Origin of the sequence: Vibrio sp. RE86 (assembly GCF_013114545.1) — a bacterium.
Lineage (GTDB): Bacteria > Pseudomonadota > Gammaproteobacteria > Enterobacterales > Vibrionaceae > Vibrio.
In genome coordinates this window covers 173,015-230,685 of record NZ_VTXI01000006.1, presented here as the reverse complement: position 1 = coordinate 230,685, position 57,671 = coordinate 173,015, and the positions used below count along the sequence as shown (strand labels likewise).

Below are 57,671 nucleotides of genomic sequence, written 5' to 3'. Positions count from 1 at the left end.
CATTCTATCTCTCCACCAATGCTACTTTACGGTTGTAGATGTTCATCAATGCTGACGTCAACAAGCTTAGTGTTAGGTACACGCCCATTGTCATCGCAATAATTTCAATCGCCTGGCCAGTTTGGTTGAGTGTGGTACCAGCAAACACAGAAACCAAATCAGGATAACCAATCGCCATTGCAAGCGATGAGTTCTTGGTCAAGTTTAAGTATTGGCTAGTCAGTGGAGGGATAATGATTCTCAATGCTTGAGGAATTACGACCAGCTTTAGCGTACGCGAACGTGGCAGGCCTAAAGACATAGCTGCTTCAGTCTGACCATGGTTCACTGCGTTGATACCTGATCGAACGATCTCAGCGATAAACGAAGCGGTATAGATACTTAATGCGAGTAATAAAGCGGCCAACTCAGGGATGATGCTAATACCCCCGCGGAAGTTAAAACCTTTTAACTCAGGAAGTTCAGCTGAAATAGGTGAACCCATCAAAAAGTAAACAATAACAGGTAAAACAACGCATAGTCCGAGAGTAATGCGGCCCATCGGGGTTTGCTGACCTGTTAGCTTCTGCTTGTTCTTTGACCAAATGCCGATAACGATAGTCGCAATAACACCAGCAATGAACGAAGCTACGACTATAGATGAGCCTTCTTCAAACACAGGAGCCGGGAAGTACAAGCCTCTGACATTCAAGAATATGGCTTCACCTAAGCTCAAACTTTCTCTTGCAGATGGTAGAGCTTGCAGAACGGCGAAATACCAGAAAAAGATCTGTAAAAGCAAAGGTACATTACGGAAAATCTCGATGTAAATCGCCGCAAATCGACTGACTAACCAGTTAGAAGATAAACGTGCGATGCCCATGACAAAACCAATCACGGTTGCGAGAATAATACCGAAGAATGATACAAGTGCTGTATTTAGCAGGCCGATGATAAATGTGCGGCCATAAGAGTGTGTTTCATCGTATTCAATTAGCGTTAGGCCAATCCCAAAGCCTGCTTCTTGATCGAGAAATTCAAAACCCGTGGCTATACCACGTGCTTCTAAGTTGGTAAGTGCGTTGTTGACAATGGTGTAAAAGAAGAAAACAAGTGCTGCAATCGCAACGATTTGGAATACAACAGCTCGAAAGGTGGGATTGTAAATAAGGTTAGCGTTTGAGCTCGGTCCGCTATCCGAGTTTGTCGCCGTATTGGTAGGTTTCATACAACTATAACCTCAAAATCCATTTTATATAAAAAAGGGCGGCCAAAACCGCCCATTTTGAATAGTTATTTATAATATTAACGGATTGGTGGCGCGTACATAAAGCCGCCTGCGTTCCACAGTGCGTTTACGCCACGAGAGATCTGTAGAGGAGAGCCTTCACCTACAGTACGCTCAAAACTTTCGCCGTAGTTACCAACTTGTTTGATAACTTGGTAGCCCCAATCGTCACGAATACCTAAGCCTTTACCTCTAGGTCCATCAACACCAAGGATACGTTTGATATTTGGATCTTTAGACTTAAGCATTTCATCAGCATTCTTAGATGAGATGCCGTATTCTTCTGCGTTCACCATTGCTGAAAGTGCCCACTTAGCGATGTTGAACCATTGGTCGTCACCTTGGCGAACAACAGGGCCTAGAGGCTCTTTAGAAATGATTTCAGGCAGTACTTGCGCTGAAGAAGGGTCCTGAAGATTCAAACGAAGCGCATAGAGACCCGATTGGTCAGTAGTAAGCACGTCACAACGACCTGCATCGAAACCTTTGGATGTTTGAGCCGCTGTATCGAATACTACTGGCTTGTACGACATACCATTGTTACGGAAGTAATCTGCTAGGTTTAGCTCTGTTGTAGTACCAGACTGAACACATACAGATGCACCATCAAGCTCTTTAGCACTAGTTAAACCAAGGTCTTTCTTAACCATGAAACCCTGACCATCATAGTAGTTAACACCAACGAAGTTCAGACCAAGAGCTGAATCACGGTGAAGTGTCCATGTCGTATTACGTGAAAGAATGTCGATTTCGCCTGATTGTAGTGCAGTGAAACGCTCTTTAGCTGTTAGGGGAACATATTTTACTTTCGTTTTATCACCTAGAACTGCGGCAGCGACAGCTTGACAGTATTCTACGTCGATACCTTCCCATTCGCCTTTAGAGTTTGGGTTAGAGAAACCTGGCAAGCCAGTACTTACACCACAAGTTAAAAAACCTTGTTTAGTTACTTTATCAAGCGTGCTGTCTGCTGCTGCAGCGCTTGTCGACATCAGTGCAGTAGATGCAGCTACAACTGAAGCAAGAAGTGTTAGTTTATGTGCCATTTGTATCCTTCCTGTATGATCCATGTTAGTTCAGGTACATCCTGATATAACGATTAAAATGTTGTGTTTCATTAATTATTAGGTTGCTGTCGCTCGTCTTCGAGTCTTGCTAAATCAACCAGTTATAAGCGTAGGAAAGGATTGATGAATTCTCAAATGTATAATTTAAAAAGATTTTTGATTGAACTCACAAACCCTGACAGACATTAGAATGGCGAAATGTTATGGGAATGTAAATAGTGCAAGACTTCACAAAACTGGTGCAACGGGATGGTGTAATTAATTTGCTTACAATGATAGATTTGAAATTTATATGATTCACTTCGCATGGTATATAACTCTAAAGATAGTTGTAAATTTGGTTGTTAATCATGCATGGGATCAAAATCACATGATTCTTTTGCCCTATTTTTGGTAGTATCGAGTGCAAAGACGTTTTTAATTACTCAGGGAATGAAATGCAGTATTTTCCTCTATTCATGGATCTCAACCATAAGGCCGTACTTGTTGTTGGTGGGGGAGAAGTGGCAAGCCGCAAGGTGGATAGCCTTATCAGAGCGGGGGCGAATGTAACAATTGTCTCTCCTCACGTAGAAGATTACCTTGCGAATTTGATTGAAGCGCAAGAATGCCATTGGGTGCAAGGCTTCTACTCTGAAACTTTACTAGAGAATCATTACGTTCAAGTTTGGGCGACAACGGACAACCCGGATCTTAACCATCAAGTTCACCATGATGCCAAGAAAAAAGGGATATTGGTTAATGTGGTTGACGACCTGCCTTATTGTGACTTTATTACACCATCGATGATTAATCGTGGTCGAATCCAGATCGCGTTGTCGAGTGGAGGCGGATCACCTGTTTTGATTCGTAATATGCGAGAAAAACTAGAATCCGTATTACCTCAGAACTTGTCATTGCAAGCCGATTTTGCGACATCCAAGCGCAAAGATATTAAACAGAAGCTAGCGACAGTAGATGAACGTCGTAAGTTTTGGGAAGCGTTTTTTGCACGCTCCGACGTAGAGAAAGCGCAATCTAACGTTCAGCTTGAACAAGCTTATCAAGATGCTTTTGAAACAGGTTTTGATCAAAAGGGATCGGTGACTTGGATAGAGTACGGCAGTGATGTTGAACTGCTAACACTCAAAGCGTTAAGGTTGATGCAACAATCTGAACTGGTGCTTTATGATGCTGATTGCCCATTCGCGTTTGTCGATTTAATTCGCCGAGACGCGGAAAGAGTAAAATTTGACAACGATGCTGAATTGTCGAGTCATTTAGAGTCGGCCAAATCTAACGATTTTAGAGTTGTGGTCTTGCTTGCGCCTAAGTCCAATAGCGTCACCTTCTTACAAGGCGAGGATGCGATTATCTCGCTGGGTACGGCTAAGTAGCCAATGAGGTTATCTTGAGGTATTAAAAAGGCCGATTACTTATGAAAGCAATCGGCCTTTTAGATCAAATTAACAATGGTTAATCGCGGAAGTTTTCATACTGGAATGGTTGGCCAAGTTCAGCTTCACGGATGACAGCGATAACCGCTTGTAGGTCATCACGCTTTTTACCTGTTACACGTACTTTCTCACCTTGAATAGAAGCTTGGACTTTCATCTTCTTATCTTTAATAAGTTTGACGATTTTTTTCGCCATAGGCGTTTCGATACCTTGCTTAAAGATAACGATTTGGTGCCAGTTTTTACCAGTCGCCTCTTCGCCTTTCGCTTCCATTGAACCCGCATCAACGCCGCGCTTCGCAAGGTTTCCACGCAGAATGTCACGCATCTGCTTTAGTTGGAAGTCCCCTTCAGCATTTAAACGTACAGATTCATCTTTTTGCATTTCGAATGATGCTTCTACACCACGGAAGTCAAAGCGAGTCGATAGTTCACGAGAAGCGTTATCAACCGCATTTCTTAGTTCAACTGAATCGACTTCAGAAACAATATCAAATGATGGCATGATCAGAATCCTTATAGTTATGGACGAGCTTTGACTGCGTCAGCAAGTAGTTTCAACATGGTTTGGGTATCATCCCAGCCTAAACATGGGTCAGTGATAGATTGGCCATATGTTAGGTTATCTAGATCGTCCATCGGCTGGTTACCTTCAAGAATAAAGCTTTCCGCCATGATGCCAGCAACTTGGTTCTTGCCAGATTTAATTTGCTCACAGATATCTTTAGCAACGTCGAGTTGCTTTCTGTGCTGCTTTTGGCAGTTTGCGTGGCTAAAATCGACAACTAGACGTTCTGGTAATCCAAACTCCGCAAGCTGTTTACATGCAGCTTCGACTGAAGCGGCATCAAAGTTTGGACCTTTTTCTCCACCACGCAAGATAACGTGGCCATATGGGTTACCACTTGTGCGATAAACTGTCATACGCCCATTTTTATCTGGTGAGTAGAAGTAATGAGAGGCTTGCGAAGCTCGAATAGCGTCAATAGCAATCTTGATGTTGCCGTTTGTACCATTCTTGAAACCAACAGGGCAAGACAGGGCTGATGCCATCTCACGGTGAATTTGTGATTCAGTCGTACGAGCACCAATTGCACCCCAAGTGATGAGGTCAGCAATATATTGCCCCGTGATCATATCTAGGAACTCTGTTGCCGTCGCAAGGCCTAGTTTATTGATATCAAGTAACAATTTACGTGCTTTGTTTAAGCCCGTTTCGAGTGCGTATGAACCATCAAGGTTCGGGTCGGTAATTAGACCTTTCCAACCAACGACTGTACGTGGCTTCTCAAAGTAGGTACGCATGACGATGAACAGTTCATCTTTGTACTGTTCTTGAATAGCGGCTAAACGCTCTGCGTAATCAATAGCGGCTTCAGTATCATGGACTGAACAAGGGCCGACGATCACCAATAGGCGTTGGTCTTCCCCTGAAAGAATATTTTCAATTTGACGACGTGACTGTGCAATGCGTTTTGCGACTTCGTCCGTGATTGGGTGGGCGCTTCCTAGTTCTGCCGGAGTTGGCATTGGACCCAGTGGTTGGGTTCTTAATTCATCGGTTTTGAGTGGCATACCACAGCCTGTATTTTTATTTCGAAGCGGTAAAGATAACGGAAACTTAGCGAGGAATAAACCACTTAACGAGAATCTTGCATTAATCCTAGTGTAAAGGTAATGAATTCCCTGTTATAGGTTCTTTATTCGTTCATTCTATGTAAGCGGATATTACATTTGTCGCAACATTTAAGGCGCAATCGATAAACCAAGTTAGCGGAATTAGCGTTTGCTCAACTATTTAGAATACAATTGTTAATAAAATGTTGACATGAAAGGTGTTAAGGGATGAACTGTAAATAATTAAAACTGGTCGGACTAGTATAGTGCTCACTTCAACTTCCAAGGCAAACTTATACCTCAACTTATTCGGTTTTTTTAAAGTACCGTTCATATGGTTGGCTCGCCCAAAAATTCTTCAGTTAGATGCTGAAAAAGTAATCGTAAAGATCCCTCTAAAGCGAAGAACCAAGAATCATCTAAATAGCATGTATTTTGGCGTGTTAGCGGTTGGTGCTGACGTAGCCGGTGGTTTTATGGCGATGAGTAAAGCACAAGAGAGCGGTAAGGAAGTTTCTTTAGCATTTAAAGGTGTGGAAGGACAATTTCTAAAAAGGCCAGAAGCGGATGTTCATTTCATCTGTGAAGATGGCAAGTTGATCGATGATATGTTGGAAAAGACGTTTGCGACTGGGGAGAGAGTCAATCAAGCCGTTAAAATTACCGCCATTTGCCCATCCTTGCATGGCGATGAACCAATGGCGGAATTTAAACTTACTCTTTCACTGAAGCGAAAGGGTGACTGACGTGCTCGACTTCCATTTGCTCTACGGCCACAATCTTGCTTCGGTTTAATACAATCTTCCAACGGTAGTAGATCGGCTCTCCGTTGTGATTGTTTTCACGAGCGATGAGGTTAATAAGATGTCGCTTCTCGACTGACTCACGACTCACTTGGCCGTTATTATGGGTATAGACCTTGTTAGAACCTTTATCCATAAGGCGTGTTAATGCTCTCATGCTGACCATGATTGACTCTTTGGTCTCTTCGTAACCACTCATGAATTTTGATGTCGACATCTCAGTTTTTGAGCAGTAGTGGAGAATCTGTTCCTCGCGTTGTACGACACGTTTTTTTCGTATTGATTGGATCCTATCTGGTAGCTTATCCAAGACTTTGTAGTCGAGCCATTCAAGCTTTTGTCCTACAGCTTTCTTGGTAGTAGGATCGAGATATAGCTTACGCCATTTAGGGCGACCCTTACGAATCCAGCGCCACATGACATCACGCAAGTCATCTTTAAAAATCTCACGTAGTGCGTATACAAAAGACATCAAGACTATGAAAGAAGCGGTAATCTCTCCCCAGTAGTCACGGGCTAGAATAGCGGTAATCGTTACAAACACCATCACAAAGCCAGTGGCGCTGCCTTTAACCACGCGTTTCATGTTCTTGCCCAACGACTGAGTTTTCTCTTGCAAGACGACAGGGTGTTCAATCAATCGACGTAGTAAGCGCATCTTATTGCTGAGGCGCGTTACGTCGTCACGTACGCTTTTGGAGTTGTAGTTATTGAGTTTTCTGTGTGCAGCTTCTTTTTCAACAATCGCTAGCAAACTCTCTTTTAAGCTTTTGTATTCGCTGTCACGAGGCATGTGCGCGACCAAAGACATTAGGCGCTGACCTGTATACCAAGAGAGATAATTGTCGATGTTGGCGTAGTAGCGCTTTAAGCTCTCTTCATAAGGAATACTTCTGCGCAGTTTTTTCAGAATATCGAGGGAGAGCTTGATAACTTCATCAACTTCGTCCGTTGTGACGATTTCTTTGTTGTGTTTGTTTAGCTCATTGACCGCTTTATCTAAGGCGATGACATATTGATAAGCGAATAAACTCAAACTGACACGGTACTGTGTTGAAGAGAGTCGGCCACGTTTTGCTAGTCGACTGTGTACCAGAGGTAGGAGCGTTTTGTCACTGTAGTAAGCGCGTTTTTGAGTAATAGACTCGTAGTAGAACTCACTCTCTTTAAGGATATCTGGGGATAAGCCGAGTTCTCCGGGGATGAAGAAATAGAGGTCAACGTCTGACTTCTTGGTCGCTGCCATGGCATGCGATATCTTGAGAGTTATGCCGTCCTGCTTATCAACGGTTAACAAATAATGCTCCTGAAAAAACTGCGAAATATCTGGCGCAAGCATAACAGAGATTCGCTATAATCACCGCAAATTTAACAAGAGACAGTTGAAATGATTAAAGTTGGTCAGATTAACCACTTAGAAGTTGTAAAAAAAGCAGATTTTGGCCTATTTCTGGATGCTGGAGACTACGGCACGACATTATTACCGAATCGATTTGTACCAGAGGGTGCAGAAGTTGGTAGCTTTATTGATGCGTTTTTATACTTCGATTCTGACAGTCAGTTAGTCGCAACAACTGAAACTCCAGTGGCTCAAGTTGGCGAGTGGGGTTTGATGACGATTGAAGGTGTGAATGCGACTGGCGCATTTGCGGATTGGGGTATTAAAGGTAAAGATCTTCTGATCCCTTTTAGCGAGCAGCGTACACGCTTTTCTGAAGGTCAAAATGTTCTTGTTTATGTGTATACAGACAAGGCGTCAGGCCGTATCGTTGGCACAACAAAGTTCAATAAGCTTCTTGATAAAACCCCAGCTAACTATACACGCAATCAGCAAGTCGACTTGATAATTGCAGAGCGTAGTGATCTGGGCTTCAAAGCGATTGTTGAAGGTGAGCACTGGGGCATGATCTTTAAATCTGACGTGTTCGGTAAGCTCTTTATCGGCAAAAAGCTGAAAGGTTACATCAAGAATATTCGTGAAGATGGCAAGATTGACCTCTCTCTACAAAAAGTAGGTGTTGGCAAGATGGACGATCTGAGCCAAAAGGTGATCGATTTGCTTGAGAAGAAAGGTGGTTTTCTGCCACTGAATGACAAGTCTTCACCTGAAGCGATTTTTGCTGCGTTTAGAACAAGTAAAGGTACGTTTAAGAAGACGATCGGTGGCCTATACAAGCAAGGAAAGATTGTTATCGATAAAGAAGGTATCCGTCTAGCATAATTGCGACACTGAAACGAGAGCCTAAAAAAGGGCCCACAGCTGATCCTGCTATGGGCCTAGGGGAAGGGCTCTTCAAGAGCCTGCGCTAACTGTTTGATAATCCGAACTTATCAATACTTTAAAGTGTAGTGCATAATTTGGATTTTGCGCAGGTTCGTTAGTATTTCATACTATTGTTTTACCGCTTAAAACAAGTTTTTGTCTCGGACTAGTTCGCGTGGCAAGCCATTCTTAATGCGGTTCCCAACCCATTTTCCTAGCCCAATCACATCGTTACCTAGTTTAACGATAATTTCGCCTTTTCCAGTTAATCCTTCTGGGCGAACGTCTCTACCCATGAACCATTCACGAGCATCATCAACACAAAGTGCTACAGTGTTGCACTCGTTGCCTGTCGCTAAGGCAGTCGCTACTTGGTGTTGCCAACGATAACCTTTTTTATGAGCTTCTGCGATCTTGATGCCCATTCGGGAAAAACGCAGCTCTCCAATCATAGGCTCTAGTGCATTGGGGAAAAGCCACACGTCATTGTCACGTAGCCAGATGGAAGTTTCGTCAGGAAGTGCAATGTCGAGAGTTTGTTTGAGCTGCTGAGTGATCTCGGCTTGCACTTTAGAGCTAGCTTTCTCAAATGGGAATTTTCCAAGACGCTTTTTCACCTTAGGTGCTTCAACCGAGCCCAATTTACGAAGACGGGCAACGAAGAAACCTTCACAGTCATAGACTTGCGGGAAAATATGGAGAAAACCTTCTTCGGTAATCGCTTTATCAGCACCTTCAAATAGGTGGGAAAGATTCTCGAACTCAACGTCGTCACCAAAGGTCTTTTTAAGGTGATGACAAACCTGTTGATTCTCTTCAATACTCAATGTACAGGTCGAATACACCATTACGCCGCCTGGCTTTAGGGCGTGGAAGGCACTTTCAATGAGATCTTTTTGCGTATCAGAAATTTCGATGACAGAGGCTTTGGTCCAGTTTTTCATCGCGTCGGCATCTTTTCGCACTGTCCCTTCACCTGAACAAGGGGCATCAATCAGCACTGCGTCGAACTGCTCTGGCAACCAACCGCCAAACACACGCCCGTCAAAGTTGCTCATCGCGGTATTGCGTACACCACAGCGCTCTATATTTGCATGCAGAACCTTAACACGGCTAGCAGCAAACTCATTAGCGATGAGTACGCCATCATTACCCATTTTCGCTGCTATCTGTGTGGTTTTAGAACCCGGAGCTGCAGCCATATCTAATACGCTATTGAAGGACTCTTGTTGATCAATGAATAGGGCTGATACCGGCATCATTGAACTTGCTTCTTGAATATAGAAAAGGCCAGACATGTGTTCTGCTGTATTGCCTAACGGAACAATAGTCTCGTCAGCTTCAATCCAGAAACCTTCTTCACACCAAGGAACCGCTTCAAGTTCCCAACCTTTTTGCTTAGCACGTTCGATAAATTCGTCGACAGAAATCTTTAACGTGTTTACTCGAATACTTTTACGTAACGGGCGTTGACAGGCTGAGATAAAATCTTCCATGTTCAATTCATCAGGAAGGATAGCTTCGATCTCTTTGAGAAACTCTTCAGGTAGGTATACGTTTTGGTGCAAGGTTCTGTCTCGACTGTGTGAAAGGCCGCTGATTATAGCCAATTGATACAAAAAACGCAGCGTGGAAGCTGCGTTTTTATTGGTTTACTTACGTTATGGCTTTGGAATCGCGGTACGCCAAGCTTTCCAGTTTTCTTCCGCTTGTGCATAAAGGAAGAAGGTTTGGCCATTTTGCGCGATGGGCTCTAATTGCTTTTGTTCCGGTGTTGAGAAGGTTATTCCACCACGAACTAAACTATCAAATGTGCCCGCTTTGATGTTTGCCCCTGACAAACCAATGGATACGTCGACACCAGAGGTATTCCAGAACACGCTATTTTGACGTACTAGGTAAGCGTATTCAGGTTGAATGACAATGGTAGAGACAACTCGATCGGCAAACTCACCAAGTCTTACATCAGTCACTTCTCCCACTTCAATTTCACGGTAAAGAATAGGGGTACCAATGGCCACCGAACCTCGAGATTCACTCTGAAGTGTAAATTCTATACCTTTAGCGGCTTGCTTGTTGGCGTAGAGGGTAAATTGGTTCTTAGTGCTACCTTGGCCAGGTGAAACGCTAATCGATTGAGAGAGTAGGTTCTGGATATTCTTAACGCCACGCAGACCCACTTCTGCTTTTGGTAGCCAGAAGTATGAGCCTTCAACCGCAATGGTATCGGTGTATTCTGGCAAGATACGCGCTTTAATCTCGACACCTTTACGTTTGAAGTTTGGTACCACCAGAGTGACTTCACCTACCTTGACGCCGTTGTAGTTAATCGCGGTCCCCTTCGCTAAGGTGTTCTCGCCATCGAGTTTCAATGTGATGACTTGGCCAAATTTGCGCGCTGTCTTGAAATCTTCGTAAAGCAGCCATTTGTCATTTTGCTTGTTATCTACTCCCGGTAAGGAATCAAACGCTATGCCACCTTGAATCAGTGACTTCAGTGGTGCTGCCTTAACACTCAGACCTGCTAAACTGGCATCGATTTCGACACCTGAACGGTTCCAAAATACGGTTTGGTCAGTTACTAAATGTTTGTATTGGTTCTCTATGCTGGCAGTGATAATCACGCCGCCATCGACAAGGTAAAAGTCAGAGACATTACCCACCTGAAGATTACGATAGAGTAGAGGGCTGCCTTTACTAATAGGAGGTAGCTCATTGGCAAATAGAGTCATACGAGTAGAGCCGGACATATTGTACTTTGCCAGTTCAGCAAGAGACTTACTTTGGTACAACTGATATTGCTCAAGTGCATTATCTGAACCTTCACTAACAAAGCTAATCGAGCCAGTTAACAACTGTTTCGCCGGTGGCACCGTAATATTAAGGCCAGATTCTGTCAGCTCTGCACTTGCGCTACCCGTGACGAAGAATCGGTTTTGCGACTTGATTAAATCTGCGTATTCACTTTCTACTAGGGCGTCGAAGTGAACTTTGTCTTCTACTAGGCTAACTTTTGTTACCGAGCCAATGCTAATTCCTCGGTAAAGAATATTAGCGCCTTGGTCAAGGCCAAAAGAGTTATCAGCGACGAGTTGAAGAGAGACTGAACGCGCGTTTTGACGGTTGAATTCGTGTTTTCGAATCGCACTAAAGTTGCGTGAACGTTCACCGTTACCTGGAACAATAGTTAAAAAATTACCTTTAACGATATTCGCTAGGTTTTCTACACCAGAAAGCGATACTTTGGCTTCTTCAAGAATGAATCGGCTGCCGCTGGTGAGCATGTCACTGAACGCTGGCTGAATAGCTGCAGAGGCAATGATCTCTTCTCGCCCTTCACTTAGCTGTAAATCGGTCACTTGTCCGACTTCAATACCTCGGTACATGATGGGCGCACCAGAAGCGCTGATCTGATTATCGTCGGGTAGGGCAATCTTAATCGCGATGCCGCGACCCGCGGTTTTAATATCTTTGTACAGTCTAAACTGGGTGTTATCAGCAACAGGCTCTCCACCATCTGGAGAGTCTACGGCAATAGAACCACCAATAAGAGCACTAAGGCTCTCTAGTCGGACATCGACACCTTCAAATCCAATATTCGCGCCAATACCACTGACGTTCCAGAAGCGGCTGTCATCAGTAATAATGTGACGATATTCATCTTGAATTGAGGCTTGGATAACCACACTCTTGGAGTCTGAATCGAGCTGGTAACTGTACACCTCACCGATAGGGATCTTTCGATAAACGATTTGTGAGCCCACTGAAATGCCACCAAGATCTCTCGATTTAAGAGATATGTTTAATCCTTCTTGAGCAAGCAAGTCTGAAGGCGCACGTTCTAACGCGGTAAATTTGGTTTCCGGCTCTGAAGGGTTGTTGGCGGGTGAGATGGCAATATAATTACCCGAGACTAATGCATCTAACCCGGATACACCTGATAAGCTTGCTGTTGGTTTCACCATCCAGAAGCGAGTCTCTTTGCTCAGTAACTTGGTTGCTTCAGGGTAGATATCGGCATCGACATAAATACTTTGTAAATCGTCAGCAAGGTTAATGTCTTTAACCATGCCCACTTCTAAGCCTTGATAGCGGATCGTCGTGCGTCCTGCAATCAGCCCCTGTGCATCTGAAAAGTAGATTTGCACACGCTGTCCTGCATCTTGAACGGCTTTGAAAACCAGCCAACCTGCAAGCACCATAGTGAGTAAAGGCAGCAACCAAAGAGGCGATATGCCTTTGTTACGCTTTACATTAGGTGAATACGAGTTCTGAGTGGGAGATAAATTACTCATTAATAGACTCTTTCTTTTCAAGTTCGTCAGGGTAGTTATCCCAAATTAATCTAGGATCCATACTCTCTGCTGCCAACATCGTTAGTACCACAACGATACCAAATGCTACCGCGCCATAGCCCGGTGTGAAATCTAGGATCTGGCCTCTGTCGACCAAAGTCATCATTATGGAAATAACAAACAAGTCCATCATTGACCAACGACCAATCCATTTAATTGCGAAATAGATCGTCATTCTTTGTCGATGGAAAATTTTACGTTTAAATTGGATTGCCAGCAGTAAATATGACAAGCCAAGAATTTTAGCAACTGGAACCACGATACTCGCGACAAAAATAATGATGGCGATGCCAATCATGTCACTGTTGACCAATGAAGCAACGCCAGAAAAGATGGTATCTTCTAAGCGTTTACCATTGGTAAGTAAAATGGAGATCGGTATCAGGTTTGCTGGGAATATCGCGATACTAGCGGCGATCAGGTAAGCCCATGTCTTCTGTATAGAGCGAGGTTTACGGTGATGAATAGGGCTATGGCAACGCAGACAGTGTTCACCTTCCGGTTGTGATAAATGGCAGTGGTGACAATGTAACGTTTTCTTTGCCAGCTTAAGGGTGTCTTCCGGCTGGTATGCTTCCCAGTATCGGCGCACACTGAAACGAGTGACGAGTAAAATGGTTGCGACTTGAAGCAAGATAAGCCCGATTAAACCGGGGCCGACAAAAATATCTGAGTAGTCTTGCAGCTTAAAACACGAGATGGCGATACTAACAAGAAAGACATCGATCATAACCCAAGCTTTTAAATGTTGGACAATAGACAATGAAAGTTTGAGTAGTTTGAACCAACGATACTTGAGTGCAACGTGAGTTGTGACAACCGCGCTACAGACGAGGAAAGGAGCAATGGAACTACAAAAGAAGATCAACAGCGCGAGTAAAACAAAGCCTTCTTCAAATAGTGTAAATATCCCCGATGGTAAGGTCGCGGGGATCATCATTCCGAACAGTCTTATGCTTATAAATTCGAAAAAGTGAGATGGAATAAAAAGCAGTAAGCAAGTAAGCGCGATAGCCAAGTTACCTGAAAGCGACGGCTTTCCACCTCTATAAAGCTGGGTGTTACATCTAGGGCAGTGGGCGCTTTTACCTTGTTCAACGTCTATTAGGTCAACAGGAAGTTCGCACCCATGACACAGTCGAATAGCTGTAAGCTCAGAGTCATGGGCATGAAGCGGAGAAGGGGAGCTCATCGCCTCCCTCCTAAATAGAAATGATTGTCATGGTTAAACGTGTGATTGCACGTTTCCATATAAGGTTTGGTATAAGCCTTGTTGTTCAACCAACTCTCCATGCGTACCCGCTTGCGTGACTTGTCCATCTTCGAGAACATAAATCAAATCCGCCTGTTTTACGGCAGATAATCTATGCGCCACGATCAAGGTTGTACGGCCTTTTAAAAACTCTGTAAGTGCTTTGTGTAATGCAGCTTCAGTCGCCGTATCAAGAGCGGAAGTTGCTTCATCCAGTATGACAAATTTAGGGTTGCTTAACACCATTCGCGCAATGGCGAGACGTTGACGCTGTCCCCCTGAAAGCCGAATACCGCTGCGTCCAATTTGGGTATCTAACCCATCACCCAGTTGGTTAATGACATCTTGCATCTGAGCGATCTCTAGCGCTCGCCAAAGCTGTAAATCATCATAATCGGAACCAAGGGTCAGATTATGCCTTAAAGTGTCATTAAAAAGTATAGGCTGTTGTAATACAACGGCAATTTGGTCACGAATTATGTCAAAACTGATGTCATCTGTGGTATGACCATTAAAGCGAATAGAACCCGAGTCTTGTTGATAGACACCAATAAGTAGCTGTATCAATGTTGATTTGCCACCACCGCTAGCCCCAACAAGCGCCACTTTTTTACCTGCAGGGATTGTTAGGTTTAAATTATTGAGTACCGAACTCTCTTCGTTATAAGAGAAGATGATGTCGCTAATCTCAATGTCGACTTCTCTATCCTCGGCAAATGGATTGACCTTACTGACTGGACGATGTTCTTCCTCTAGATCAAGTAGGGCATTGATGCGTTTTAGTGCGGCTTTAGCGCTATACCAAGAGAATTGGATGCTCAGCAGCTCTTGAACTGGTGTCAGCATGAACCATAAATAACCGAACACCGCGAAGATTTGTCCTATGGTTAAGTCGCTAAACAGAACCATTAACATCGCCACAGCACGGAATAACTCGAAGCCTAATAAAAAGAGCAGGAAAGAGACACGACCCGCGGCTTCAGATTGCCAAGCGTATTTGTCCGCATCACGTCTTATCTCGTTTGCTTGGCCTTTTAGCTCGTTAAGAAACTCGCGCTCTCGATTGGCAGCTCGCAACTGATAAATGCCGTCTAATGTCTCAACTAAACGATTTTGGAAGCGTTCGAAAGATTGGTTCTCGCGCTTTTTGAGGTGTTTAACCTTGCTGCCAAGTTTACGAGAGAAGTGAATGACAACTGGGTTCACTAACAGAATAAAAAGCCCCAAGCGCCAGTCTAGCCACAAAAGTACACCAGCCGTGCCGATAACAGTAAGCAGACTGATTAAAAACTTGCTTAACGTGGAGCCAATGAATTGGTCGATGGTCTCTATATCGGTAACCAGATGTGCGTTGATACCACCGCTACCGCGCGTTTCATACTGTCGAATGCTAATGCGCCCAAGTTTGTCGATCATTTTGCTACGCATATGGTAGGTGATTGTTTTCGAAACAAGGGTAAATTGACGACTTTGAACAATGCTAAGCGCTTGGCTTGCGCTGCGCATAATAATGACCAACAGTAACGTTAATGCGATATACCCAGTGGGCGTTTGCCAGGTGTCAGGCAACATGCGGTTCATCAGCTCTAGGCCGGTTCCTGGCTGATTAAGTAAAACTTCGTCAACCATTAATGGCATGAGGAGAGGGATCGGAACACTGATCAAAGTTGCCGCCACCGCGATGATGTTGGCAAAAATCAACTTTGATTTGTGCTTTTTTACTTGTGTTATCAACCAAGAACGGCTAATAGTGTTGGGATTATTAATCATTATAATGAGAATGCTTACTATTTATGGTTTGCGGCGATTGTACGCAGATTCATGTTAGAAGTCTCTAGTTTTCAATATGGCGTATCAGGACGTAGTAACCTTATGAAAATAGAACATTATCACCGCTTAACCAAACAAGCTGCCGCATTAATCGAATCTGAATCAGACTTGATTGCTAACTTATCAAACATCAGTGCACTCCTTAATATGGAGCTTGAAGGCCTTAATTGGGTTGGATTCTACTTGATGAAAGAGAATGAGTTGGTTCTCGGTCCATTCCAAGGAAAGCCAGCTTGTGTTCGTATTCCTGTTGGTCGTGGCGTATGTGGCACTGCTGTCGCGGAGAATCAAGTACAACGTGTATACGATGTCCATGAGTTTGAAGGCCACATTGCATGTGATGCAGAAAGTAATTCTGAGATTGTGATTCCATTTTCAATTAATGGTGAAATAGCAGGGGTCCTCGATATCGATAGCCCAAAAGTAGGTCGATTTAGCGAAACAGACGAGCAAGGACTGACATTTTTGATGGATGAAGTGGAAAAGCTGCTTAATTCACACGCTATCAAGGCATAAATTGATTATTGAGTGTGGTTTTTCGCTTGCAGGTCACTATAATACCTCAAATATTTATTCTTAATGCTCGCGGATAGCCCGCAATAACCAGGAATCCTCATGGAAAACACTGAAAAGTTAAAAAACAGCAAAGAAGTTATCGCATATATTGCTGAATGTTTCCCTAAGTGCTTTACTTTAGAAGGTGAAGCAAAGCCACTTAAAATTGGTATTTTTCAAGATCTTGCGGAGCGTCTAACTGACGATCCAAAAGTAAGCAAAACTCAACTTCGTGCAGCGTTAAGACAATACACTTCATCATGGCGTTACCTTCACGGTGTGAAGCCTGGTGCAGTTCGTGTAGATTTAGATGGTAACCCGGCGGGTGAACTTGACGAAGAGCACGTAGAGCACGCTAAAACTGCACTAGCTGAGAGCAAAGCTAAAGTGCAAGCTCGTCGTAAAGAGCAAGCACAAAAAGCACGTGAAGAAGGTAAAGCGAAAGCTAAGCCTGCGGCGAAGAAGCCACAAGCTCGTCGCCCACAACAGAACAAAGTACAAAAAGCCAGCAAGCCAGTAGAGACGCGCGCTTTGAATGCAGACGAAGTAAAAGTAGGCAATCAAGTAAACGTTAATATGGGCAAAGGAAACATGGCTGCGACTATCGTTGAAATCAATAAGGAAGATGTGCGTGTTCAACTGACTAACGGCCTACAAATGGTTGTGAAAGCGGAGCACCTACGCGCATAAAGGAGATACTCCTACGCATGAAATGCCGTTCAAAATTGTCGCTGATTGCTGCTAGCTTATGGCTAGCAGCTTCTTCAGCTCATGCTCTAGAAGCAAACATCACTCTTGAGGACTTACCCGTCCTTGCTCCTGAAGCTCAGCATGAGACAGCAAGCAAACGTGTCACATCTCGCTTCACTCGTTCTCACTACAAGCACTTCTCTCTAAACGATCAATTCTCACAAGCTATTTTCGACCGATATGTCGAAATGCTCGATTTCAATCGTAATATCTTCACTCAAGCCGATATCGACTCGTTCAATAAATTGGCAAAAGGTGTGGATGATCAGCTTAAATCAGGCGATAACCAGATTGCTTTCGATGTCTACAATCTCTCGATTAAGCGCCGTTTCGAACGTTTTCAATATGCGTTAGAACTTCTTGATAAAGAAATGACCTTCGACAGTGACGAGACAATTGAGCTGGACAGAAGCGAACAAGCTTGGCCGAAAAACAAAGCAGAACTTGATGAGCTTTGGCGTAAAAGAGTCAAGTACGATGCGTTGAATCTCAAACTTACTGGTAAAGATTGGGATGAGATTAAAGAGGTTTTGGGCAAGCGTTACAACAACGCACTAAAACGTCTTAGCCAAACGCACAATGAAGATGCATTCCAGTTGTACATGAATGCCTTCGCTCGTGAAGTCGATCCTCATACAAGCTACCTATCTCCTCGAAGTGCTGACCAATTCCAAACCGAAATGAATCTTTCGTTAGAAGGGATTGGTGCTGTATTGCAGATGACGGATGATTACACAGTTATTCGCTCTCTCGTTGCTGGTGGTCCTGCGTCAAGCAGCAAGCAGTTAGCGGAAGGTGACCGCATTATCGGCGTTGGTCAAGATGGCGAAGATATTGTTGATGTTATCGGTTGGCGTCTTGATGATGTAGTTCAGTTAATTAAAGGGCCAAAAGGCACCAAGGTTAACCTGCAAATTTTACCAGAAGGTAAAGACACTAAAGCCGAAGTGATCACCATTGTCCGTGACAAAATCCGTTTAGAAGATCGCGCAGTTAAATCTGAAATTATTGAAAAAGACGGTAAGAAGATTGGTGTTCTAGAAGTACCAAGTTTTTACGTTGGTCTTGCTCAAGATACGGATAAACTGATTACCGAGCTGAAAGGTAAAGGCGTTGATGGCGTCATCGTCGATTTGCGCAACAACGGCGGCGGTGCACTAACCGAGGCGACAGCATTGTCTGGTTTGTTCATTACTAGCGGTCCTGTTGTTCAGGTTCGTGATAGTTACGGTCGTGTTAATGTGAACTCTGATACAGATGGCAACATTAGCTATGATGGCCCACTAACCGTATTGGTTAACCGCTACAGTGCTTCGGCTTCCGAGATATTCGCAGCTGCAATGCAAGATTACGGTCGAGCAATCGTTCTTGGCGAAAATTCATTTGGTAAGGGCACGGTTCAACAACACCGTTCACTTAATCATATTTATGACTTGTTCGACAAAGAGCTAGGTTATGTGCAATACACGATTCAGAAGTTCTACCGTATTGATGGTGGTAGTACTCAGAACAAAGGCGTAGCACCTGACATTGCGTTCCCAACAGCCATCGACCCTAGCGAAACAGGTGAGAGCGTTGAAGATAACGCACTGCCTTGGGATAGTATCGACAAAGCCAAATATAAAGTGTTACAGCGTAACGATGCTTTGATTGGTAAGCTGACTGCGCAACACCAAGTTCGTATCGCGAAAGATTTAGAATTCCGCTTCATTGCAGAAGATATCGAACGATACAAGGCTGAAAAAGACGACAACACACTCTCTTTGAATGAGAAAACACGCAAAGCCGAAAGTGAAAAAGCTGACGCAGAACGTTTAGCTCGTATCAATGAGCGTCAAAAAGCGGCGGGTGAAGAAGCCTTTAAATCTTTAGATGACATACCTAAAGATTATGAAGCACCTGATGCATATCTTGATGAATCTGTCGCGATTATGGTCGATATGATTAAATCTTGATAAATCAATAAAATAAAGAGCGAGTCCATGTGGCTCGCTTTTTTTGTGCCAATTATTTATGTGATTTGGATCTAAATTTTCGCTAATTCGTATGAGTGTGCCTAAGCTTAAAGAAAAGAGTGAGGAGTGCGCTATGAGATTGATTGGATTGATATCACTGATTTTAAGTTTCTCAGTTTTCGGAAACAGTGCTCGCGATAATAGCGATCTCACACAGTTTGATCAGCCATTCTTACTCGGTGATTGGTATTTGATTAATCAAAACCCAGAAGAATCGAACGAGAACTTCCTTGCCATTAAATTATCACTTGATTCGAATTACAGCTTTAAAATCGATATTCAGAAACGTGATTACTCAGTTGACCACTGGGAAGGTTTTTACACGGCAAACGACGACACTCTAATTCTCGGTTTGAACACTTCTGAACCGCAAATTTATGAGTATTCAGCCAATCACAACATGCTTAACCTCAATGGCGTAATGTTCACGAAAGCGCTTTCTAACTCTCTAGCGGGAATGTGGTCGAGCCAACAACTTAGTGGCGATGATATGTCAGCAAATGACGTCCACCAGCTCGATTTAATATTACAGCCAGACTTTGTGTTCATGTTCCGAGTGAGTAACGACGACGGTGATGAAGCTATTCATAAAGGCGTGTACTACACGGAAGGTGAGCATTTAGTTCTTCTTTATGAAAACGGAGAGCACGAAACTACTTACACATTAAACAGTGACACTCTAACACTTGAAATGGAGCAAGGTGCCATGTATGCCGTTCTCAATCGCATTCGATAATTCATTGGTAGAATAGTGTGATGCTAGATTGTTATCTAGACAAATAGTTTGAATACGACACCAACATCAGACAAAAAACGAGGTATTTCTTAACAGAGCCTCGTTTTTTTTAATGGAGAGTTGTAAGCTATCACGCAACATTGACGGTTGGTGTCATCAGACACTATTCATAAACCGAATCAAAATAGATCAACCTTTTTGTTGGTCATCTCTTCCAATGAATTCAGTCAGAAGGACTTAGACATGGCTCAGACTCCTCAAGCCAAATATCGTAAAGATTATCAATCACCATCACACACAATTACTGATATCGACTTAACGTTTGATCTATTTGATAACGATACGACCGTGACTGCGGTTTCCAACGTAAAACAACTTGCAGATAGCACGACACTTCACTTAGAGGGTGATGATCTTAAACTTCAAAGCATCATGGTGAATGGTGCCGCTTGGACAGCATACGAAGAAGTGGAGGGTGCGCTAGAAATCCACCAGCTACCTGAGCAGTTTGAGCTTACACTTGTGACGCTGATTGATCCTGAAGCAAACACCGCGCTAGAAGGTTTATACAAATCAGGCGGCGCATTCTGTACTCAATGTGAAGCGGAAGGCTTCCGTCGCATCACTTACTATATGGATCGCCCAGATGTACTAGCGAAGTACACCACTAAAGTGATCGCTGACAAAGCTGAGTATCCGTTCCTGCTAAGTAATGGTAACCGTGTTGCAGAAGGTGACCTAGAAGGCGGCCGCCATTGGGTGCAGTGGCAAGACCCACATCCAAAACCAGCTTACTTATTTGCTCTAGTTGCTGGTGACTTTGATGTACTGCGTGACAACTACACGACAAAGTCTGGTCGCAACGTAGAGTTAGAAATTTTTGTAGATAAGGGTAACCTTGACCGAGCGCCACACGCGATGACCTCGTTAATCAACTCAATGAAATGGGATGAAGAGCGTTTTGGTCTTGAGTACGACCTTGATATCTACATGATCGTCGCCGTAGATTTTTTCAATATGGGGGCGATGGAAAACAAAGGCTTGAACATCTTCAATTCTAAGTTCGTTCTGGCAAATGAAAAAACAGCTACCGATACCGACTATCTAGGTATTGAAGCAGTGATTGGTCATGAGTACTTCCATAACTGGACGGGCAACCGCGTGACTTGTCGCGATTGGTTCCAGCTTAGTTTGAAAGAGGGCTTAACAGTTTTCCGTGACCAAGAGTTCTCTTCCGATCTTGGCTCTCGAGCGGTTAACCGTATCAACAATGTTCGTATTATTCGTGGTCCTCAGTTCGCAGAAGATGCAAGTCCAATGTCGCATCCAATTCGACCTGAACAAGTGATTGAAATGAACAACTTCTACACACTGACGGTGTACGAAAAAGGCAGTGAAGTGATCCGTATGATGCACACACTGCTTGGTGAGGAAGGTTTTCAAGCGGGGATGAAACTCTACTTTGAGCGTCATGATGGCACGGCAGCAACGTGTGAAGATTTCGTTGTGGCGATGGAAGATGCAAGTGGCGTTGACCTTAAGCAATTCCGCCTATGGTACAGCCAATCAGGTACACCCACGGTTAAGGTGTCAAGTGAGTTTGATGCGAGTGCGCAAACTTATTCACTTACGGTGGATCAGTCAACGGAACCAACTCAAGACCAAGCTGACAAACAGCCTCTTCATATTCCATTCGATGTCGAGTTATACGCACAAAATGGTGACGTGATTGAGTTACGCTGTGACGGTGAGCGTATCGGTAATGTATTGAATGTTACTCAAGCAAAACAGACATTTGTTTTTGAGGGCGTTACCGAGCAACCAGTACCGTCGCTACTTCGCGAGTTCTCCGCGCCTGTAAAACTCGAATACGAATATAGTGATGAAGAGTTGATGTTCTTAATGGTACACGCACGTAACGAGTTTGCGCGTTGGGATGCCGGCCAGATGCTGCTTGCTAAATACATCCGTACCAATGTCGAGAATGTTCAGGCAGGTAAGAAGGTTGAGTTATCAGATGCAGTGATCGATGCATTCAGAGGCGTGTTGTTATCACAAGATCTTGAGCCAGCATTTATCGCGGAAGTACTGTCTCTACCAAGTTTCAATGAAGTTTCGGGTTGGTACAAACAAGTTGACGTTGATGCTGTCGCGAAAGTACTGAAATCAATCAAAGTCATTTTCGCTACTGAACTGGCCGATGAGCTAAGCGCGATTTACCACAGTTCTAAACAATCAGAGTACACCATTGAACATGCTGCGATTGGCCAACGTTCTCTGCGCAACACGGCATTGAGCTTCCTTGCCTACACAGAGCAGGGTGATGAACTTGTAAAAGCTCAGTACGCTGAAGCAAACAACATGACCGACACGATTGCGGCGATGAGTGCAGCCAATAGTGCTAAGCTGTCATGCCGTGAGTCACTAATGAGTGATTACAGCAACAAGTGGAAGCATGATGGTCTTGTAATGGACAAGTGGTTTGCGCTACAAGGTACGAACCCAGCTGAAAACGTATTGGATGTTATCAAGCAGACGATGAATCATGAAGCGTTCAGCTTGAAGAACCCTAACCGAACTCGCAGCCTGATTGGTTCATTCCTTAACATGAACCCGGTACATTTCCATGCTAAGACAGGCGAGGGCTACAAGTTTGCTGGCGAGATTCTTCGTGAATTGAACAGCAGCAATCCGCAAGTTGCGTCACGTTTGATTGACCCGCTATTGAAGTTCCGCAAATATGATGATGAGCGTCAAGCATTGATCAAAGCAGAACTTGAAACGCTTCAATCAATGGATAACTTAGCAAAAGACCTGTTTGAAAAAGTAACCAAAGCGTTAGAGTCTTAATCAGGTATAAAACAGTAGTGCTATCACGCACTACTGTTTATCTATACAGTATTTTAGTTTGTCCCATAACAACGTTACTTTTTTAGCCAATTATGAATCACTACCACTTTAGCTTAAACATCTCTTACCAACATTTTCTTGCCCATTATAGTGGTGCGGCAAGCAACGTTTTAGTTGTGACAGAAAATGGCTTAAGGCTTCAATTACCCGCCACAAGATTTAGGCCTTTTCTTAGTCAAATCGGGCTAAAAGGGCGCTTTAGACTAACAACTGACCAAAATAATAAGTTTATAAAGTTAGAACTTCTGTGAGCAACTGATTTTATAGAAGTTTAAATAGAACCTTAATCACATTCTCGAACATTTCACCTCGTACCACTCCCAAAACAATTAACTATTTATCAATAAAGCTTTTACAATAAAGCGGCATTACCCGTGTTAAGCACTATGCTTACAACAACCCCCAAAAAACATACAATTCTAATTGTGGAGTGTGATTATGACCGCGCGTGAAACACTGATGCCGGTTCTGCTTGAAAAAGTATATAAGCTTATTCAAGACAAACTCGAGCTTGCTCATCAACCCTTAGTCACCCAACTTGCTCAGCACCTGTTCAGCAATATTTCTCAAGACGATTTAGTCGAACGAAACGAATCCGATCTTTATGGCGCAGTGGTTTCACTTTGGCACCATATTAACGAAAAGAAAGCCGACGAAATCTCAGTTCGAGTATTTAACCCTACCGTAAGCCGCCAAGGTTGGCAGTCTACCCATACGATTGTTGAAATCGTTGTCCCAGATGGCCCATTCCTCGTTGATTCTGTGAAAATGGCGCTTAGCCGATTGGATCTTGCATCGCACTTAATGCTGCATGGCCCAACACAGATTTCGCGTACGGCAAAGGGTGAGATCACTAGCATCAATGAAGGGGACGGTGCGCTTCAATCACTATTCCACATCGAAGTCGATCGCCTAAGTAATAAGGAAGAGATGACTTCACTTAAATCAGAGCTATTGAGCATTCTGACCGATACGGGTCTAGTGGTTCAAGATTGGTTACTGATGGTAGAAAAACTTGAAGAAGTCACTGGCCGAGTTGAAGCTCAGCAAGGAAAAATTGAGATCCAACGTGATCGTTACGATGAGTCGATAGAATTCTTACGTTGGTTGGGCAATCACAACTTCACGTTCATGGGTTACAAAGAATATGACCTTGTTTCTGTTGATGGCGATACTGAACTTCGACCGACAGCTGATAAAGGGCTAGGTCTGTTTGCGAACCGCGATCGAGTTAGAACGGTTAAACTATCTGACTTTCCAGATTCTGCTCGTTTAGAAGCGAAGAAACCTTTCCTTCTTATTGTCACGAAAGGCAACCGTGCATCACGTATCCACAGACCCGCGTATACAGATTACATTGGCATTAAAAAGTTTGATGAGAACGGTAAAGTTATCGGTGAGCACCGTTTTACTGGTCTTTATACCTCTGCGGTTTACAACCAAAGTGTTGAAAGTATCCCACTGATTCGTGAGAAAGTAGAACGTATTCTGGATGCAAGTCGATACCGCGAAGGCTCATACTCTTACAAAGCACTTCACAACATTTTAGAAAACTACCCTCGTGACGAACTACTGCAAGCAAAGGAAGAAGAGTTGCTTGAAGTGGGCATGGGCGTTGTGCAGATGCAAGACCGCGATCTATTACGCCTGTTTGTGCGTAAAGACCCGTTTGGTCGTTTCTTTAGCTGTATGGTTTACGTCACTAAAGATCGTTACAACACAGAGCTGCGTCGCCAGACTCAACGAATCCTTAAGCAGTACTTTGGCTGTGAGCAAGAAGTAGAATTCACGACTTACTTCTCTGAAAGCCCACTAGCTCGTACACATTACATAGTTCGTGTTGATAACAACAATATGGACGTAGACGTTAAAACGATTGAGCAAAACTTAATGGAAGCATCTTCAACTTGGGATGATCGTTTATCAGAAGCGATCGTTGCAAACTTTGGTGAAAGCAAAGGCCTACCTGTCGCAAAAGATTATCTGCGTGCTTTCCCTCGCTCATACAAAGAAGATGTTCTTCCTGGTTCAGCGGTTGCAGATATTGAACGTCTAGAAAAGCTAAGTGATGACAACAAGCTTGGTATGCTTTTCTACCGCCCACAAGAATTAGGGGCAGACTCTAAATCAGTAAGATTGAAGCTTTATCATCGCGACGAGCCAATCCACCTTTCTGATGTGATGCCTATGCTTGAAAACTTGGGCTTGCGTGTTATCGGAGAATCACCTTACGAAGTTCGTAAAGCTAACGGCCAAGTTTATTGGATCTTAGACTTCTCAATGCTTCATAAGAGCGAGACAACTGTTGATCTTCGCGAAGCGCGCGATCGATTCCAACAAGCATTCGCGGCAATTTGGGCTGGTGAATTAGAGAGTGATGGCTTTAACCGCTTGGTGCTAGGAGCATCTCTAACGGGTCGTGAGATTTCAATTCTTCGTGCCTATGCGCGTTACATGCGCCAAGTTGGCTTCCCATTCAGTCAACAGTACATCGAAGATACATTAAGCCATTACCCACATTTAGCAAAAGGGCTGGTGGAGCTATTTACCAAACGTTTCGAACCGAAACATAAAGGCAGCGAAAAAGGTCAGAACGATCTTATCGCTAAACTAACTGAACAATTAGATCATGTAGAAAGCTTGGATGATGATCGTATCATTCGTCGCTATATTGAAATGATCACTGCGACACTTCGTACCAACTACTACCAGGTTGATGCGAACAAGCAACCTAAGCCTTGGTTATCTTTGAAGATGAAACCAAGCGATATCCCAGAGATCCCACAACCTGTACCTGCGTTCGAAATCTTCGTGTATGCACCAGATATCGAGGGTGTACACTTACGTGGTGGTAAAGTTGCTCGTGGCGGCTTACGTTGGTCTGACCGTCAAGAAGATTTCCGTACAGAAATTCTCGGTCTTGTTAAAGCACAGCAAGTTAAGAATACCGTTATCGTACCAGTGGGTGCGAAAGGTGGTTTTGTTTGTAAGAAGCAGCCAACACTCAGCGGACGTGATGAAATCTTTGCGGAAGGTCAACGTTGTTACAAACGCTTTATCCGAGCGCTACTTGACGTTTCAGACAACATTGTTGATGGTGAAGTTGCTCACCCAGTGAATGTGGTTCGTCATGATGAAGACGATCCGTACTTGGTTGTTGCCGCAGACAAAGGGACAGCAACGTTCTCTGACTTAGCGAACTCTGTGTCAGAAGAGTACAACTTCTGGCTAGGTGATGCGTTTGCTTCAGGTGGTTCTAACGGTTACGACCACAAAGCAATGGGTATTACTGCGAAAGGTGGTTGGGAGTCGGTTAAACGTCACTTCCGTGAGATGGGTATCAACTGTCAAACGACGGACTTCACCGCAATTGGTGTTGGCGATATGGCAGGGGATGTATTTGGTAACGGTATGTTGCTATCGAAGCACATTCGCTTACAAGCTGCATTTAACCACATGCACATCTTCATCGACCCGAATCCAGAATCTGCATCGAGCTGGGAAGAACGTAATCGCCTATTTAACCTTCCTCGTTCAAGCTGGGAAGATTACAACGCAGAACTGATTTCTAAAGGCGGCGGTATTTTCTCTCGTCGTGCGAAATCAATCTCGTTGACACCTGAAATTCAAAAGATGCTTGGCACTAAGAAAGCATCAATGGCACCAAATGATCTGATTAAAATGATCCTTTCTATGGAAGTGGATCTGCTTTGGAATGGTGGTATCGGTACTTATGTTAAGGCATCAACGGAAACACACACTGATGTGGGTGACCGCGCAAACGATGTACTTCGTATTGATGGACGTGACCTTAAAGCGAAAGTCGTTGGTGAAGGCGGTAACTTAGGTATGACTCAATTGGGTCGTATTGAGTATGGCCTAACCGGCGGTCGCGTAAATACCGACTTCGTTGATAACGTAGGTGGTGTTGACTGTTCGGATAACGAAGTAAACATTAAGATCTTCCTAAATGGTTTAGTGACCAATGGCGATCTTACTGTTAAGCAACGTAATAAGATCCTCGAGTCAATGGAAGATGAAGTGGGTGAAATCGTACTAGACGATGCTTACTGTCAATCTGAATCTATCTCGGTAACTGAGCGTCAAGGCACATCTCTTGTAAAAGAACAAATTCGTTTCATTCACACTATGGAAAAGGCCGGCCATTTGGATCGTGCACTTGAGTACATTCCTGATGACGAAACGCTTCTTGAACGTGAGAAACAGGGTATGGCGCTGACTCGACCAGAACTTTCTGTTCTTGTTGCTTACGGCAAGATGGTTCTGAAAGAAGAGCTTGTCCACGAAGACATTGCTAAAGATGATTTCCACGCTCAGCTTCTGGTTAATTACTTCCCAACTGAGTTACGCCGTAACTATTCTGAGCAAATGGATAACCATCCACTGCGCGCAGAGATCATCGCGACAGCGCTAGCTAACCAAATGGTTAACGAAATGGGGTGTAACTTCGTTACTCGTCTTCAAGAAGAGACGGGAGCAAATGTTGTTGATATCGCAAATGCATACGCAGCGGCAAGAGAAATCTTTGGCTTAGGAAAAGTATTAGAAGATATCCGTGCATTAGATAATGAAGCACCAACCGACGCACAATATGACATGATCTTCTATGTACGCCGTACACTTCGTCGTCTATCACGTTGGTTGCTGCGTAACCGTACTGGTCGTCAGTGTGTTAACTCGCTCATTGAACTGTACCAAGAAGACGTTGAGACCATCAAAGCTAACTTAGACGATATGTTGGTTCCTTCAGAAGTCGAAGAGCACAACGAGATGGCTGATGCCTGGATTGAGCAGGGCGTAAATGCAGAAGTCGCTAGTTATGTGGCTCGTCTGTCTAGCCTTTACTCAGTACTGGATATATCCACAGTGGCTCGTGAAAAAGGCAAAACCGTCGAACAAACGGCTAAATTGTATTACAACTTGGGTGATCGTTTGTCACTGCACTGGTTCTTGAAACAAATCAATAGCCAAGCGGTAGACAACAACTGGCAAGCTCTAGCTAGAGCAGCGTTCCGTGAAGATCTTGATTGGCAGCAACGTCAGCTAACGGGTCAAGTACTAAGCTGCGGCTGTACAGCTGAGTCGTTAGATGTCATGCAAGCACTTGAAGATTGGATTGCAACAAACGAAGTGTCACTGCACCGTTGGGAAAATATCCTCAACGAATTTAAAGTTGGTTCAGTGCATGAATTTGCGAAATTCTCAGTGGCTCTAAGAGAGTTGGTATTGCTGAACTTGAACTGCACTGCTAATAGTTAAACGTTTGCTATATTTCGTTGAATTATTCGGTAAATAAGTGAATAATAACGCCCCGTTTATACGGGGCTTTTTTCTTTCGGAGGCACAATGCTTTACCGTCTAGCCAGAACTGGCTTTTTCCAACTTGATGCCGAAAAGGCACATGATCTTGCAATCAAAAACTTCAAGCGTTTCACTGGTACTCCTGTTGATCTTCTTTACCGTCAACAACTTCCTCATCGTCCAGTTGAGTGTATGGGTTTAACATTCCGTAACCCAGTAGGTCTTGCTGCTGGCCTTGATAAAAATGGCGAATGTATTGAAGCATTCGACGCAATGGGCTTCGGTTTCGTTGAAGTCGGTACGGTAACACCACGTCCACAAGCAGGTAATGATAAGCCTCGTCTTTTCCGTTTAGTAGAAGCTGAAGGTATCATCAACCGTATGGGGTTCAACAACCTCGGTGTTGATAACTTAGTAGAGAACGTTAAGAAGGCTAAGTTTGATTGTGTTCTTGGTATTAATATCGGTAAGAACAAAGACACGCCAATTGAAAAGGGCGCTGAAGACTACATAATCTGTATGGAGAAAGTTTATGAACATGCAGGTTACATTGCAGTAAACATCTCTTCTCCAAATACTCCAGGACTTCGCTCTCTACAATACGGTGAAGCGTTGGACGAACTTTTGGCAGAACTAAAAACCAAGCAAGCTGAACTTGCGGAAAAGTTTGGTAAGTATGTCCCGCTTGCATTGAAGATCGCTCCCGATCTTAGTGATGACGAGATCAAGCAGATCTGTGAATCATTGCTTAAAAACAAAATAGATGCAGTTATTGCTACAAACACGACTCTTGATCGTAGTATCGTTGAAGGTATGAAGCATTGCAACGAAGCGGGTGGACTAAGTGGTCGACCTGTACAATCTCGCAGTACTGAAGTGGTTCGTCGTCTGCATGAAGAGCTTAACGATCAAATCCCGGTGATTGGGGTAGGTGGTGTAGACTCTTATGTTGCAGCAAAAGAGAAAATGATGGCGGGTGCTGAACTCGTGCAAGTTTACTCTGGTTTCATTTATCATGGTCCAGCTCTAGTTCGCGACATTGTTAAAAATCTTTAGTAAGTGATTGTTTAAACTCTTATAGTGACATTGTCACTTTGCTTGAGTGACAACTTTCATGACATATTTGAAGAGGAAATGAGATTTCATTTCCTCTTTTTTTTCGCCAAACAGCTTTTAAAATTCGTAGTAATGTTTGGAAAGGTAATTAAGCGTTTTACCTATTAATGTTAAAACTAATTCAGAGTAAGAATGATGCTTAAACCTAGCGACAAATGGACTTGGTACTACGATGATACAGAAGGGCACTTAATGCTCGACCTGGGCAACGAGATGATTTTTAAAACCAATCTCAGCCGAAAGCTTATCGTAGATTGTGCAATCGGCATCAATGAATTTTCTGTCGATGATGCATACGCCTATCAAGGTTACAAAGAACAAATCTCTCTATTAGGCTTGAGTGAGCCTAGACAAGCAGAACTTGCTTTATATTGCGTCGCTGCAAAACGTTTCCATAAACCTGTTCAACCAAAGAGCTGGTTCTTCGATTCTCAATCTAACGGTGAACATGCTCCTGAAGAAGCCGACTTAATCCGTCTCTCCAATTCAAACAATGAAGGTTACTTTATCGTTTTGGAAGTAGGAGAGAGTGCCAGCCTTGTCGCTTCGGTATGTTTAGAAGAGTTTGAGTTAAATGGCATCAAATCGCTTCAGTTTGGTCAAGCAATCAAAGTAATGCATGACCGTGTGAGCATCGCCAACCATCTATTTGCCACGCATACGATAGCCCTAGTGAGCTAAACAGACCCAATTCGTTCCTTTGTTTCATTTCCCGCCAGCTTATTAGCTGGTTTTTTTTGTTCAAAAACAGCCCTATAGCATTCCTCATCGTCGTTATCGGTCTGTCTCACTTGTGACGCAAGTACAAAAAACGTCCGAATGAAGTAGATTTATTCTTCATCTTTTTAGCCTACGAACACCGTTCAATTGTTAATTATTCCTCATTTCCTCTAATTCTGTGGTTTAATTACATAAAAAATGAGCTCTGGTGTATACCAAAATAAGTGCGAATAAGTATTCACTATCAAATTAAGGCTCAAAACTTGGAAGAACTGATAGCAGAGAGTTCTATCTAGCTGTCGTAATTAAATCACAGGCTTATTCGGTGAATTTGTAGCCATTCAGAGGCTTAACTAGATGAAAGCTTGTATTCGACTAACGAAACATGGATATGTCAGGTATAATGGGGGGTCATTTTCTACTGAATAAAAAGATCACTATGCATCAATATCTTGCAGTTACGTCCAATGGTTTAGAGAACCTATTGGTTGACGAGTTAACTAAGCTTGGCATTACAAACGCAAAGCCTGTGCAAGCAGGTGTTCGTTTTAAAGCATCCAATGAGCAAATTTATCGTTGTTGCTTGTGGAGCCGCTTGGCATCGCGTTTTGTACGTATCCTTTCAGAGTTTACTTGTAACGATGATATGGATTTGTATCTGGCTACGTCTTCCGTAAATTGGGTTAATCAATTCCACAGCTCTAAAAAGTTGGTTGTAGACTTCAACGGCACAAACCGCGAAATTCGTAACAGCCAGTACGGTGCGATGAAGGTTAAAGATGCCATAGTTGATAGCTTTGAGAAGAAAAACCTACCAAGACCATCGATCAGTAAAGATCGTGCCGATCTTCGTATTCATGTCCGTCTACATCGTGATAAGGCCATTCTTGGTGTTGATATGGTGGGTGGCGGTTTACACCAACGTGGCTATCGTCCAGAATCAGGTCGTGCTCCGCTGCGTGAGACATTAGCTTGTGCGATTATCCAACGAAGCGGTTGGAGCGAGGACAAGCCTCTTCTAGACCCTATGTGTGGTTCAGGTACGCTACTTATTGAAGCTGCAATGATTGCCGCGAACATGGCGCCCGGCGTTAAACGCGAGAAATGGGGCTTTGAAGTGCTAGAGGATTTCGAACCAGAACTATGGGCTGAGATTAAGTCTGAGGCGAATGTTCAAGCTCGCCGTGGCGTCAAAAAAGTTGACGCTAAGTTTTATGGCTTCGATAACGATGCACGAGTGATTAAAACAGCACGCGATAACGCAAGACGTGCTGGCGTTGAATCACTCATCGAATTTAAAGAGGGCGACGCAGCGCTAGTGACACGCCCAGAGAACTTTGAGAATGGCGTTATTGTATCAAACCCACCCTACGGTGAACGTCTAGGTACGCATCCTGGTTTGATTGCGCTTTATACAGCGTTTGGTGCGCAGCTTAAATCTCAGTTTGGTGGCTGCCAAGCGTCGATCTTCTCTAGTTCTGATGAACTATTGAGTTGTTTACGCATGCGTGCTGATAAACAATACAAACTCAACAACGGTGCGTTACCGTGTCACCAAAAGAACTATTCTATTAGCGATCGTCCGGTAGAAGCGAAAGGTGATTCAACCGCTGAAACCATGATTGCTCCAGACTTTTCTAATCGTTTAAAGAAAAACATCGCGAAAATTGGCAAGTGGGCTCGTAAAGAGCAACTGGATTGTTACCGCATCTATGATGCCGATCTTCCGGAATACAATGTTGCAATCGATGTTTACCTTGATCAACTTGTTATTCAAGAGTACGCAGCGCCGAAAAATATCCCTGAAGAGAAAGCAAAGCGTCGTCTAACGGATATTATTCGTGCGGCGATTCAAGTAACAGGTACCGAAGCGAACAAAGTCGTACTAAAAGTTCGAGAAAAGCAAAAAGGACGTTCTCAGTACCAGAAATTATCACAAGAGTCAGAACAGCTTGAAGTTAACGAATATGGCGTGAAGCTAATTGTTAACTTACACGATTACTTAGATACAGGATTGTTCTTAGATCATAAGATTACTCGCCGTAAATTAGGTGAGATGGCTTCGGGTAAAGACTTTTTGAATCTATTTGCGTACACAGGTTCTGGTACCGTTCATGCCGCTTGTGGCGGTGCTAAGTCTACAACCACTGTTGATATGTCTAATACCTACCTAGAGTGGGCGAAGGAGAATATGAAGCTAAATGGTCAAGTTGGTCGTCAGCATCGATTTGAACAAGCTGACTGTCTTCAGTGGCTTGAAACATCAACCGCTCAATTTGACTTGATTTTCATCGATCCACCGACGTTTTCTAACTCAAAACGTATGGAGCAATCATTTGACGTTCAGCGCGACCATATCCAGCTAATGAAAAACTTGAAGCGTCTACTGCGTGATAACGGCACGATCGTATTCTCAAACAACAAACGTCACTTCAAAATGGATCAAGAAGGCTTGCAAGAGTTAGGTCTTGAAGCGAAGAACATCTCTCATCAAACGTTACCAATGGATTTTGGACGTAACAAACACATTCACAATTGCTGGGTACTGACACATAAGGAATAGTGGGGTGAACTCAATCACTTTATACAGTACAGAAGGGTGCCATCTATGTGAGATGGCATTTTCTCTTACTCAACAAATCAACATTTCAAATAAGGTCGATATTGTCGATATTGCGTTCGACGATGAGCTATTTTCTCGTTACGGTGTCACTATTCCCGTGCTTAACTTCAACGGAAATGAACTTAACTGGCCCTTTGATTTAGAACAGCTACAAGTTTGGTTAGATAATAATGGCATTACTTACGATAAATAACGGATTGCTGGCGTACGGCGATCACCCTTTACTCGATAGTGCTGACTTTGCACTCCAAGAAAACGAACGCGTTTGTTTAGTTGGCCGAAATGGTGCGGGTAAGTCGACGTTGATGAAAGTTCTAGCGGGGCATGTTCTCTTAGATGACGGTAAACTTACCGTTACCCAAGATGTTGTTGTTTCACGTCTAGAGCAAGACCCGCCGCGCAACCAAGAAGGCTCAGTATTTGATTATGTTGCTGGTGGATTGGCTGAAATTGGTCAAAAGCTTAAGATCTACCAAGATCAGCTCGATCTTATTTCTATCGACCCATCAGAACAAAACATCAACAAGCTAGCGCGTATTCAAGAAGAGCTCGAGCACAACGGTGCATGGCGTTTTGAAGACCGCATCAAAAATGTATTGGCGGCACTGAAACTGGATGGTCAAACAAAGCTGACCGACTTATCTGGCGGCTGGCAGCGTAAAGCGGCGCTTGCACGAGCTTTGGTGCGCGATCCTGATGTACTTCTCCTTGATGAGCCAACTAACCACCTTGATGTGACCACTATTGAGTGGCTTGAGAACTTTTTAAAAGACTTCCGTGGTTCAATCATCTTCATTTCTCACGACCGTGCGTTCATCAAGTCTATGGCAACGCGCATTGTTGACCTTGACCGCGGCAAGCTTGCGTCTTTCCCAGGTAACTATGAGAACTACCTTGTAGAGAAAGAAGAAATGCTTCGCGTTGAAGAAATGCAAAACGCTGAGTTCGATAAAAAACTCGCTCAAGAGGAAGTATGGATTCGCCAGGGCATCAAAGCGCGTCGGACTCGCAACGAAGGGCGTGTTCGAGCACTGAAAAAGCTTCGTGAAGAGCGCCAAGACCGACGTGAAGTGCAAGGGAAAGCAAACATCCAAATCGACGATGCGAATCGCTCGGGTAAGATTGTCTTTGAAGCAGAGAGTGTTAGCTACAGCATTGACGGTAAGTCTATCGTTAAAGATTTCTCGTTCAACATTATGCGTGGCGACCGTATTGCCCTGATTGGCCCGAACGGCTGTGGTAAGAGTACGTTACTGAAACTTCTTCTTAATGATCTTCAACCAGAGTCTGGTCGTTTGCATTGTGGTACTAAGCTTGAAGTGGCTTACTTCGACCAATACCGTGAAATTCTAGATCCAGAGAAGTCAGTCATCGACAATCTTGCAGACGGCAAGCAAGAGGTTATGGTTGGAGGTCGTCAGCGACACGCGCTCAGCTATTTGCAAGATTTCTTATTTGCACCTAAACGTGCTCGTACTCCCGTCAAAGCGTTGTCAGGTGGCGAAAAGAACCGACTTCTTCTCGCTCGTATTTTCCTCAAAGCAAACAACTTACTGGTACTCGATGAACCAACCAACGATCTAGATATCGAAACTTTGGAACTTTTAGAAGATTTACTTGCCAATTATCAGGGTACGTTGCTACTTGTAAGTCACGATCGTCAGTTCGTTGATAACACGGTAATGACAAGTTGGATTTTTGAAGGCGAGGGTGTCATTGAAGAGTTTGTGGGTGGTTATCACGATGCGCAGCAACAACGCGCGCAAACTTTGAAGTCACGATCGACTGAAAAACCGACGAAATCGGTTAAACAGGTTGAGGAAACTCCCAAAACTGCAGACGTTAAGAGTAAGCCAAAGAAATTATCTTATAAACTGCAACGAGAGTTAGAAGCATTGCCAGTTAAGTTGGAAGAACTTGAAAGCGAGATCGAGACTCTACAGGAGAAAGTCAATAATCCAAACTTCTTCTCAAAGCCTGTAGAGGAAACACAGCCAGTGCTTGATAAGCTTACTGCAACTGAGCAGGAATTAGAGATTGCCTTCGAACGCTGGGAAGAGCTCGAAGCAATGCAACAGGAAAGTTAAGAGTAAATGAGTAGTAAAATTTTTAAGATTTCAACAGTAGCGGCAACCGTCGCTGCTTCTTTCGCTGCAAATGCGGCGTTATACAATGTATATCAATATGACGATTCATCTGCCGCGCAGACTTATGGGGTAGCGATTTCTCCGGTCACAGATTTAGGTCAGACGAATTGTTTTACTGAAAACTGCGATCAAGGAACGTCTGATATTGCGTACGAAGGTAAACGTTATCAAGAAGGGTTTCAGTACCGCGATGAGTCACCATTTCTTATCAACTTCGGCTTTGATTACATCGATTCCGGTGACAACCTTTACGACAATTTCCGTTCATACTGTTACAACTACTTAGGTTACACAGATTCTCTATGTGAAAACTGGGCGAATACTCAGTATACAAACGGATTCGCAAACGAATTTGAGAATAGTGACATAAACAACTCGAAAGCGTTTCTTGAAAATGCCGATGTTCAATCATCACAGGGTAATGTTATTGCTAACAGTATCAATGCTGCCGGTGAGCCAGTTGGTAACTACCAGACTTCGACGCGACGTAATACGGCATTCGCGAATACTGACACGTTTACCGACGGTGATCGCTCAAGAGCTTGGGCGCAATATGTCGATGGTGCAGTTACTTACACCGTTGGTAGTGTCTCGACCCAGAATGGTTCGGGGGCGGATTACACATCAAAAGCTACGATTTGGAAAGACGGTGTTGTAAACCAACTTGCTTGGGATAATGCTGCTGCACGCGATCGTGTTATGCCTCAAGGCGCTGCTCGTGATATTACCAAAGTCGGTTCTACTCTTTACGCTGTCGGTTATAACAGTGATGTGGAAGAGCGTTTGAGAGCGAGTGTTTTCTCTTCGACAGATGGTGACACGTGGAATCCAGCGTTTGTTACTGGTTTCGATAGTGGCGACCGTAACCTTGATAACTATCTCAACTCTACACTTACAGCAGTGAGCGAAAATGGGGTTGCGGTAGGTACGTATAAATTGCGAGATGTTATCAGTAACGGTGCATACAGCAATGGATTGTTCTATGTTACAGACTTAACGAGCCCATCGGCTCAAGTGTTCTCAGGCGATATCTTCTTTACTGGTGCTAACGGTTTAGTTGGTGGAATTAACAAGTACGACGAAGTCGTTGGTACGGTGGACTTCGAAACACACCGTGAAGTTGATGGTAAACCTCGTGCGCAACGTGGCTTCATAACCCAGTTAACAAGCAAAACTCAAGCGCCACTTCAAGGTAAAGCATGGTACCTTGATAACCTAACTTACGGTGATAATGCCTTAGGTTCAAACAACGATTACCGCATTATTCAAGCGGGTGATATCAACGACGCAGGTGTTATCGCGGCGACGGCATTCTATTGTGCTGGTGGATATGCAAGTGATGCTATTGATGCAGCGTGTAACAGCACTTCAAAACTTGTTGCTGTTAAACTTGTTCCTATTTCCGGTAGTTCGTCAATAACTGAGCGTCCAGTAGAAACAAGTACTGTAGAACGCCAAGGTGGAACACTCGGCATTTTCGCTCTGACACTATTGGGTCTGCTTGGGTTCCGTAGAAAATAAGTGAAATATTGAATAAGGGCACAGGTTCACAGTTTTGAATCTGTGCCTTTTTTTTAACTTGAATTTGAGGGCAGGTTGATCGAATCTTAATCAGGAAGCCATAAAAGCTTCACAACAATTAGTTAGTGCAGTTTGGTTAAGATGTCTAGCTAATTAGCAGTAGTACGTTAAGAAACATTTTATGTATGAGGACGACACTATGAAGAGACAAAAGCGTGACCGCTTAGAAAGAGCTCAATCTCAAGGATATAAAGCTGGCTTAAACGGCCGCTCGATGGAGGCATGCCCATATCAGCAGATGGATGCTCGTTCTTATTGGCTTGGTGGTTGGCGCGATGCCAGAGAAGACAAACAAACTGGTCTCTACAAATAACATCCAATCCACATACTGCAAAGGAATCTAGCCCCGAAAGGGGCTTTAAATAATAACTCTAATGCACTATAACTAAATGAACCGTTGCTAAAAAAGCGACACAAGTTGGTCGCTTTTAAAATGATTACTTAATTTAGAATGCAGAAGTATCTTGGAAAAGACCGACTTTAAGATCTTTCGCCACATAGATTTCTTTACCATCAACAAGAACACGGCCGTCAGCTAGACCCATTACAAGTTTGCGGTTAACAACACGCTTCATGTGAATCTCGTAAGTTACTTTTTTAGCTGTTGGTAAGATTTGTCCTGTGAATTTCACTTCGCCAACACCTAATGCACGACCTTTACCTTTGCCGCCAGCCCAACCAAGGAAGAAACCAACAAGCTGCCACATTGCATCAAGACCTAGACAGCCAGGCATTACTGGGTCGCCAGGGAAGTGGCAATCAAAGAACCAAAGATCAGGAGTAATGTCTAGCTCCGCAAGAATCAGACCTTTGCCGTAGTCGCCTTCAGTTTCAGACATCTTAGAGATACGGTCCATCATTAGCATGTTAGGCGCTGGCAGTTGTGGGTAACCCGGACCGAACAGTTCACCTTGGCTTGATGCTAGAAGATCTTCACGGTTATAAGAATCACGTTTGTTTTGCATTATCAATTACTCCAAAATTTGATAGAAGCATGTTAGTGAACACGTGTACGCTAAACAACTCCGATCAGTATTAATTCACATCAAAATTTGTTCAAACGAACCAGTTTTTGATGCGCTCCACAATTCCTTGCGGATGTTCATGTCGCTCAAAGTTTTCAATACGTTGCGCAATTTTGCTAATCACGCTCTCTTCGTCATCACCACGGAATGGTTTACCCATAATGATAGGAATTGCTTCATCGACCGTCGTCACAGACCAAATGTGAAACTCGTCTTTCTTAATACTCTCGACGACATCTTTGTTCAACGCCAAATGTTTGAGGTTGGTTTTTGGCAGTACGACGCCTTGATGACCTGTGAACCCTTGATGCTTACAGACGTGGTAGAAGCCCTCAATTTTTTCATTAAGGCCACCGACTGCTTGTACTCGACCAAACTGGTCAACCGCACCGGTTACTGCAATCTGCTGGTTGATAGGGTATTCAGATAGTGCACTGACAAATGAACAAAGCTCTGCAAGAGTGGCGCTATCGCCATCGACTTCGCTGTAAGATTGTTCAAATACGACAGATGCAGAATAAGGTAAAGGTTCATCAAGCTGAAGAGCGCTACTTACAAATGCTTGCATGATCATCATGCCTTTAGCATGCAAATTGCCACCTAGCTCAGCTTTGCGCTCTACGTCAGAGATATCACCATCACCAAAATGGATAACACAAGAGATTCGCGCAGGCTCGCCATAAGACATCGGATGGCCGGGAACATCTATAACTGTCAGACCGTTAACTTGTCCCACGCATTCACCTTGCGTCTCGATGATCACCTGACCATCTGTAATATCAGCTAATGCTCGTTCTGGAAGGTATGCTTCTCTTCGGTATTTGTTATCCAATGCCTTATCAATATGAACTTCAGAGAGAAGCTGATTACTAGAACCAAGGCGAGCTTCTTCGAACAACGAAAGATACCAGAGAATTTCAATAGGCATATAATGCTGATCTTCGGTGTACCGTGCGCCAGCATTCATTAGCCGATGAATCGCACCAAACGACAGGCTAGGGAGCTCATACCTTTTAATAAGCCAAGCCAAAAATCCGAGATACAGCTCAACAGACTCCTTGCTGAGTGCAAATTCTGTTTCAATTTCAGTGAAAAGTGCAAGACCGGTGTATAGTTCTGGTTCTAAGTATTCTAAATCTGCAATTTGGTGACGATCACCAACCAGTACAACTTTGACGTCATATGTTTTCGACGGTGGATTTGATGCAATTCGATTTGGGTTGGCGTTAACCGGTGAGATAGCTTCTCCAAGTAATGCCGCTTTTAAGGCTTGCCAACTGGCAGGGTTTGCCAGCAAAAGAGTGACGGGAATGACGAGATAGCCAGATTCGGCTTTGTCTAACAAGCCAGGAGATGTGGTGACAACGTCACCTTTTTCATCACAAGTGTAAGAACCAAGAAGAGAAGCTATATTTAGAGACTCAGTTGTTAAAGAAGGAGATGTCGCATCAAAGCGATTAAGGCCATCTTTTACAATATTTCGATAGAACGCATTATCGATAGAATTAACCACCAATAAACGGCTGAAACCTTTAAGCTGAGTTAACGTCTCTAACGCTAGTTTTAAGCGGGGTTGAATCTCAAAGAAATCAACAGGGTCCTGTTCTGAAAAACGTTGGATTTGTGCATCATAACGAGAGTATTGAGGCGTAACAGCGTGCCAGCTTTCTTGGTTCATTGAATCAATTTTTGTCCTGAAAATGGAGCCAAATTATATAGAAAAAGTGAGCCAGTATATATAGATAATTTAATCTAACGATCTGGGTCGCTTTTCGAATACAATAGTCATTGTAACCGAGCTTAGTTATGGTTACGCTGTCACCAATAACGTTTAAAATATGGCATTGAAATGAAATATCAGCAGCTAGAAAACTTGGAGTGTGGTTGGAAATGGAATTATTTAGTCAACAAATGGAAAGCCGGAGAGGCGATCACACGCCATATAGACACTAGTGAAGCTGACGCTGCGGTAAGTGAACTTCGAAAAATTGAGCATGAGCCAACCAAAGTTCTCGAGTGGATCGAAGAGCACATGGCAGAAGAGTTTGATAAGAAGCTAAAACAAGCGATAAGAGCAAAGCGCAAACGCCATTTTAATGCCGAACAAATCCACACAAAGAAGAAATCGATCGATCTCGACTACCGTGTGTGGGAAAAGCTATCCCATCGTGCAAATGAACTTGGCTGTACCTTGTCTGACGCTATAGAGTATCTCTTATCAGAAGCGTCTCGAAGTGAAAAAGCAAGTAAGGCCGTCACAAGCCTAAAAGAAGACCTGAGTAAACTATTGGATTAACCAAAGGAGAGAGTCATGCTCTATGTGGTTCTTATTGCTGTTGTCGTTATTTTTTGGCTAGTGGCTGTTGACAGGCCAGTTCTAAAAGTGAGTTTCCAAGAAGGAAAGATCACAAAAGAAAAAGGCCACTTTCCACCAAGTTTCCGACATAATGTATTGGAAATTGCGCACAAAACTCCTTTTGATGGAGAATTAAAGGTCTATCAACAACGTACAGGAACTAAGTTGGTGATGTCTAAAAAAGTGCCAAAATCGGTTCAACAACGTATTCGTAACGTGTTTCCTCATCAAGGCTTTCGTTCTAAAGGCAATAAAAAAGCGCGCTGATAAACTAACCAGTTACATATTCCTACTAACTCACTTCTAGAGATAGTACATAACCACTTTTCTAAGTATTTTCACTGTTATTCTGCTCTTGAGAGGTAAATAACATGAAAATACTATCTATCATTGGTGTCATCCTTTTAACTTTAACGAGCTTTGGTGCTCGTTCGGACGATGCTGAAACAATTCCACTTGCTAAGAAAATTAAAACACAAATTGAGCTTTCTCTTAAGGAAAGCCGAGAAGAAGGGTACTGCGATCTTTTCATAGAGATGACTCATAAAGGCTCTACAGCTATTGTCAAAAGAGTTAGCTCTACAGGTGACTACAAACTGTGTAAGACTGCTAAACAAACAGTGCGAAAGGGCCAACGTTACAGGTATCAAACAGTAGAGAAGTATATACGGCTACATATCGACAGGTAATATATGGTATAGTTAACCGTATAATTATTTAATGATGAACACTATGCAATATTCGTTGACGACAAATAAGAACTACAATAAAGAAGCCACTGAGCTTGCTAACAAGATTTCTTCGATGACTAAAGTACGTCACGCCAAGTGGCTAGTTAGCTTAAAGTACATACTAGACCAGTCAGATGTGGATAGTGTATTAAGCCGTCAAAGTGAATTTTGTGACAGTGTAATCCTTGAAGAAAAAGAACGAATCACTGATAACCAGCGTCTGTTGTTAGAGTGCGAAAGCTCGAAAGTTAAAGAAAGACGCAAAGCGATTGAAGAGAAGCAAAAAATACATAGTTTTGTCGTCTCGGATATTGCAGAGCATGCATATGAAATGATGTCTGAAAAATTGTCATCGTTAAGTGTAGATAAGTTGTTTAATCGTTTTCCAGATTTTGAATACTTTATCGACACCGGATACTCGCCATCGCTAACGTATAACAAGCTTTCTGTTCTTCTAGTCAATGACTCTCGCCTGAAGTCGGAATTGCTCAGCCTCGTGAATAACCCCAAGTTTTGTGTTCGTTTAGGCAAGTCAGTTCGTGACATCCAAGACCCTAAAGCAGCACTAGGTGCATTAGGCATCGACAACTCAAGCCTGCTATTTCCCATACTCATGGCAAAGCCGTTACTAAGGTGGCAAGACCCTGCAACGAAAAAAATCGCCCCTAAGCTGTGGCAGCACATGATTTTAACGTCAAACGTAACACGAATCAGGCTCGAACAAATCGGTTATAACAAACCAGAGCAGGGGATCATGCTCGGAGTTCTACGTACAATTAGTTACTTTTCTATCGTTAACCATTTTGGACAATTTCATGAAGATGCACTTATCCAAAGGATGAACTTCTATCGAGAGAACAATATGAGGGATGAGTATTACGCTTGTGCAGATATTAAGCCTAATCTATCAATTGTTCCTAAGTTGATTAGCCAATTGGAAAAACAGTTAACTCAAAAAGTGATCGATAAGATTAATTGGGGTCCAACATCGGCACACTTAAGATCAGCAATCCAAGAAGACTTAGATAATGTGCCAGTATTAGAACGTTCTCAACTAGGTATTGCGTTAGCACAGGCTCAAAGCTATGCAATTTTTGATGGTTTGGAGAGGAGTCAGGTCTTTGTTGAAAAGCACAAAGCCTTTTGGTTCGCACATGTGCAAATGTCTGGAGAAGCGATTCAGATGGTTAGGGCACAGCAACCAGGTCGTGTGTCATTACTAAATTAATGAAGGTATCCAGTTTTTATTAATCAGTACACAATCCCATTAAATGGTTGAGGTTGGTACGTCATTCTGTTAATGTTGCATTGATCACATTATCAGGAAATATTTATGATTAGTAAAAGAGCTCGTCGACTTACGTTCTTTTTTCTAGCGGTAACCGCCATATGCGTAAACAAGTACTTTTTCGAACAACCACAAGCTTGCTACATAACAAATACTAGCGCTTCAAATGTGATTGAAGCACCAGATTTCTATGACGATATTTATATTCCACCGATTCAAACGTATTTTCATAAAAATGATAATGTTGAAGAAGTCTTCGTAGAATCAGTCAAAGAAAATTTGCGATCAGATATCAATCGCTGGTTTTCAAACGGGTTATGGTTAGCGAATACATCCCAAGACACAGTAAGTTTGAATATACGATTAGAGCGATTTGAAGCCAAAACAAAGTCTATTGAGTTAGGTGAGCTGATCCCATTTAGAGCATTGGTTGAACTCGCTATTTTTGGCGCTGGGGAAAGAGACTTAGATGTATTTGTCGGTGCTGAGTATGACCTTGTCGACCCGAACGGTAACGTATTAGCCAAACATGAAACATTGTTTGTAATTCGTTCCGCATTAGAGAATAACGATGCCACCTTATCAACAGATGTTGTCTCTATGCTGGTGAAAGAGATCGAGTCAGATATTAAGAACTTTGCGCTAAATATCGCGGCCAAAAGTGAACGTAAACGCCTGATCAAGTTAGAATCACTTATGCAAATTGATTAGGGGTATCATTTCTAATCTTGTGTGAAACCGTCAATAAACGTCGCAGATACTTTTTATTCAGAATATCAGCAGCTTGCTGTCGTTTGATGTTGTGGATTAGCAGCCCTAGCGAAGCTATAGCTAAGTGCGCATTATGTATATTATGTTAAATAAGGTATTCTGATAATGAATTTATTACCTATGTATTGTTACCTCTCTATCAAATGACAGATTTGATTCAACATAATTGATTTACCATAAAATACCTAATAATCAGTATTTATAATCTCTCGATTCTAAATACTGATTATTAGACAAGCTAAGCCTTTCTGAACCCAATCTAACAAAGCACAGATGAATTTCCCTCGGATTGTGAATGCATTGTCTGATATTACATCGAAATGATGTCAGACAATGCATTCCGATAATTTAATTTTAGCTCGCGGAAATTTGAATGTGCTGCAATAAGTTTATTGTTATCCTGAACACAAGCCTTTGAATCAAAGAGACTGACCTGTGCAACGCTTTATACCAAGTTTTGTTCATCTCTATCTTTGTCGGGTATCTACAAGGCATTAACGTCGTTTGGAACTTAGTCATCCGGCCCAATCATGCATCTTGTTTAAACACAGGCTCTCTCGAAATGATCTAGTTAAGATTACAAACACGTAACTTTTATTCTATCAATCATCTCAATAAGGAATGATTTCTATAAACATTAGACGCTAAGATTATGATCTAAAAATCAAAGATTAGTCAGATGAGAAAGGCAAATAGTGAAGACTGATAACGACTTTTTACTCAAAGCTAATCACCTCACCTTTAAAGTGACAGGGTAACTGAGCGTTAGATTCTAAAGGTAATTCCTGTTAAATTTGATTGCTCTAAATCGGTTAAAGTGACATTAAATTCTGAGATATCATCGGGATAAATCACCCAATGATCGCTCTTTTCAATGACTTTCATATCCCCACTTTGTGGTTCAATTTTCCACTCATCTGACGGCTTATCTAAGACAATTTTTTCGTCATCTTTTCGTGCTTCGAAGTGCTCATTTTTAACAGTAAAAGTACAATTTGGTTTCAACTCACATTGGATATTATTGCTTGCATTGAAGGACATTGTTCTCCACGTAAATGCGGTAATAAGAAGCACTAACATGATGATTATTTGAACAAAACGACCTCGTGTGAGTTTTTGGGCTGCCATTATGACGAGTTCTCCGTGTAACAAACTTCAAAGTTTTAAAATAAAAGGCCAAAACCTGACCGACCGTAAGGTTACTACTCTGTCATTGATTTGTTAAATGCAGTATAGTTGGCGCCTGAAAATGCCACTTTTTCTTAAAATCGGCAAGAATAATTAACTGATTGTTTCAGGTTGTTTTTCTTAAAGGTTTGGGTGGCATTACGACATGTGTCGTGTTGGAAGTAAAGTGTAGTTAATTAGAAATTGGAAGCATGCAAATGAGCCAAGAAAAGCAGCTTGAACAAAACTACAACTATACAGTCGTTCGTCAGTTTACCTTAGTGACTATTCTCTGGGGTATTGTCGGCATGGCTGTTGGTGTTTTGATTGCCGCTCAATTAGTTTGGCCACAGCTAAACTTTGATACGCCGTGGTTGACGTATAGTCGCTTACGTCCTCTGCATACTAATGCGGTTATTTTTGCGTTTGGTACAAGTGCCCTATTCGCAACGTCTTATTACGTTGTTCAGCGTACCTGTCAAACTCGTCTATTTGGTGGCCCTCTTGTCGCCTTTACCTTCTGGGGCTGGCAAGCCATTATCTTAGCAGCAGCTATTACTCTACCGTTGGGTTTCACCTCTGGTAAAGAATACGCTGAGCTTGAGTGGCCAATCGATATTGCCATCGCCGTTGTCTGGGTCTCTTACGCAATCGTGTTCTTCGGAACATTGATTAAGCGTAAAACCTCTCACATCTACGTAGCAAACTGGTTCTTCGGTGCCTTTATTATCACTGTTGCTGTTCTACATATTGTAAACAGCATGGCGATCCCTGTTTCGATGGGTAAATCGTACTCGATTTATTCTGGTGCGGTGGATGCAATGGTTCAGTGGTGGTACGGTCACAATGCGGTAGGTTTCCTACTGACAGCTGGTTTCCTAGGTATGATGTACTACTTCGTACCTAAGCAAGCTGAACGTCCTGTTTATTCATACCGTTTGTCTATCGTTCACTTCTGGGCATTAATCTCTCTATACATTTGGGCTGGCCCTCACCACCTACACTACACTGCACTTCCTGATTGGACGCAGTCTCTAGGTATGGTGATGTCTCTTGTTCTATTCGCTCCTTCTTGGGGTGGTATGATCAACGGTATCATGACTCTGTCTGGTGCTTGGCATAAACTTCGTTATGACCCTATCCTTCGTTTCCTAATCGTATCTCTATCGTTCTACGGTATGTCTACGTTTGAAGGTCCAATGATGTCAATTAAGACAGTAAACGCACTGTCTCACTACACTGACTGGACTATCGGCCACGTGCACTCGGGTGCATTAGGTTGGGTTGCAATGGTATCTATCGGTTCTGTTTACCACCTAGTTCCTAAACTATTTGGTCAAGAGCGTATGTACTCAGTAAGCCTTGTTAACACGCACTTCTGGCTTGCGACTATCGGTACTGTTCTATACATCGTTGCAATGTGGATTTCAGGTGTAATGCAAGGTCTAATGTGGCGTGCAGTAAACTCTGACGGTACGCTGACTTACAGCTTCGTTGAGTCTGTTCAAGCTTCTTACCCGTTCTACTTCGTACGTTTCCTAGGTGGGTTTATTTTCCTAGCAGGTATGTTCCTAATGGCATACAACACGTACAAGACTGTATCTGCACCAAAAGATAGCCTAAAAGCTATCCCACAACCGGCATAAGGAGATTAAAAGAATGAGTAACAATTCGAATAATCGCCACGAAATTGTTGAGCGCAATGTCGGTTTACTAGCGATTCTTATCGTTTTTGCTATCAGTTTGGGTGCTCTAGTAGAGATCACTCCTCTGATTTTCCAAAAACAAACGACTGAGCCTGTTGAGAACCTTCGTCCTTATACAGCGCTTGAGATGGAAGGTCGTGATGTTTACATCCGTGAAGGTTGTAACGTATGTCACAGCCAAATGATCCGTCCATTCCGTTCTGAAACAGAGCGTTACGGTCACTACTCTGTTGCTGGTGAAAGTGTGTATGAGCACCCATTCCTATGGGGTTCTAAGCGTACAGGTCCTGACCTAGCGCGCGTTGGCGGTCGTTACTCTGACGAGTGGCACCGTGTTCACCTAATTGACCCACGTGAGTTGGTTCCTGAGTCGAACATGCCTGGTTTCCCATGGCTTGAAGAGAACGTTCTTGATGGTAAGAACACTCAGAAAAAACTAACTATTTTCCGTGATCAGTTTGGTGTTCCGTACACTGATGAGCAAATCGCAAACGCGTCTAAAGATGTAGAAGGTAAAACAGAGATGGATGCAATCATCGCTTACCTTCAGTCTCTTGGTCACGCAATGAAATAATAAGGGGTGGATTATGGATATCGGTACTATTCACAGTATTTGGACCATAGTGCTTTTCGTAAGCTTTCTAGGTGTGGTTTGGTGGGCATACGGCAAGAGTCGTAAGTCTCGCTTCGATGAAGCCGCGAACCTTATTTTTGCTGACGATGAGCAAGCGCCTGCAAAAGAACAAGGAGTGACTAAGCAATGACTACATTTTGGAGTCTTTGGATTATCATCATTACAGTTGGTACGCTAGTAGGCTGTGCCGCTGTCCTTTACTGGTGCCTTAAAGATAAAATGGGTGTCGAAGAAGGTGAAGATATGGGTCACGAGTACGATGGTATTCGTGAACTGAACAACCCACTACCTAAGTGGTGGACTTACCTTTTCGTAAGTACGTTTGTCTTCGCTGCTGTTTACCTAACGCTTTACCCAGGTCTAGGTAATTTCAAAGGCGTATTAGGTTGGCAGAGTTCTGACCAAACGGTTCGTTCTCTTGAAGAGTCAAAAGCGTCTATCGCTCGCGCTCAAGAAAACAAGCAGTTGGTTCAGTACGCTAAAGAGCTTGATGATGCTGACACCTATTTTGGCGAAGCATTCAAAAAGCTTGCTTACGTAGATGGTACAACAGAGCTACGCCCTATCCCTGAGATTGCAGCGGATAACGAAGCTGTAAAAGTTGGCCAACGTCTTTTCCTACAGAACTGTTCGCAATGTCACGGTTCTGATGCTCGTGGTCAGAAAGGTTTCCCTAACCTGACTGACGATGCATGGCTATATGGCGGTGAACCAGCAGCGATCGTTACTACGGTAATGCAAGGTCGTATTGGTCAAATGCCAGCATGGAAAGACGCACTTGGTGAGCAAGGCGTAAAAGAAGTGGTTAGCTACACACTAAGCCTATCTGGACGCTCTGTGAACGCACGTGAAGCTGAAGCGGGTAAAGCTCGTTTCGTAGTATGTGCAGCGTGTCACGGTACAGATGGTAAAGGTAACCCTGCAGTTGGCGCCCCTGACCTAACAGACCAAGTTTGGTTGTTTGGCGGCTCTCGTGCAGAAGTTACTGAAACAGTATTGAACGGTCGTTCTGGCGTAATGCCAGCTTGGAAAGACATTCTAGGCGAAGATAAAGTTCAGCTGGTTTCAGCTTACGTATGGAGCCTAAGCAACTCCGAACAATAAGTTACACTTCTATAACAGCCCCTTACTTTCTATAGATGGTAATGGGGCTGTCTTTCCTTTACAGTTAAAGCCCTAATTTATTTAATTTTTTATTGAGAACTATTATATGGAAAAGCCTTGGTATAAGCAGTTTTGGCCGTGGTTTATACTCTCACTCACTGTGGGCGTGTCTATATTAACTTTGGTTCGAGTCGCGATACTTACACAACATTCAGTTCATTTGGTTACTGAGGATTACTATAAAAAAGGTAAAGGTATCAACGTCGACATTTCTAGAATCAACGTCACTAAAGATTTAGGCCTAGAAGCTAGCGTTCGATCAGAGGGTAACAACATTGTTATTCAATTCGAAAAAGGCGAGCTAGACCACTATCCTGCTATAACAGCAATGTTTGCACACAGAACCTTACCCGATCATGATTTCAGCAAGCTTGTCACGTCAGATGCGAGCGGTCAGTACCGATTCACGCTAGACGCTGAACTTCAAGGTCCATGGTTTGTTGAGTTAACCCCACATGACGAGAAATGGCTAATCCAAGGCCGTATTGAGTTCCCAACATCGTCAGCAGTCCAACTATCAAATTAAGAAACGTCTATGTGCAAATCCTGTTATCACTGTGGTGAAGATGTGCCAGCCAACACGGATTTCAAAGTGGAAATTTTGGGTGACATACGCGAGATGTGTTGCCCAGGCTGTGAGACGGTTGCACAGACAATCGTCGACAGTGGCCTAGTATCTTACTACCAGTACCGTACCGCCCCTGCCGAAAAAGCAGATTTAGTTCCAGAACAACTCCAAGCCCTTATTCACTATGATAATGATGAAGTTCAATCAGAGTTTGTCCGCAATAGTGAAAACCATTCTGAAGTAACACTTTCACTTGAGGGTGTTTCTTGTGCTGCGTGTGCGTGGCTCATCGAAAAGCAAGTTTCTGCGACAAGCGGTGTTGTATCCATTCGAGTTAACACAACGACTAACCGTGCGCTTTTGTCATGGGATAAAACGAAAGTACGTTTGAGTGAACTGCTCGCTTCGATCCATCAACTAGGTTACAAAGCGGCACCTTTCGAAGCAGATAAACAAGAAGCGGCCTATCACGCTCAGATGAAGCAATACTTATATCGTTTGGGTATTGCTGGCCTTGCAACAATGCAAGTGATGATGCTTGCAGTTGCACTTTACCTTGAAGTATTCGGCGATCTAGAACCAGAATTTAAAAACTATTTCCGTTGGGTGAGCTTGATCTTCGCGACACCTGTCATGCTTTATTCTGCATTACCATTTTACATTAATGCATGGCGTAGCCTACGTGGTCGAACGCTCGGGATGGACGTTCCTGTCTCCATAGCGATGATTTTCGCCTACTTTGCGAGTTTAGTAGCGACAGTCCAAGAGAAAGGCGAAGTATTTTTTGAGTCCATCTCAATGTTCGCTTTCTTCTTATTGGTTGGACGTTTCCTTGAAATGCGTGCGCGACGCAAAGCCGCCGCTGCAAGTGGTAACCTTCTTAAACTTATTCCTGCAATCGCCAACAGACTAGACGGCGAGCAGGTTCCGGTGAAGTCACTTCAGGTTGGAGATCAAATTCGAGTTCTTCCTGGTGAACACATCCCTGCGGACGGTAAAATCATCAATGGTCGTGTCCATATTGATGAGTCTATGTTAACAGGTGAATCGCTCCCTGTTGTAAAGCAAATCGATGACTTTGTTTTTGCCGGCACCCTGAATGGCGAAGAGTCTTTTGAGCTTGAGGTTACCTCATCAAAAGCAGATTCGATGATTTCCAACATTGTTCGACTTCAAGATGAAGCTCAACTATCTAAGCCAAAAATCGCTGAGGTTGCCGATGTAGTTGCGCGTTATTTTGTCGCAGCAATATTGATCATCGCTGCGGGTACTTGGTTCTTCTGGCATGAGAGTCGTCCAGATGATGCATTTTGGATTATGTTATCCGTTCTTGTTGCCACCTGCCCTTGCGCACTCTCTTTGGCAACACCGACAGCCTTGACCTGTGCGACGTCTCGTATGGGTAACTTTGGTATTCTTCTGCGTAAAAGCCATGTATTTGAAACACTGTGTAAAGTGAACCACCTGATCGTCGATAAAACCGGTACACTCACCCATGGTGATATTGAGATTGACGATGTACAACTTCATGGCGACTTTACCAAACAGCAAGTATTAAGCATTGCTGCATCGTTAGAGTCACACGCTAACCACCCTATTGCTCGAGCATTCAAACCTTTCACTGATTCGAACATTGTTGTTGATGATGTTGAAAACGTTATTGGGTCGGGTATTAATGGCGTTTATAACGGGAATAGCGTCAAGATAGGTAGCGCTCAGTATGTACTCGGTGACGGTTCTAGCGCGCAAGCCAACACCGTTTACTTGTCTGTAGCAGATGTTCATGTTGCAAGCTTTGTGTATCGTGACCCAATTCGGAATGAGACCAAAGAGTTTATCGAGCAGTTCCAAAAGTCAGGCGTGAAAGTCACACTGTTGACCGGTGACACAAAAGCCAACGCTGATATTGTTGCTGCGCAAATCGGTATTCAAGATGTTGTCGCAGGCGCTAAGCCCCAGGACAAGCTCGCTTACCTTCAGAATACCGATAAAGATGATATCACCATGATGATTGGTGATGGCATCAATGATGCGCCTACACTTGCAGGTGCTCACCTGTCTGTTGCAATGGGTGGTGGTGCAGATGTCGCAAAGGCATCTGCTGATATGGTGCTGCTTGGTGATAGACTCGATCGCATCCTTGCTGCTCGAGAGCTTGCACTTCAAACTCGCAAAATCATTAAAGAGAACCTTGCTTGGTCTCTAGGTTACAACCTATTAATTCTGCCACTCGCGGTAGCTGGGTTTGTTGCTCCATATTTTGCGGTCGTCGGTATGTCTGCTAGCTCAATTATTGTAATATCGAACTCTCTACGTTTGCTCAAAGAAAAAGGTCGCTAGATGGAAAGCCTTTATATCCTTATTCCTATTGCCATTGTACTGGTATGTGTTGCTGTTGCTATTTTCTTATGGGCAGTAAAAAGCGACCAGTTTGAGGACCTAGAGCGTCAGGGTCACAATATATTGTTAGACGAAGACGAGCGTAAAGAGAACTCATCAAAATGAGCCCTGATTGGATCGGGGCGTTCTTAATCGGTCTTATTGGCGCAGGTCACTGCATGGGTATGTGTGGTGGTATTGCGTCAATGCTAACGATTGGCCAGCAGTCCTCTTCAAAGTTGATCCCTATCTTCTATAACACAGGTCGCCTGCTCAGCTACGCCTTCATTGGCGCTATTATTGGCGGCGCGGTTGCCTCTATAAGCGAGCTTAGCTCAATCAACAACGTGCTTACATGGCTACGTCTCGCAGCAGCGCTGTTTATGATTTTGTTGGCTTGCTATATAGGTCGTTGGTGGCAAGGGCTGCTTCATATAGAAAAGCTCGGGCAGTCGATTTGGAAGTTTATTTCGCCAGCAGGTAAATCACTGCTCCCTCTTCGTTCACCCGTACACGCCATTCCTTTCGGGTTCGTTTGGGGCTGGTTACCTTGTGGGCTGGTATATTCAACCTTAACTTGGTCAGCAGTCTCGGGAAGTGCTGTCAACGGCGCATCAATCATGTTGGCATTTGGCCTTGGAACATTGCCAGCGATGCTATTGATGGGCTTTGGAGCAACTTATTTACACAAACTGCAACAATCGAAAGTTTTTCGCAACTTGGGTGCCTTCATTTTATTAACTTATGGCTTGTATACAGGATTTGGCGCTTTAAGTTTATTGTCATTAGGTTCATAGAACACTGTTTTTTATCGGATTTTTTCACTACCCTTTGTAGGTAATGAGTGCTAAAATATTGATGTATATCAAATAGTGAAAGGTTGTTATGATTTCTGAAAAGCCTGCAACAAAGCGTATTCAATCTGGCGGTTGTGCAATTCACTGCCAAGACTGTAGTATCAGCCAGCTTTGTATCCCATTTACGTTAAATGAATCTGAGTTAGACCAATTAGATCAAATCATCGAACGTAAAAAGCCTATCCAGAAAGGACAAGAACTGTTTAAAGCAGGAGATGAACTAAAATCTCTTTACGCAATTCGTTCAGGAACAATCAAAAGCTACACGATTACTGAGCAAGGTGATGAGCAGATCACTGCATTCCACCTAGCGGGTGACCTAGTGGGTTTTGATGCTATCACAGAAGACCTCCACCCTAGCTTTGCTCAAGCACTAGAGACCTCGATGGTTTGTGAGATTCCTTACGAAATACTTGATGATCTTTCAGGTAAAATGCCTAAGCTGCGTCAACAGATCATGCGTCTAATGAGTAGCGAAATTAAAGGCGACCAAGAAATGATTCTTCTGCTTTCTAAGAAAAATGCTGAAGAACGTCTAGCCGCTTTCCTATACAACCTATCTACCCGTTTCTCTCAACGTGGCTTTAGCCCGCGTGAGTTCCGTCTAACTATGACACGTGGTGATATCGGTAACTACCTAGGTCTAACGGTTGAGACAATTTCTCGTCTACTTGGTCGTTTCCAAAAGTCAGAAATCCTGAGCGTAAAAGGTAAATATATCACTATCATCGATCATGATGCATTGATGGAACTTGCTGGCGTTTCAAAAGAATCATAATATCTTTCAATGATGTAGCTCTCTTATAGAACCTAAATAGAGCTACATCATACTTCTCTCAAATTCCTCAAATTATTTCTCAACCTCTCTGCCTAACTAGGCTACATTAATCATATACCCCTCCTCGCCTTTAAGGAGTTTTATATGAGTATCTATAACAAAATCTTAGTTGTAGCAGACATCAATAAAGATGACCAACCCGCTCTTGCTCGTGCTATGCAGTTAGCTTCAAAGAGCCGTTCTCCTAGCCGGGTTACCTTCTTTCTTTCGATCTACGATTTCTCTTATGACATGACCTCCATGCTTTCAATTGACGAGCGTGACGCCATGCGTCGAGGTGTGATTCATCAGCGTGAAGAGTGGATGCGCAAGGTGGCTAAAGACTACCTGCTTGAAGGTGTTGAATTCGATGTACGAGTGGTCTGGCACAACCGTCCTTATGAAGCGATTATCGCTGAAGTGTTTGCTGGAGAGCACGACATTGTCATTAAAGGAACTCGCAAACATGACGTGTTGGAGTCGGTTATCTTTACTCCAACAGATTGGCACCTATTACGTAAATGCCCGTGCCCTGTTCTCTTGATTAAAAATGCAGAATGGCCTGAAAACTCAAGTATTCTTGCTTCTGTCCATGTTGGCTCAGAAAATGATACACACCTAGGTTTGAACGACGCAATGGTCGAACAACTAAACGACCTCACTGAGCGATTAGACGCCAAACCTTACCTTGTTAACGCTTACCCAGTAACGCCAGCGAACATTACCATCGAACTGCCTGAGTTTGATCCTGCAACCTATACTGATGCGGTTCGTGGCCATCACCTAACAGCGATGAAAGCTCTGAGACAAAAGCATGGTTACGATGAAGAACATACGGTTGTTGAACAAGGCCTTCCTGAGGATGTCATACCGGAGGCGGCTGAAAAGCTCAATGCGGCTATGGTCATTGTTGGTACAACGGGTCGAACAGGATTATCAGCGGTCTTTATAGGTAATACAGCAGAGCATGTGATTGATAAAATCAATTGTGATGTTCTTGCGCTAAAGCCTGACGGATATATTAGCCCTCTTGATCCTAAAACGGCTATCTAGTAACCATCTAACAGGTAATAAAAAAGGAAGATATCGCTATCTTCCTTTTTTGTTTCAATCTCTTTAGTGCTAGATGTTGGTTACATCGATAAACATGGATTCGTCGATGTTTGTTGAAGACACTGTCGCTTCACTAAACTCATACTCTTCTCGCTCACCTTCTCGATCTAATGGAAGGTTTACGAAGTCAAACAAGTTACGGTCAGCCAATTGACTTGGGCTGACGTTCTGGATTGACTTAAAGATAGCCTCTACACGTCCTGGTGTTTTCTTATCCCAATCAATCAGCATCGCTTTGATTGATTGACGCTGTAAGTTCTCTTGAGAACCACATAGGTTACAAGGAATGATTGGGAACTCTTTATGCTCAGCGTATTTGATCAGGTCTTTCTCGCGGCAGTATGTCAGCGGACGGATCACAACGTTACGGCCGTCGTCTGAACGCAGTTTAGGTGGCATCGCTTTAAGTCGAGAACCATGGAACATGTTAAGGAACATGGTTTCTACAATGTCGTCCATGTGGTGACCAAGCGCTAGCTTAGTCGCACCAATTTTCTCAGCAAATGAGTAAAGCGTACCACGGCGAAGACGTGAACAAAGGCCACATGTCGTTTTGCCCTCTGGAATCTTTTCGCGCACAACTGAATAAGTATCTTTATCTACGATGTAGTAAGGGATATTCAGTGTTTCAAAGTAGTCCGGCAGGATATGCTCAGGGAAACCAGGTTGTTTCTGATCTAGGTTTACTGCGACAACTTCAAATTTAATTGGCGCTGCTTTTTGAAGATTCAGTAAGATATCTAGCATCGCAAATGAATCTTTACCGCCACTAATACATGCCATGACAACATCGCCTTCTTCGATCATGTTGTAATCAGCGATGGCAGTTCCAACTTGTCTTCTAAGGCGTTTTTGAAGTTTGTTGAATTCTAGGACTTCTTTTCTTGTATCTGTTTGATTCATTGCGAGCTCTCACATTGCCGACGTTAATCGACACTAGGACTTCCTAACGTGGTTTATTTGGGGCGTGGATTATACGAGCTTTTTGGATAGGATTAAATGTTTGTATCGTTCTAGAGCTCAAGAAAGTTCTTTTGAGCTGACTTATCTCAATCAAATACGCTCTAATCAATGCAACAGATAAGAAAAAGGCCGCATTTCGCGGCCTTGATGATTTGTCAGAATACTAATTAGCTCGCGGCAAATACGGTAATACTCGTGCTGTTGACGCTGGTAACGTCATACTGCCACCCTCACCGATTTCAGACAGCGCTACTTGTACCTTCCCATCAACAATTTGTTTTGTTTTACCATTCGAGAACTGAATCGTCGAATTGAGATTATCTGGGAACTCTAACGTCACGCCCTCTACATCAGGGGTAAAGTAGCTTGCAAACATGCCACCGAGTTGTTCAAGTATCACCTGCATTTGAGGCAGTAGCACTTTTACATCTTCATACTTCACTTCGCCTGCCATAGGCTCTTTGGTCATTACTACCATAGAGAAGTCGCAGCGCGTATCAATTGGAGTATGAACAAAAACAAGCGGATTGGCTGAACGTAGATTGTTGTCTAATGGAACGACGACTTCGTTATATGGAGAGATAGTGAGTTCTTCATAGTGCTCTTCTTTCTCCATCCATGCTTTTTCAATGGTACACAACTTCTTGGTGTCCGCATTGAGGAAAAAGAAGCCGACTTTAACATCATCATGTCCTTCTTTCGCATTCTGTTTCATGTGCGAATAGAGTTTAGAATAGGTGAACATGTATTCTTGAGCTTGCAAAGGTAAAGAGATGGCGCCAGAGAGTGCGGCAGCCAAGATCGCTAACGTTACTTTTTTCATTGATTTCTTTTCTTATTGATTGGCTAGGGGTTGGTCCCAGTACTGACGATTGTGCCTGATCATACTTTGTAAGTCGTTGACGTATGCCTCACCGCGTTCAGAGTACCTTAAAAGTCCATTACTTAATGCAGTGGCTGCATCAGTATCGGTAAGACTGTCGCCGTTTAAATGACGCTGATAACGAATTTCCCTAAGATCTTCATAAGCACGATTGCGGTTCACATTCATAAAGTAACCGTGAATCGACTGTTGAACGGAACTAAACTTAGCGACTTCGTGAGTCATACCGTCACTTCGCTGCAGTGGAACAAGGCCACAACCCGCGCTGTAGCACCATTGACCAAAATAGTTATTGGCTTGAGTAGCGAATCGTGAGGTTCCCCACGCTGACTCATTCGCACCTTGCACGAGGACAAGCCCTTCGGGAATAACATCTACACGATGCAGCATCTTATTGAACCATTGTTCGTTGACACCATCGACGGTGACTTCAACGTTATAGAGTTTACCCAAGCGAGTGGCGTAGCTTTTGTCGGAATCTGTCAGGGTTTGATTCTCATAGCTGCGCTCGATGGCTTCCAAACGCTGGCGTTCTTTGGTGATGCGTTGGTTCTCTAATGCTATTCCCGGGCGAAGGTAATCAAAGAAAGCCTTCTTCTTCTGTTTAACATCAGTGATGGAGGCGAAGTCAGGTGCTTTACCTACTGACTCTCCTTCGAATTGAGATTGAGAGCCCGCGTCAATTTGAACTTGTTTGCGGCGTTCCTCTTCTTCAAGGCGGGTTTCTGCCACTCTATTTTGCTCGTAGCCATAAAAACTACAGCCGGCGATAACGCCAGCTGCAGCAATAGCAATCAGTTCACTCTTACGCATTGAACACTTGTGAATCGTTGTCATGGTCGTCTTCATCTTTTGGTCGATCAGAAGCAATAATTTTAAGTTTTATGCCAAACATATTACGGTAAATAACGCCCTTCACATGGAAGAAGAATGGCAAGACGAAGATCAAGCCTAAGCCATAGAACATCATTCCTACTACAAACATGATAGAAACTAGCGAGTAGATGCCCGCCAAAACGATGATCTTCTTATTCACTGCGCGAAGAGAAAGCAGCAAGGATTGCATTGGCGAGATCTGCTTTTCACAAATCAAAAGAATTGAGTTACTGAACGCAAGCGACAGATAAAGAGATAATAGAGGGAAGATCATACCCGCTACGCCTTGCAGCAATAAACTGAATAGCGTTGCTAATATAACAGGTACAGTGTATTGCAGGCCTTTGCCAATATGGCGAGATTTAGTAGTCAAACCTGCTGCATGGCTCATTGCCATCAAACTGATGCCCGCATAAATCGGTGCACTGATCACTTCATAGCTAAAGTTAGCAATCATGATGGCACCAAAAATACTTGGGTCAAAGGCTTCAGGATTAACGACTGCATCGAGAATAATGCCAGGGTTACCTAGCTGCAGTTTTAACGCAACGTAGAAAATAGCCAACTGAAGCACAATTAAGATAACAATAGAGGGAGAAAACGATAAAAAGTTCTTCATCGTGTGCTGCCACGCTTCTCTAAACACCTCGCCCGCTTTGAGCTCGTAGTCACCTGAAAGTGCTCGCTCTACGCTTCCACCTAAATTGAAATCTTTTTCAATGTCATTATTCATTCTTGAACCCAGTGCCTAAACAATCACTGTTCAGGCTAACTTGTTGATAAAAAATTGTATTCATTATACTGCAACCAAAGAGAGTCTAACATCGGATCTCGGGCTACAACTTGCTTTCTTGACTATTTGGTTGATAATTAACCACTAAACGCATCAAGACATCATCCATTTCGACCGTGAAATAGTGCAAATTATCCCTGAATCACTCGGTTTGTTTGGTATACACAGAGTATGGTAAGGAATGTTTACTTTTACCTGCAAAATTTTTTGTGTTTCAGGATAAGAAAATGCTTTGATTTCACACTTTTGGTGATTATGATGCGCGCCTCTAATTTGTGTAACTACGGGTCATTTTCTTAAATGATTTATAAATGACCAATGTGGGAGAAAAACAGACGTTGAACGCTAAACAAAATGCAGAACAACCAGTTATCCGTTTAACTGGAATCAGTAAAAGTTTTGATGGTAAAGAAATCATCAGCAATCTTAATTTAAATGTTAACCATGGTGAGTTCCTGACCATTTTAGGACCATCAGGTTGTGGTAAAACTACCGTGTTAAGAATGATTGCTGGCTTCGAAACTGCTGATAAGGGTGACATCATTCTTGATAACCAAAATGTTACTGAAGTTCCTGCAGAGAAAAGGCATGTAAACACTGTATTCCAAAGTTATGCACTCTTCCCTCATATGACTGTGTTTGAGAACGTTGCTTTTGGATTACGTATGCAAAAGGTGCCTAGCGCTGAGGTTGAGCCTCGTGTAATGGAAGCACTTCGCATGGTTCGCCTAGAAAAAATGGCACAGCGTAAACCACACCAGCTTTCTGGTGGTCAGCAGCAACGTATTGCGATTGCGCGAGCAGTTGTAAACAAACCTAAAGTATTACTGCTCGATGAGTCACTTTCTGCTCTGGATTACAAACTGCGTAAACAGATGCAAATTGAGCTTAAACAACTGCAACGCCAGCTAGGCATTACTTTCATTTTCGTTACTCACGATCAGGAAGAAGCCCTTTCGATGTCAGATCGTATTATTGTTATGCGTGATGGTGTGATCGAACAAGATGGCTCACCACGTGAGATCTATGAAGAGCCTAAGAACTTATTTGTTGCTCGCTTTATCGGTGAAATCAACGTGTTTAATACCACGATGATTGAACGCATTGATGACAAACGTATTCGCGCTGAGATTGAAGGTGTTGAGTCCGTCGTTTACTACGATGAAGAGGCACAAGCTGGTGATAAACTTCAAGTCCTACTGCGACCTGAAGACT

50 protein-coding genes (2 of these 50 running past the window's edge) are annotated in these 57,671 nt (G+C 43.3%); 33 read left to right on the top strand and 17 right to left on the bottom strand.

Annotated features, from left to right (window positions below):
• The 3 genes from F0231_RS08570 to F0231_RS08560 all read right to left on the bottom strand — a co-directional run.
• On the bottom strand, window positions 1-3 hold the 5' end (the start) of the coding sequence (locus F0231_RS08570; RefSeq protein WP_171759307.1) for an amino acid ABC transporter permease. It extends 1,095 nt beyond the left edge of the window; the window shows 3 of its 1,098 coding nt (coding positions 1-3); its start codon is at window positions 1-3; its stop codon lies beyond the left edge, outside the window.
• A 1-nt stretch (window position 4) separates the two neighbouring features.
• Window positions 5-1,207, bottom strand: a complete 1,203-nt coding sequence (locus F0231_RS08565) for an amino acid ABC transporter permease (RefSeq protein WP_171759306.1) — start codon at window positions 1,205-1,207, stop codon at window positions 5-7.
• A 77-nt stretch (window positions 1,208-1,284) separates the two neighbouring features.
• Complete coding sequence (locus F0231_RS08560) at window positions 1,285-2,313, bottom strand: amino acid ABC transporter substrate-binding protein (RefSeq protein WP_171759305.1); 1,029 nt, start codon at window positions 2,311-2,313, stop codon at window positions 1,285-1,287.
• A 458-nt stretch (window positions 2,314-2,771) separates the two neighbouring features.
• On the opposite strand from F0231_RS08560, the gene F0231_RS08555 reads away from it, so the two are divergent.
• The gene (locus tag F0231_RS08555) at window positions 2,772-3,710 is read left to right on the top strand and encodes a bifunctional precorrin-2 dehydrogenase/sirohydrochlorin ferrochelatase (RefSeq protein WP_171759304.1); all 939 of its coding nucleotides are present in this window, start codon (window positions 2,772-2,774) and stop codon (window positions 3,708-3,710) included.
• A 79-nt stretch (window positions 3,711-3,789) separates the two neighbouring features.
• Here the strand turns inward: F0231_RS08555 and F0231_RS08550 are convergent, their stop codons facing one another.
• The gene (locus tag F0231_RS08550; RefSeq protein WP_171759303.1) at window positions 3,790-4,275 is read right to left on the bottom strand and encodes a YajQ family cyclic di-GMP-binding protein; all 486 of its coding nucleotides are present in this window, start codon (window positions 4,273-4,275) and stop codon (window positions 3,790-3,792) included.
• Window positions 4,276-4,292: 17 nt separating this feature from the next.
• A complete protein-coding gene (locus F0231_RS08545) occupies window positions 4,293-5,345 on the bottom strand; it encodes a 3-deoxy-7-phosphoheptulonate synthase (RefSeq protein ID WP_171759302.1) in 1,053 nt (350 codons plus the stop codon).
• A 308-nt stretch (window positions 5,346-5,653) separates the two neighbouring features.
• Between F0231_RS08545 and F0231_RS08540 the strand changes: the two genes are divergently transcribed.
• Window positions 5,654-6,133: a DUF4442 domain-containing protein gene (locus F0231_RS08540; protein WP_171759301.1), complete on the top strand. Its 480-nt coding sequence runs from the start codon at window positions 5,654-5,656 to the stop codon at window positions 6,131-6,133.
• Here F0231_RS08540 and F0231_RS08535 read toward each other — a convergent pair.
• Window positions 6,102-7,487: a hypothetical protein gene (locus F0231_RS08535; RefSeq protein WP_171759300.1), complete on the bottom strand. Its 1,386-nt coding sequence runs from the start codon at window positions 7,485-7,487 to the stop codon at window positions 6,102-6,104. The genes F0231_RS08540 and F0231_RS08535 overlap by 32 nt on opposite strands.
• 90 nt (window positions 7,488-7,577) lie before the next feature.
• On the opposite strand from F0231_RS08535, the gene F0231_RS08530 reads away from it, so the two are divergent.
• Window positions 7,578-8,411 (top strand): S1 RNA-binding domain-containing protein, encoded by an 834-nt coding sequence (locus F0231_RS08530; RefSeq protein ID WP_171759299.1) that lies wholly within the window; start codon window positions 7,578-7,580, stop codon window positions 8,409-8,411.
• 185 nt (window positions 8,412-8,596) lie between these two features.
• Here F0231_RS08530 and rsmF read toward each other — a convergent pair whose 3' ends face one another.
• The 4 genes from rsmF to F0231_RS08510 all read right to left on the bottom strand — a co-directional run bounded on the left by rsmF (window position 8,597) and on the right by F0231_RS08510 (window position 15,830).
• Window positions 8,597-10,021, bottom strand: coding sequence for a 16S rRNA (cytosine(1407)-C(5))-methyltransferase RsmF (gene rsmF / locus F0231_RS08525; RefSeq protein WP_171759298.1), 1,425 nt, complete (start codon window positions 10,019-10,021; stop codon window positions 8,597-8,599).
• Window positions 10,022-10,114: 93 nt separating this feature from the next.
• On the bottom strand, window positions 10,115-12,748 hold the full coding sequence (locus tag F0231_RS08520) for an MlaD family protein (RefSeq protein ID WP_171759297.1): 2,634 nt from the start codon (window positions 12,746-12,748) through the stop codon (window positions 10,115-10,117).
• Window positions 12,741-14,000, bottom strand: a complete 1,260-nt coding sequence (locus tag F0231_RS08515; RefSeq protein ID WP_171759296.1) for a paraquat-inducible protein A — start codon at window positions 13,998-14,000, stop codon at window positions 12,741-12,743. Before F0231_RS08515 ends, F0231_RS08520 begins: the two co-directional genes overlap by 8 nt.
• Before the next feature lie 33 nt (window positions 14,001-14,033).
• Window positions 14,034-15,830, bottom strand: a complete 1,797-nt coding sequence (locus F0231_RS08510; protein ID WP_171759295.1) for an ABC transporter ATP-binding protein — start codon at window positions 15,828-15,830, stop codon at window positions 14,034-14,036.
• 102 nt (window positions 15,831-15,932) lie between these two features.
• Here F0231_RS08510 and F0231_RS08505 point away from each other — a divergent pair, with 102 nt between their 5' ends.
• The 14 genes from F0231_RS08505 to rmf all read left to right on the top strand — a co-directional run bounded on the left by F0231_RS08505 (window position 15,933) and on the right by rmf (window position 36,678).
• On the top strand, window positions 15,933-16,406 hold the full coding sequence (locus tag F0231_RS08505; protein WP_171759294.1) for a GAF domain-containing protein: 474 nt from the start codon (window positions 15,933-15,935) through the stop codon (window positions 16,404-16,406).
• A 99-nt stretch (window positions 16,407-16,505) separates the two neighbouring features.
• Entirely contained in the window at window positions 16,506-17,135 is a 630-nt protein-coding gene (gene proQ / locus F0231_RS08500; protein WP_171759293.1) for an RNA chaperone ProQ, read from the top strand.
• Between the two features lie 17 nt (window positions 17,136-17,152).
• A complete protein-coding gene (gene prc, locus F0231_RS08495; protein WP_171759292.1) occupies window positions 17,153-19,150 on the top strand; it encodes a carboxy terminal-processing peptidase in 1,998 nt (665 codons plus the stop codon).
• Window positions 19,151-19,283: 133 nt separating this feature from the next.
• Window positions 19,284-19,946 carry a hypothetical protein gene (locus F0231_RS08490; protein WP_171759291.1) on the top strand — a complete coding sequence of 221 codons (663 nt, stop codon included), beginning with the start codon at window positions 19,284-19,286 and terminating at the stop codon, window positions 19,944-19,946.
• Window positions 19,947-20,189: 243 nt separating this feature from the next.
• Window positions 20,190-22,796, top strand: a complete 2,607-nt coding sequence (pepN, locus tag F0231_RS08485) for an aminopeptidase N (protein WP_171759290.1) — start codon at window positions 20,190-20,192, stop codon at window positions 22,794-22,796.
• Window positions 22,797-22,888: 92 nt separating this feature from the next.
• The gene (locus tag F0231_RS08480; protein ID WP_171759289.1) at window positions 22,889-23,107 is read left to right on the top strand and encodes a DUF2835 domain-containing protein; all 219 of its coding nucleotides are present in this window, start codon (window positions 22,889-22,891) and stop codon (window positions 23,105-23,107) included.
• A 187-nt stretch (window positions 23,108-23,294) separates the two neighbouring features.
• Window positions 23,295-28,136: an NAD-glutamate dehydrogenase gene (locus F0231_RS08475; protein ID WP_171759288.1), complete on the top strand. Its 4,842-nt coding sequence runs from the start codon at window positions 23,295-23,297 to the stop codon at window positions 28,134-28,136.
• A gap of 87 nt (window positions 28,137-28,223) precedes the next feature.
• The gene (gene pyrD / locus F0231_RS08470; protein ID WP_171759287.1) at window positions 28,224-29,234 is read left to right on the top strand and encodes a quinone-dependent dihydroorotate dehydrogenase; all 1,011 of its coding nucleotides are present in this window, start codon (window positions 28,224-28,226) and stop codon (window positions 29,232-29,234) included.
• 195 nt (window positions 29,235-29,429) lie between these two features.
• Complete coding sequence (locus tag F0231_RS08465; protein ID WP_367613468.1) at window positions 29,430-29,975, top strand: cell division protein ZapC; 546 nt, start codon at window positions 29,430-29,432, stop codon at window positions 29,973-29,975.
• A gap of 478 nt (window positions 29,976-30,453) precedes the next feature.
• Window positions 30,454-32,577, top strand: a complete 2,124-nt coding sequence (gene rlmKL, locus F0231_RS08460) for a bifunctional 23S rRNA (guanine(2069)-N(7))-methyltransferase RlmK/23S rRNA (guanine(2445)-N(2))-methyltransferase RlmL (protein ID WP_171759324.1) — start codon at window positions 30,454-30,456, stop codon at window positions 32,575-32,577.
• Window positions 32,578-32,581: 4 nt separating this feature from the next.
• Window positions 32,582-32,830, top strand: coding sequence for a glutaredoxin family protein (locus tag F0231_RS08455; RefSeq protein ID WP_367613466.1), 249 nt, complete (start codon window positions 32,582-32,584; stop codon window positions 32,828-32,830).
• Window positions 32,808-34,724 carry an ABC transporter ATP-binding protein gene (locus F0231_RS08450; protein ID WP_171759285.1) on the top strand — a complete coding sequence of 639 codons (1,917 nt, stop codon included), beginning with the start codon at window positions 32,808-32,810 and terminating at the stop codon, window positions 34,722-34,724. The genes F0231_RS08455 and F0231_RS08450 overlap by 23 nt, the downstream gene beginning before the upstream one ends.
• A gap of 6 nt (window positions 34,725-34,730) precedes the next feature.
• Window positions 34,731-36,305, top strand: a complete 1,575-nt coding sequence (locus F0231_RS08445) for a DUF3466 family protein (protein WP_171759284.1) — start codon at window positions 34,731-34,733, stop codon at window positions 36,303-36,305.
• A gap of 199 nt (window positions 36,306-36,504) precedes the next feature.
• Window positions 36,505-36,678 (top strand): ribosome modulation factor, encoded by a 174-nt coding sequence (rmf, locus tag F0231_RS08440; RefSeq protein WP_171759283.1) that lies wholly within the window; start codon window positions 36,505-36,507, stop codon window positions 36,676-36,678.
• A gap of 133 nt (window positions 36,679-36,811) precedes the next feature.
• On the opposite strand, the gene fabA is transcribed toward rmf, so the two are convergent.
• Together fabA and F0231_RS08430 are read right to left on the bottom strand one after the other, a co-directional pair.
• Window positions 36,812-37,330 (bottom strand): bifunctional 3-hydroxydecanoyl-ACP dehydratase/trans-2-decenoyl-ACP isomerase, encoded by a 519-nt coding sequence (fabA, locus tag F0231_RS08435; protein ID WP_171759282.1) that lies wholly within the window; start codon window positions 37,328-37,330, stop codon window positions 36,812-36,814.
• A gap of 91 nt (window positions 37,331-37,421) precedes the next feature.
• Window positions 37,422-39,068 carry a Lon protease family protein gene (locus tag F0231_RS08430; RefSeq protein WP_171759281.1) on the bottom strand — a complete coding sequence of 549 codons (1,647 nt, stop codon included), beginning with the start codon at window positions 39,066-39,068 and terminating at the stop codon, window positions 37,422-37,424.
• A gap of 171 nt (window positions 39,069-39,239) precedes the next feature.
• Here F0231_RS08430 and matP point away from each other — a divergent pair, with 171 nt between their 5' ends.
• The 5 genes from matP to F0231_RS08405 all read left to right on the top strand — a co-directional run bounded on the left by matP (window position 39,240) and on the right by F0231_RS08405 (window position 42,476).
• Window positions 39,240-39,686, top strand: a complete 447-nt coding sequence (gene matP, locus F0231_RS08425; RefSeq protein ID WP_171759280.1) for a macrodomain Ter protein MatP — start codon at window positions 39,240-39,242, stop codon at window positions 39,684-39,686.
• A 15-nt stretch (window positions 39,687-39,701) separates the two neighbouring features.
• Window positions 39,702-40,013: a DUF3634 family protein gene (locus F0231_RS08420; protein WP_171759279.1), complete on the top strand. Its 312-nt coding sequence runs from the start codon at window positions 39,702-39,704 to the stop codon at window positions 40,011-40,013.
• Between the two features lie 104 nt (window positions 40,014-40,117).
• Window positions 40,118-40,435: a hypothetical protein gene (locus F0231_RS08415; protein ID WP_171759278.1), complete on the top strand. Its 318-nt coding sequence runs from the start codon at window positions 40,118-40,120 to the stop codon at window positions 40,433-40,435.
• Window positions 40,436-40,478: 43 nt separating this feature from the next.
• Window positions 40,479-41,705: an HDOD domain-containing protein gene (locus tag F0231_RS08410; RefSeq protein WP_171759277.1), complete on the top strand. Its 1,227-nt coding sequence runs from the start codon at window positions 40,479-40,481 to the stop codon at window positions 41,703-41,705.
• 105 nt (window positions 41,706-41,810) lie between these two features.
• Window positions 41,811-42,476 carry a hypothetical protein gene (locus F0231_RS08405; RefSeq protein ID WP_171759276.1) on the top strand — a complete coding sequence of 222 codons (666 nt, stop codon included), beginning with the start codon at window positions 41,811-41,813 and terminating at the stop codon, window positions 42,474-42,476.
• Between the two features lie 825 nt (window positions 42,477-43,301).
• Here the strand turns inward: F0231_RS08405 and F0231_RS08400 are convergent.
• A complete protein-coding gene (locus F0231_RS08400) occupies window positions 43,302-43,664 on the bottom strand; it encodes a hypothetical protein (RefSeq protein ID WP_171759275.1) in 363 nt (120 codons plus the stop codon).
• 257 nt (window positions 43,665-43,921) lie between these two features.
• Here F0231_RS08400 and ccoN point away from each other — a divergent pair, with 257 nt between their 5' ends.
• The 10 genes from ccoN to uspE all read left to right on the top strand — a co-directional run bounded on the left by ccoN (window position 43,922) and on the right by uspE (window position 52,881).
• On the top strand, window positions 43,922-45,349 hold the full coding sequence (gene ccoN, locus F0231_RS08395) for a cytochrome-c oxidase, cbb3-type subunit I (RefSeq protein ID WP_171759274.1): 1,428 nt from the start codon (window positions 43,922-43,924) through the stop codon (window positions 45,347-45,349).
• Between the two features lie 13 nt (window positions 45,350-45,362).
• Window positions 45,363-45,983 carry a cytochrome-c oxidase, cbb3-type subunit II gene (gene ccoO / locus F0231_RS08390; RefSeq protein WP_171759273.1) on the top strand — a complete coding sequence of 207 codons (621 nt, stop codon included), beginning with the start codon at window positions 45,363-45,365 and terminating at the stop codon, window positions 45,981-45,983.
• Window positions 45,984-45,996: 13 nt separating this feature from the next.
• A complete protein-coding gene (locus F0231_RS08385) occupies window positions 45,997-46,173 on the top strand; it encodes a cbb3-type cytochrome oxidase subunit 3 (protein ID WP_171759272.1) in 177 nt (58 codons plus the stop codon).
• Window positions 46,170-47,147 carry a cytochrome-c oxidase, cbb3-type subunit III gene (ccoP, locus tag F0231_RS08380; protein ID WP_171759271.1) on the top strand — a complete coding sequence of 326 codons (978 nt, stop codon included), beginning with the start codon at window positions 46,170-46,172 and terminating at the stop codon, window positions 47,145-47,147. Before F0231_RS08385 ends, ccoP begins: the two co-directional genes overlap by 4 nt.
• A gap of 106 nt (window positions 47,148-47,253) precedes the next feature.
• Window positions 47,254-47,733: a FixH family protein gene (locus tag F0231_RS08375; protein WP_171759270.1), complete on the top strand. Its 480-nt coding sequence runs from the start codon at window positions 47,254-47,256 to the stop codon at window positions 47,731-47,733.
• Window positions 47,734-47,742: 9 nt separating this feature from the next.
• A complete protein-coding gene (locus tag F0231_RS08370; protein WP_171759269.1) occupies window positions 47,743-50,115 on the top strand; it encodes a heavy metal translocating P-type ATPase metal-binding domain-containing protein in 2,373 nt (790 codons plus the stop codon).
• Window positions 50,116-50,280, top strand: coding sequence for a cbb3-type cytochrome oxidase assembly protein CcoS (ccoS, locus tag F0231_RS08365; RefSeq protein WP_171759268.1), 165 nt, complete (start codon window positions 50,116-50,118; stop codon window positions 50,278-50,280).
• Entirely contained in the window at window positions 50,277-50,951 is a 675-nt protein-coding gene (locus tag F0231_RS08360) for a sulfite exporter TauE/SafE family protein (RefSeq protein ID WP_171759267.1), read from the top strand. The genes ccoS and F0231_RS08360 overlap by 4 nt, the downstream gene beginning before the upstream one ends.
• Before the next feature lie 88 nt (window positions 50,952-51,039).
• Window positions 51,040-51,789: an FNR family transcription factor gene (locus F0231_RS08355; protein WP_171759266.1), complete on the top strand. Its 750-nt coding sequence runs from the start codon at window positions 51,040-51,042 to the stop codon at window positions 51,787-51,789.
• Window positions 51,790-51,933: 144 nt separating this feature from the next.
• The gene (gene uspE, locus F0231_RS08350; protein WP_171759265.1) at window positions 51,934-52,881 is read left to right on the top strand and encodes a universal stress protein UspE; all 948 of its coding nucleotides are present in this window, start codon (window positions 51,934-51,936) and stop codon (window positions 52,879-52,881) included.
• A gap of 69 nt (window positions 52,882-52,950) precedes the next feature.
• On the opposite strand, the gene ttcA is transcribed toward uspE, so the two are convergent.
• From ttcA to F0231_RS08330, 4 genes are all read right to left on the bottom strand, one after another.
• Entirely contained in the window at window positions 52,951-53,844 is an 894-nt protein-coding gene (ttcA, locus tag F0231_RS08345; RefSeq protein WP_171759264.1) for a tRNA 2-thiocytidine(32) synthetase TtcA, read from the bottom strand.
• 223 nt (window positions 53,845-54,067) lie between these two features.
• Window positions 54,068-54,727, bottom strand: a complete 660-nt coding sequence (locus F0231_RS08340) for a DUF2987 domain-containing protein (protein WP_171759263.1) — start codon at window positions 54,725-54,727, stop codon at window positions 54,068-54,070.
• A gap of 12 nt (window positions 54,728-54,739) precedes the next feature.
• Complete coding sequence (locus F0231_RS08335; protein WP_171759322.1) at window positions 54,740-55,600, bottom strand: glucosaminidase domain-containing protein; 861 nt, start codon at window positions 55,598-55,600, stop codon at window positions 54,740-54,742.
• The gene (locus F0231_RS08330; RefSeq protein ID WP_171759262.1) at window positions 55,593-56,396 is read right to left on the bottom strand and encodes a hypothetical protein; all 804 of its coding nucleotides are present in this window, start codon (window positions 56,394-56,396) and stop codon (window positions 55,593-55,595) included. Before F0231_RS08330 ends, F0231_RS08335 begins: the two co-directional genes overlap by 8 nt.
• A gap of 380 nt (window positions 56,397-56,776) precedes the next feature.
• Here F0231_RS08330 and potA point away from each other — a divergent pair, with 380 nt between their 5' ends.
• Window positions 56,777-57,671, top strand: the 5' portion of a protein-coding gene (potA, locus tag F0231_RS08325) for a spermidine/putrescine ABC transporter ATP-binding protein PotA (protein WP_171759321.1). Its footprint extends 239 nt past the window's final position; 895 of the gene's 1,134 nt are visible here — the first part of the coding sequence; it begins with the start codon at window positions 56,777-56,779; its stop codon lies off the right edge, out of view.

Excerpts from the sequence above, each read along its gene's own strand:
- F0231_RS08565 (WP_171759306.1), bottom strand. The coding sequence starts at position 1,207 with ATGAAACCTACCAATACGGCGACAAACTCGGATAGCGGACCGAGCTCA.
- F0231_RS08560 (WP_171759305.1), bottom strand. The coding sequence starts at position 2,313 with ATGGCACATAAACTAACACTTCTTGCTTCAGTTGTAGCTGCATCTACT.
- F0231_RS08555 (WP_171759304.1), top strand. The coding sequence starts at position 2,772 with ATGCAGTATTTTCCTCTATTCATGGATCTCAACCATAAGGCCGTACTT.
- F0231_RS08550 (WP_171759303.1), bottom strand. The coding sequence starts at position 4,275 with ATGCCATCATTTGATATTGTTTCTGAAGTCGATTCAGTTGAACTAAGA.
- F0231_RS08545 (WP_171759302.1), bottom strand. The coding sequence starts at position 5,345 with ATGCCACTCAAAACCGATGAATTAAGAACCCAACCACTGGGTCCAATG.
- F0231_RS08530 (WP_171759299.1), top strand. The coding sequence starts at position 7,578 with ATGATTAAAGTTGGTCAGATTAACCACTTAGAAGTTGTAAAAAAAGCA.
- F0231_RS08520 (WP_171759297.1), bottom strand. The coding sequence starts at position 12,748 with ATGAGTAATTTATCTCCCACTCAGAACTCGTATTCACCTAATGTAAAG.
- F0231_RS08515 (WP_171759296.1), bottom strand. The coding sequence starts at position 14,000 with ATGAGCTCCCCTTCTCCGCTTCATGCCCATGACTCTGAGCTTACAGCT.
- F0231_RS08510 (WP_171759295.1), bottom strand. The coding sequence starts at position 15,830 with ATGATTAATAATCCCAACACTATTAGCCGTTCTTGGTTGATAACACAA.
- F0231_RS08505 (WP_171759294.1), top strand. The coding sequence starts at position 15,933 with ATGAAAATAGAACATTATCACCGCTTAACCAAACAAGCTGCCGCATTA.
- proQ (WP_171759293.1), top strand. The coding sequence starts at position 16,506 with ATGGAAAACACTGAAAAGTTAAAAAACAGCAAAGAAGTTATCGCATAT.
- prc (WP_171759292.1), top strand. The coding sequence starts at position 17,153 with ATGAAATGCCGTTCAAAATTGTCGCTGATTGCTGCTAGCTTATGGCTA.
- F0231_RS08490 (WP_171759291.1), top strand. The coding sequence starts at position 19,284 with ATGAGATTGATTGGATTGATATCACTGATTTTAAGTTTCTCAGTTTTC.
- pepN (WP_171759290.1), top strand. The coding sequence starts at position 20,190 with ATGGCTCAGACTCCTCAAGCCAAATATCGTAAAGATTATCAATCACCA.
- F0231_RS08480 (WP_171759289.1), top strand. The coding sequence starts at position 22,889 with ATGAATCACTACCACTTTAGCTTAAACATCTCTTACCAACATTTTCTT.
- F0231_RS08475 (WP_171759288.1), top strand. The coding sequence starts at position 23,295 with ATGACCGCGCGTGAAACACTGATGCCGGTTCTGCTTGAAAAAGTATAT.
- pyrD (WP_171759287.1), top strand. The coding sequence starts at position 28,224 with ATGCTTTACCGTCTAGCCAGAACTGGCTTTTTCCAACTTGATGCCGAA.
- F0231_RS08465 (WP_367613468.1), top strand. The coding sequence starts at position 29,430 with ATGCTTAAACCTAGCGACAAATGGACTTGGTACTACGATGATACAGAA.
- rlmKL (WP_171759324.1), top strand. The coding sequence starts at position 30,454 with ATGCATCAATATCTTGCAGTTACGTCCAATGGTTTAGAGAACCTATTG.
- F0231_RS08450 (WP_171759285.1), top strand. The coding sequence starts at position 32,808 with ATGGCATTACTTACGATAAATAACGGATTGCTGGCGTACGGCGATCAC.
- F0231_RS08445 (WP_171759284.1), top strand. The coding sequence starts at position 34,731 with ATGAGTAGTAAAATTTTTAAGATTTCAACAGTAGCGGCAACCGTCGCT.
- rmf (WP_171759283.1), top strand. The coding sequence starts at position 36,505 with ATGAAGAGACAAAAGCGTGACCGCTTAGAAAGAGCTCAATCTCAAGGA.
- fabA (WP_171759282.1), bottom strand. The coding sequence starts at position 37,330 with ATGCAAAACAAACGTGATTCTTATAACCGTGAAGATCTTCTAGCATCA.
- F0231_RS08430 (WP_171759281.1), bottom strand. The coding sequence starts at position 39,068 with ATGAACCAAGAAAGCTGGCACGCTGTTACGCCTCAATACTCTCGTTAT.
- matP (WP_171759280.1), top strand. The coding sequence starts at position 39,240 with ATGAAATATCAGCAGCTAGAAAACTTGGAGTGTGGTTGGAAATGGAAT.
- F0231_RS08420 (WP_171759279.1), top strand. The coding sequence starts at position 39,702 with ATGCTCTATGTGGTTCTTATTGCTGTTGTCGTTATTTTTTGGCTAGTG.
- F0231_RS08415 (WP_171759278.1), top strand. The coding sequence starts at position 40,118 with ATGAAAATACTATCTATCATTGGTGTCATCCTTTTAACTTTAACGAGC.
- F0231_RS08410 (WP_171759277.1), top strand. The coding sequence starts at position 40,479 with ATGCAATATTCGTTGACGACAAATAAGAACTACAATAAAGAAGCCACT.
- F0231_RS08405 (WP_171759276.1), top strand. The coding sequence starts at position 41,811 with ATGATTAGTAAAAGAGCTCGTCGACTTACGTTCTTTTTTCTAGCGGTA.
- F0231_RS08400 (WP_171759275.1), bottom strand. The coding sequence starts at position 43,664 with ATGGCAGCCCAAAAACTCACACGAGGTCGTTTTGTTCAAATAATCATC.
- ccoN (WP_171759274.1), top strand. The coding sequence starts at position 43,922 with ATGAGCCAAGAAAAGCAGCTTGAACAAAACTACAACTATACAGTCGTT.
- ccoO (WP_171759273.1), top strand. The coding sequence starts at position 45,363 with ATGAGTAACAATTCGAATAATCGCCACGAAATTGTTGAGCGCAATGTC.
- F0231_RS08385 (WP_171759272.1), top strand. The coding sequence starts at position 45,997 with ATGGATATCGGTACTATTCACAGTATTTGGACCATAGTGCTTTTCGTA.
- ccoP (WP_171759271.1), top strand. The coding sequence starts at position 46,170 with ATGACTACATTTTGGAGTCTTTGGATTATCATCATTACAGTTGGTACG.
- F0231_RS08375 (WP_171759270.1), top strand. The coding sequence starts at position 47,254 with ATGGAAAAGCCTTGGTATAAGCAGTTTTGGCCGTGGTTTATACTCTCA.
- F0231_RS08370 (WP_171759269.1), top strand. The coding sequence starts at position 47,743 with ATGTGCAAATCCTGTTATCACTGTGGTGAAGATGTGCCAGCCAACACG.
- ccoS (WP_171759268.1), top strand. The coding sequence starts at position 50,116 with ATGGAAAGCCTTTATATCCTTATTCCTATTGCCATTGTACTGGTATGT.
- F0231_RS08360 (WP_171759267.1), top strand. The coding sequence starts at position 50,277 with ATGAGCCCTGATTGGATCGGGGCGTTCTTAATCGGTCTTATTGGCGCA.
- F0231_RS08355 (WP_171759266.1), top strand. The coding sequence starts at position 51,040 with ATGATTTCTGAAAAGCCTGCAACAAAGCGTATTCAATCTGGCGGTTGT.
- uspE (WP_171759265.1), top strand. The coding sequence starts at position 51,934 with ATGAGTATCTATAACAAAATCTTAGTTGTAGCAGACATCAATAAAGAT.
- ttcA (WP_171759264.1), bottom strand. The coding sequence starts at position 53,844 with ATGAATCAAACAGATACAAGAAAAGAAGTCCTAGAATTCAACAAACTT.
- F0231_RS08340 (WP_171759263.1), bottom strand. The coding sequence starts at position 54,727 with ATGAAAAAAGTAACGTTAGCGATCTTGGCTGCCGCACTCTCTGGCGCC.
- F0231_RS08335 (WP_171759322.1), bottom strand. The coding sequence starts at position 55,600 with ATGCGTAAGAGTGAACTGATTGCTATTGCTGCAGCTGGCGTTATCGCC.
- F0231_RS08330 (WP_171759262.1), bottom strand. The coding sequence starts at position 56,396 with ATGAATAATGACATTGAAAAAGATTTCAATTTAGGTGGAAGCGTAGAG.